Source organism: Bacteroides timonensis, from assembly GCF_000513195.1.
Taxonomy (GTDB): domain Bacteria; phylum Bacteroidota; class Bacteroidia; order Bacteroidales; family Bacteroidaceae; genus Bacteroides; species Bacteroides timonensis.
The window spans coordinates 1-51,646 of sequence record NZ_CBVI010000102.1 but is presented as its reverse complement, the minus strand read 5'-3'; the positions used below and the strand labels follow the sequence as shown (position 1 = coordinate 51,646).

Annotated in this window: 31 protein-coding genes; 8 read left to right on the top strand and 23 right to left on the bottom strand. The window is 43.9% G+C overall.

From position 1 onward, the window contains the following. Nucleotides 1–11: 11 nt before the first annotated feature. The 3 genes from BN161_RS29935 to xyl3A all read left to right on the top strand — a co-directional run bounded on the left by BN161_RS29935 (nt 12) and on the right by xyl3A (nt 4,894). Nucleotides 12–167 carry a hypothetical protein gene (locus tag BN161_RS29935; protein ID WP_167332556.1) on the top strand — a complete coding sequence of 52 codons (156 nt, stop codon included), beginning with the start codon at nt 12–14 and terminating at the stop codon, nt 165–167. A gap of 242 nt (nt 168–409) precedes the next feature. Further along, nucleotides 410–2,218 carry an AMP-dependent synthetase/ligase gene (locus tag BN161_RS19210; protein WP_044269418.1) on the top strand — a complete coding sequence of 603 codons (1,809 nt, stop codon included), beginning with the start codon at nt 410–412 and terminating at the stop codon, nt 2,216–2,218. An 87-nt stretch (nt 2,219–2,305) separates the two neighbouring features. Further along, nucleotides 2,306–4,894: a xylan 1,4-beta-xylosidase gene (gene xyl3A / locus BN161_RS19205; protein ID WP_044269409.1), complete on the top strand. Its 2,589-nt coding sequence runs from the start codon at nt 2,306–2,308 to the stop codon at nt 4,892–4,894. Nucleotides 4,895–4,968: 74 nt separating this feature from the next. Here xyl3A and BN161_RS19200 read toward each other — a convergent pair whose 3' ends face one another. The 4 genes from BN161_RS19200 to BN161_RS19185 all read right to left on the bottom strand — a co-directional run bounded on the left by BN161_RS19200 (nt 4,969) and on the right by BN161_RS19185 (nt 12,456). Next, nucleotides 4,969–5,250 carry a hypothetical protein gene (locus BN161_RS19200; RefSeq protein WP_044269408.1) on the bottom strand — a complete coding sequence of 94 codons (282 nt, stop codon included), beginning with the start codon at nt 5,248–5,250 and terminating at the stop codon, nt 4,969–4,971. A 110-nt stretch (nt 5,251–5,360) separates the two neighbouring features. Then, nucleotides 5,361–7,832, bottom strand: coding sequence for a glycoside hydrolase family 95 protein (locus BN161_RS19195; RefSeq protein ID WP_044269407.1), 2,472 nt, complete (start codon nt 7,830–7,832; stop codon nt 5,361–5,363). Between the two features lie 40 nt (nt 7,833–7,872). After that, the gene (locus BN161_RS19190) at nt 7,873–9,348 is read right to left on the bottom strand and encodes a glycoside hydrolase family 28 protein (protein ID WP_044269405.1); all 1,476 of its coding nucleotides are present in this window, start codon (nt 9,346–9,348) and stop codon (nt 7,873–7,875) included. 189 nt (nt 9,349–9,537) lie between these two features. Then, nucleotides 9,538–12,456 carry a M16 family metallopeptidase gene (locus BN161_RS19185; protein WP_044269416.1) on the bottom strand — a complete coding sequence of 973 codons (2,919 nt, stop codon included), beginning with the start codon at nt 12,454–12,456 and terminating at the stop codon, nt 9,538–9,540. Between the two features lie 103 nt (nt 12,457–12,559). Between BN161_RS19185 and prfB the strand changes: the two genes are divergently transcribed. Continuing rightward, entirely contained in the window at nt 12,560–13,675 is a 1,116-nt protein-coding gene (prfB, locus tag BN161_RS19180) for a peptide chain release factor 2 (RefSeq protein WP_044269403.1), read from the top strand. A gap of 218 nt (nt 13,676–13,893) precedes the next feature. On the opposite strand, the gene BN161_RS28175 is transcribed toward prfB, so the two are convergent. From BN161_RS28175 to BN161_RS19130, 9 genes are all read right to left on the bottom strand, one after another. Continuing rightward, nucleotides 13,894–14,421 (bottom strand): hypothetical protein, encoded by a 528-nt coding sequence (locus BN161_RS28175; RefSeq protein ID WP_052356336.1) that lies wholly within the window; start codon nt 14,419–14,421, stop codon nt 13,894–13,896. 29 nt (nt 14,422–14,450) lie between these two features. Next, entirely contained in the window at nt 14,451–15,206 is a 756-nt protein-coding gene (locus BN161_RS19170; RefSeq protein WP_044269401.1) for a hypothetical protein, read from the bottom strand. An 87-nt stretch (nt 15,207–15,293) separates the two neighbouring features. Next, the gene (locus tag BN161_RS19165; protein ID WP_044269399.1) at nt 15,294–15,554 is read right to left on the bottom strand and encodes a hypothetical protein; all 261 of its coding nucleotides are present in this window, start codon (nt 15,552–15,554) and stop codon (nt 15,294–15,296) included. A 102-nt stretch (nt 15,555–15,656) separates the two neighbouring features. Continuing rightward, complete coding sequence (locus tag BN161_RS19160) at nt 15,657–16,151, bottom strand: hypothetical protein (RefSeq protein ID WP_044269398.1); 495 nt, start codon at nt 16,149–16,151, stop codon at nt 15,657–15,659. Nucleotides 16,152–16,167: 16 nt separating this feature from the next. Further along, complete coding sequence (locus BN161_RS28170) at nt 16,168–17,196, bottom strand: hypothetical protein (RefSeq protein WP_052356335.1); 1,029 nt, start codon at nt 17,194–17,196, stop codon at nt 16,168–16,170. After that, nucleotides 17,181–23,333 (bottom strand): RHS repeat-associated core domain-containing protein, encoded by a 6,153-nt coding sequence (locus tag BN161_RS19145; protein ID WP_052356334.1) that lies wholly within the window; start codon nt 23,331–23,333, stop codon nt 17,181–17,183. The genes BN161_RS28170 and BN161_RS19145 overlap by 16 nt, the downstream gene beginning before the upstream one ends. Nucleotides 23,334–23,345: 12 nt before the next feature. Beyond that, nucleotides 23,346–23,768, bottom strand: coding sequence for a T9SS type A sorting domain-containing protein (locus BN161_RS19140; protein WP_044269397.1), 423 nt, complete (start codon nt 23,766–23,768; stop codon nt 23,346–23,348). Nucleotides 23,769–23,785: 17 nt separating this feature from the next. After that, nucleotides 23,786–24,166: a DUF3244 domain-containing protein gene (locus BN161_RS19135; protein WP_044269396.1), complete on the bottom strand. Its 381-nt coding sequence runs from the start codon at nt 24,164–24,166 to the stop codon at nt 23,786–23,788. Nucleotides 24,167–24,288: 122 nt separating this feature from the next. Further along, the gene (locus BN161_RS19130; protein ID WP_044269395.1) at nt 24,289–26,046 is read right to left on the bottom strand and encodes a tetratricopeptide repeat protein; all 1,758 of its coding nucleotides are present in this window, start codon (nt 26,044–26,046) and stop codon (nt 24,289–24,291) included. A 443-nt stretch (nt 26,047–26,489) separates the two neighbouring features. Between BN161_RS19130 and BN161_RS29930 the strand changes: the two genes are divergently transcribed. The 4 genes from BN161_RS29930 (at nt 26,490) to BN161_RS19115 (ending at nt 31,494) form a co-directional block, all read left to right on the top strand. After that, nucleotides 26,490–26,627 (top strand): hypothetical protein, encoded by a 138-nt coding sequence (locus BN161_RS29930; protein WP_167332554.1) that lies wholly within the window; start codon nt 26,490–26,492, stop codon nt 26,625–26,627. A gap of 7 nt (nt 26,628–26,634) precedes the next feature. Continuing rightward, nucleotides 26,635–27,102: a CYTH domain-containing protein gene (locus BN161_RS19125; protein ID WP_044269394.1), complete on the top strand. Its 468-nt coding sequence runs from the start codon at nt 26,635–26,637 to the stop codon at nt 27,100–27,102. A gap of 117 nt (nt 27,103–27,219) precedes the next feature. Next, nucleotides 27,220–28,512 carry an MgtC/SapB family protein gene (locus BN161_RS19120; protein ID WP_044269411.1) on the top strand — a complete coding sequence of 431 codons (1,293 nt, stop codon included), beginning with the start codon at nt 27,220–27,222 and terminating at the stop codon, nt 28,510–28,512. Between the two features lie 453 nt (nt 28,513–28,965). Continuing rightward, nucleotides 28,966–31,494, top strand: coding sequence for a TonB-dependent receptor domain-containing protein (locus BN161_RS19115; RefSeq protein WP_044269392.1), 2,529 nt, complete (start codon nt 28,966–28,968; stop codon nt 31,492–31,494). A gap of 108 nt (nt 31,495–31,602) precedes the next feature. On the opposite strand, the gene BN161_RS19110 is transcribed toward BN161_RS19115, so the two are convergent. The 10 genes from BN161_RS19110 to bglX (BN161_RS19065) all read right to left on the bottom strand — a co-directional run bounded on the left by BN161_RS19110 (nt 31,603) and on the right by bglX (BN161_RS19065) (nt 51,634). After that, nucleotides 31,603–33,480 (bottom strand): outer membrane protein assembly factor BamB family protein, encoded by a 1,878-nt coding sequence (locus BN161_RS19110; RefSeq protein WP_044269391.1) that lies wholly within the window; start codon nt 33,478–33,480, stop codon nt 31,603–31,605. 49 nt (nt 33,481–33,529) lie between these two features. Continuing rightward, a complete protein-coding gene (locus BN161_RS19105) occupies nt 33,530–34,750 on the bottom strand; it encodes an alpha/beta hydrolase family protein (RefSeq protein WP_044269389.1) in 1,221 nt (406 codons plus the stop codon). Nucleotides 34,751–34,877: 127 nt separating this feature from the next. Continuing rightward, nucleotides 34,878–37,706, bottom strand: a complete 2,829-nt coding sequence (locus BN161_RS19100; RefSeq protein WP_044269387.1) for a triple tyrosine motif-containing protein — start codon at nt 37,704–37,706, stop codon at nt 34,878–34,880. Between the two features lie 626 nt (nt 37,707–38,332). After that, entirely contained in the window at nt 38,333–39,655 is a 1,323-nt protein-coding gene (locus BN161_RS19095; protein ID WP_044269385.1) for a glucoamylase family protein, read from the bottom strand. Nucleotides 39,656–39,663: 8 nt separating this feature from the next. Then, nucleotides 39,664–40,524, bottom strand: a complete 861-nt coding sequence (locus BN161_RS19090; protein WP_044269382.1) for an endonuclease/exonuclease/phosphatase family protein — start codon at nt 40,522–40,524, stop codon at nt 39,664–39,666. A 26-nt stretch (nt 40,525–40,550) separates the two neighbouring features. Continuing rightward, the gene (bglX, locus tag BN161_RS19085; protein WP_044269380.1) at nt 40,551–42,872 is read right to left on the bottom strand and encodes a beta-glucosidase BglX; all 2,322 of its coding nucleotides are present in this window, start codon (nt 42,870–42,872) and stop codon (nt 40,551–40,553) included. A gap of 107 nt (nt 42,873–42,979) precedes the next feature. Beyond that, on the bottom strand, nt 42,980–44,446 hold the full coding sequence (locus BN161_RS19080) for a RagB/SusD family nutrient uptake outer membrane protein (protein WP_044269378.1): 1,467 nt from the start codon (nt 44,444–44,446) through the stop codon (nt 42,980–42,982). Between the two features lie 28 nt (nt 44,447–44,474). Next, nucleotides 44,475–47,546, bottom strand: a complete 3,072-nt coding sequence (locus tag BN161_RS19075) for a SusC/RagA family TonB-linked outer membrane protein (protein WP_044269376.1) — start codon at nt 47,544–47,546, stop codon at nt 44,475–44,477. Nucleotides 47,547–47,837: 291 nt separating this feature from the next. Beyond that, nucleotides 47,838–49,172 (bottom strand): glucoamylase family protein, encoded by a 1,335-nt coding sequence (locus BN161_RS19070; protein WP_044269374.1) that lies wholly within the window; start codon nt 49,170–49,172, stop codon nt 47,838–47,840. 107 nt (nt 49,173–49,279) lie between these two features. Next, nucleotides 49,280–51,634, bottom strand: a complete 2,355-nt coding sequence (gene bglX / locus BN161_RS19065; RefSeq protein ID WP_044269410.1) for a beta-glucosidase BglX — start codon at nt 51,632–51,634, stop codon at nt 49,280–49,282. Nucleotides 51,635–51,646: the final 12 nt, after the last annotated feature.

Here is a 51,646-nt window from a genome sequence, read left to right as displayed (position 1 = left end):
CATAATATATAATGTATAACGAAGATGATAAAGAAGATTCCAACGTAGGTCAGCTTCCGTTGCCCAAAGGGGTGCTTTCCATTCCGAATGCAGCTTTCAGGTGGTATTCTATTCCGGTGTTTTTCCTCGAATCGGAGATTCTGATACTCGAATTTCCGGATTACTGAAATCCGGAAGAACGGGTTGCTGAATAAAGTAAATCATATAAACTGGATATATAATGATAAGTTTCAAATTCCCGATTCGTCCTTTGAACAAGTCTTTCTTCCCGTCGAAGTAGGCTTCGAGTGTAGAAACAAGCAGACTCTTTTCCCATTCTGATCCGCATTAATATTTAATTCTCAAATATATAAATAGTTTCAAATGAAACCACTACCTTTGCGGCGTATTTACCAATTATATGAATAATATGACTTATCACCATTTATCTGTCCTCGTTCATCGCCGGGCAGAGAAGTACGGCGACAAGGTGGCTCTGAAATACAGGGATTACGAAACGTCGCAATGGATACCCATCACTTGGAACCAATTCTCACAAACCGTACGACAAGTTGCGAATGCGCTCGTGGAGTTATTAGGAGTGCAAGAGGAAGAAAACATAGGAATATTCTCCCAGAATAAGCCCGAATGCCTGTATGTGGACTTCGGAGCATTTGCCAACCGTGCCGTGACCATACCTCTGTATGCTACCAGTTCACCTGCACAGGCGCAGTACATTATCAATGATGCTCAGATACGTTATATCTTCGTAGGCGAGCAATTCCAGTATGATGCGGCTTTCAGTGTGTTCGGTTTTTGCCAGTCATTGCAGCAACTCATCATCTTCGACCGTGCCGTGGTGCGCGACCCGCGCGACATGACTTCCATCTATTTCGACGAGTTCCTGGAAACCGGTAAAGGTTTGCCGAACAACGATATCGTAGAAGAACGCACCTCCCGTGCGTCGGATGATGACCTTGCGAACATTCTTTATACATCCGGTACAACCGGCGAACCGAAGGGAGTAATGTTGCATCACTCTAACTATATGGAGGCTTTCCGTATCCATGATATCCGTCTGGTAGATATGACCGACCGGGATGTTTCCATGAACTTCCTTCCAATGACACACGTCTTCGAGAAAGCGTGGACTTACCTCTGTATCCATAAAGGCGTGCAGGTGTGCATCAATCTTCGTCCGGCAGATATCCAGACTACCATTAAAGAAATTCGCCCGACATTGATGTGCAGCGTTCCCCGTTTCTGGGAAAAAGTGTATGCCGGTGTGCAGGAGAAGATTGCTCAGGAAACAGGTTTGAAGAAAGCCATGATGCTGGATGCCATCAAGGTAGGCAAGATACATAACATCGATTATCTGCGTAAGGGCAAGACTCCGCCGTTGATGCTTCATCTGAAGTATAAATTCTACGAAAAGACGGTTTATGCTTTGCTGAAAAAGACGATTGGTATTGAGAACGGTAACTTCTTCCCTACTGCGGGAGCTGCCGTACCCGATGAAATCTGTGAATTTGTTCATTCGGTAGGCATCAATATGTTGGTTGGCTATGGTCTGACTGAATCGATGGCTACTGTTTCCTGTTTCCTTAACCAAGGTTATGAAATAGGTTCCGTAGGCACCGTGATGCCTGATGTAGAAGTGAGGATCGGTGAAGAGAATGAAATTCTCCTGCGTGGAAAGACTATCACGAAAGGTTATTATAAGAAAGCGGAAGCTACTGCCGCGGCTATTGATAAGGATGGCTGGTTCCATACCGGTGATGCCGGCTATCTGAAAGGCGGCCAGCTTTATCTGACTGAGCGCATCAAAGACCTCTTCAAGACTTCCAACGGAAAATATATTAGTCCGCAAGCTCTGGAAACCAAGCTCGCCATCGACCGCTACATCGACCAGATTGCCGTCATTGCCGACCAGCGCAAGTTTGTGTCTGCCCTTATCGTTCCGGTCTATGGCTTCGTGAAAGATTATGCCAGGGAGAAAGGCATCGAATACAAGGATATGGAAGAACTCCTGCAACATCCCAAGATCCTCGGCCTGTTCCGTGCCCGCATAGACACCTTGCAACAACAGTTCGCCCACTACGAACAGGTGAAGCATTTCACTCTTTTGCCCGAGCCTTTCAGCATGGAGCGTGGTGAACTGACCAACACCTTGAAGCTGAAGCGGCCCGTAGTTGCCAAGAATTACAAGGAATTGATAGATAAGATGTACAGAGAATAAAAAATACACCCTTACAGCTGATATTTCCCCCTTATTATAGTTTCTGTTTCCTACTTTTGCAACGTTCCATTAATTGAACTTTAAAGTATGAAACAGAAACTTCTTTATTTAGTACCTTTCTTTGTCTTGTCGGCTTGCGGACAAGCGTCTTACAAAAACACATCTTTGTCCCCCGATGAGCGGGCGGAACTTCTGGTGAAAGAACTTACGCTGGAAGAGAAAGCGCATCTTATGATGGATGGTTCCCGTCCCGTGGAACGATTGGGTATTAAACCGTATAACTGGTGGAATGAGGCGCTGCATGGCGTTGCCCGGGCAGGTTTGGCTACAGTCTTTCCGCAGCCGATAGGTATGGCGGCATCGTTCAATCCGGAAATGGTGTATGAAGTGTTCAATGCCGTGTCGGACGAGGCACGTGCGAAGAATACCTACTACGCGTCTCAGGATAGCCGTGAACGCTATCAGGGCTTGACCATGTGGACTCCCACAGTGAATATCTACCGTGACCCGCGCTGGGGCAGGGGTATCGAGACATACGGTGAAGACCCTTATCTGGCAAGCCGGATGGGCGTGATGGTGGTAAAAGGCTTGCAAGGACCTGCTGATGGAAAGTATGACAAACTGCATGCCTGCGCCAAGCATTTTGCCGTACATTCGGGACCGGAGTGGAATCGCCACTCTTTCAATGCGGAGAATATAAAGCCGCGTGATTTGTATGAAACTTACCTGCCACCTTTCGAAGCGTTGGTGAAAGAAGGGAAAGTGGAAGAAGTGATGTGCGCTTACAACCGTTTTGAAGGTGATCCCTGCTGTGGGAGTGATCGTCTGCTGATGCAGATATTGCGTGGAGAATGGGGATTCGACGGTATAGTCGTATCTGATTGCGGTGCAATAGCCGACTTCTACAACGACCGTGGTCATCATACCCATCCTGATGCCGAATCGGCCTCTGCCGCGGCGGTGATCAGTGGGACAGACTTGGAGTGTGGTTCCAGTTATAAGGCTTTGATAGAGAGCGTAAAAAAAGGATTAATCTCAGAGGAGACTGTGGATACCTCTGTCAAGCGGCTGATGAAGGCCCGCTTTGCACTGGGCGAAATGGATGAACCGGAAAAAGTATCCTGGACCAAGATACCTTTCTCCGTAGTAGCTTCTGCAGCTCACGACTCTCTGGCATTGAATATGGCCCGCGAGTCCATGACATTGTTGATGAATAAGGATAACTTCCTGCCGTTGGAACGTGGCGGACTGACGGTAGCCGTTATGGGGCCGAATGCGAATGACTCGGTTATGCAATGGGGAAATTATAACGGAATGCCGCCTCACACCGTCACTATTCTTGATGGAGTGCGGAATTTGCTTGGTGCTGATGATAAACTGATCTATGAGCAAGGCTGCCCATGGGTGGAAAGAACTCTGATTCAGAGTGCATTCAGCCAGTGTAAGTCCGACAAAGGTTCCGGGTTCACGGCTCGTTACTGGAATAACCTGAAGCGTGAGGGCGAACCGGTGACCACTGCACAGGTTACCACTCCTTTCCGTTTCTGCACTTCGGGTGCTACGGTGTTTGCTCCGGGAGTGAATCTGACGGATTTCTCCGCGACTTATAACAGCGTATTTACTCCTAAGCAATCAGGAGAAATCGTTCTTGAGGTTTATTGCTATGGGAGCGGAAGACTTCGTGTGAACGGAGAAGAAGTGAAAAGTTTCTCAAACAAGCACGGCGCAAGGAAATCTACTCATGCGATGAAGGTGCAGGCGGGTAAATCGTATGATCTGGAACTTGATTTTGAGTATCTGAGAAGTGATGCACAGCTGAACTTTGATCTTGGATTTAAGAAAGATGTGGATATAAGGAAATCTGTTGAGCGTGTAAAGGATGCAGATATCGTTATTTTTGCGAGCGGTATATCTCCCAGCCTTGAAGGAGAGGAGATGGGAGTAAATCTTCCCGGTTTCAAGAAAGGAGATCGTACGGATATTGAGTTACCTGCCGTTCAGCGTGAACTGATTGATGCCCTGCATCGTGCAGGTAAGAAGATTATTCTGGTTAACTGTTCAGGATCGCCTATCGGTCTGGAACCTGAGACTCAGAAGTGCGAAGCTATCTTGCAGGCATGGTATCCCGGTCAGCAAGGTGGTACGGCTGTTGCCGAGGTATTGTTCGGTGATTATAATCCGGCGGGGAAATTACCGGTTACTTTCTATCGCAATGTGTCTCAGTTGCCTGACTTTGAGGATTATAACATGACCGGAAGAACTTACAGATATATGCAGGATATACCTTTGTTCCCATTCGGCTACGGTCTTAGTTATACCACCTTTGGCTATGGTAAAACCGTACTTGACAAGAATGAACTTACAGCCGGACAGTCTTTGAAACTTACTGTACCTGTTACAAATACGGGCAAGCGTAACGGAGAAGAAGTGGTGCAGGTTTATCTTAGAAAACAAGGGGATGCAGAAGGACCGATTAAAACCCTGCGTGCTTTCAAGCGTGTGAACATTCCCGCAGGAAAGACCGTCAATGTAGAGTTCGACCTGAAAGATAAAGAACTGGAGTGGTGGGACGATCAATCCAATACAGTAAGAGTTTGTCCGGGTAACTATGATATCATGGTGGGAGGAAGCTCTAAAGAGGAGGATTTGCAGCGTACGACGGTTGCTATAAAATAGTTGTCGGAAAGTGAAAAAAAATCCCCGAATACTTGACATCGCCTTTCTGATGTCGTATATTTGTATCCGTAAATCTATTTAAGATTCAATTTTAAATTAGCACGAACGGAGAAGCATTGCTTCTCCGTTTTCTTTTTATCCCTATGGCTTGTCTTTTGAAATGCCACATGTTTGCTTCCCGAATGCCACAGCTTAGTAACCCGAATACCACACTTCAACAGACTAAAGCCCAACCATTTCACCTGTTGAAGTGTGGCATTCCAGTTATTCACTCCTGCAAAACGGATGATGTACCTGAGGCAAACGGATGATGCATCCGGGGCAAACGAATCATGTGTTTCGGGTAAACGGATCATGCGTTTGAGGTAAACAGACCGTCTGCTCTGAAAGCAAAAACGGAAGGTTTGTGCCTCCCGTCTGTTAATCTTATGTAAATCTGCTCTTGACAAAAAATGTCGGTTACCTGTTACCGGGCATTCGTAAAAGTATAGGTATCTCCTGCCTGGGTAATGATGTCATAAACGTAGGACTTTTTCAGTTCAACGCCCTTCAAAGGAGCTTTCTCACTAATCAAAGGTCGGCTTATGGGTTGTTTGGTAAAGAAAGGATTTGTATTGTTGGCGTTAGTCACAGACAAACGTTCTCCATTCATTGCTAGTTCCTGATGTGTGCGTAGATGAAGATTGCCTCCGAGAGTCGATTTGATCACAGCAGATTCTATCTGCCCGTTTTTCCATTTCAATGAAATAATTTCAAAGCCTCCGCGTGCCCGAAGTCCCTTTATTTCACCATTCTTCCATACATCTGGTAAAGCTGGTAGTAAGTGTATGGCTTCATCATGGCTTTGCATTAACATTTCGGCAATACCGGCTGTACAACCAAAGTTACCGTCTATTTGGAAAGGAGGATGTGCATCGAAAAGGTTAGGATAGGTTCCTCCGCCTTGTCCTTTCTGCACTTCGGGAGAGACCAGGTTGAGTTGGTCAGTGATAAGTTTGAATGCATGATTCCCATCCAGACATCTTGCCCAGAAACAAACCTTCCATCCCATAGACCAACCGGTAGAAGGATCTCCACGTTGGATTAGGGTGTTGCGTGCAGCCTCAAAGAGTACGGGTGAGGAGTATGGAGATATCTGGAATCCCGGAAAGAATCCCCATAAGTGAGAAATGTGGCGATGATGATCTTTGGGGTTATCCCAGTCCTCAAACCACTCCTGCAATTGTCCGTATTGCCCTACTTGCATAGGAGGCAATTGTTTTCTGAGTGAGAGGATCGTATCGCAGAATAGCTCATCCTTCTCTAATAGCCGCGCGGCTCTCTCTGTATTTGTGAATAGATCAAATACTAGCTGATTGTCCATGGTGATCCCTGCAAAGAGATTGGCTTTTGTTCTCCATTGTGGAGGTGAATTCTCTGGTGAATTACTTGGGGTGACTACCATATAACCTGTGTTGGGGTCTTTGACAAGGAAATCGACAAAGAATTCGGAAGCACTTTTCATGATCGGGTATGCCTGGGCCAGAAAATCTTTATCTCCCGAATACAGATAGCGATCCCATAAATGATGGCATAACCAAGCGTTGCAAGTGGGCCAGGGACCACAATATGCTTTGTCTACCGCCCCGTTCATGCGCCACAGATCGGTGTTATGATGCAACATCCATCCACGGCAACCATACATTTCGCGAGCAGCTTCCTGACCATTCTCATAGAGTTCCTTTATCATTTGCAGGAAGGGTTCGTGCATTTCGGGCAGATTAGTTACTTCAGCCGGCCAGTAATTCATTTCGGCGTTGATATTCGTAGTATATCGGCATTTCCATGCCGGATTTAGCTTCTGATTCCAAATGCCTTGCAGATTGGCCGGCTGCCCTCCCGGCTGTGAACTGGAGATTAGAAGATAACGTCCAAACTGGAAGTATAGGGCTATCAGGTGAGGATCATTGGCTGTGGCAAACTCTTTGACACGTATATCGGTTGGCTTGTCAGCCTGGGCGGTACGGCCTAAATCCAACGATACGCGATTATAATATTTCTGATATTCACTTATATGAGCCTGAAGTGCTTTGGTGTAATTCTTCCCTGCATTCTTTAAGTATGCTTTGTTGCGTTTGACGGGATCACCGGATATGTCTTTGTAATTGATGAAATTGGTGGATATCGCCAAATAGATTGTGGCGCTGTTTGCATGAGTTACTATCAGGGTAGAATCATTTGCAGAGGTTTTCCCTCCCTGTACTTTGAGCTTTAAATCTGTACGGAAGCGGACTGCACCTTTTACAAACTCATTTCCTTTAGTTACTCCCTCCATAGTCATGCCGTCTTTGCCGGAAGTTGTGACATCGATATCTTGCGGGCATGTTAGAGCAGTGGTGAAGGTCAGTTTCCCTGGTTGTGAAGCGGTCAGCCGGATGATGACTAATTGATCGGCAAATGAAGTGAATACTTCACGTTTGTAGTCGACGCCATCCACTGTATAAGTGGTTGATGCGACAGCTTTTTCCAAATCCAGCTCCCGGCGGAAGTTTGTATAACCTTCCTGATTCTGAAACCTTAACCGTAAACTGCCTGCTGTTTGATAAGGCATGCCAAAACCATTCTTCGAGAGAAGCCTCTCACCCGCCAATGTCTGGGCTTCAGGATATTTTCCTTCAAAGATCAACTGTCTTATTTCAGATAGATAGTTTTTAGTTTCCGGATTGTAGTTCTTGTAAGGAGCACCGGCAGAAATCGTTTCTTCGTTCAATTGGATTTCTTCATTTACCGGATTTCCATATACCATTGCTCCCAGTCTTCCATTACCTAAAGGGAGAGCTTCTTCCCAATATTCAGCCGGGCTGTCGTACCATAAGACCGGCGCTTGCTGGGCTTTTAAGTCTGTACTTGCTATGATTGCCATACAGACTAATGAGAGTTTTAAGAAACGGTGTGCCATACTATAGATTTTTTTAAGTGGTCTATTTGTTTTTCTTCTATTATTTCCTGACAATTTGTGTGGAATCACAATGAATGATTGACAGGTTTTCTATTGTTTCTAAATCCACTACCGGCTGACCGGCTATCGGTTGCTTTGTCCGCACGTCATTCAGGAATATATCCTTGCATTGTCGGATGTTGAGTGAAGGTCCTTCTTCTACGGTGAAACTTACGTTGTTAAAACGGATATCGGTGGCTGTTTCTGCTTGAAATCCTTTTCCGGCTACTATGTTCATGTTGGAGAAAGACAGTTCCGATATAGGCATTTCCTCAATACCTTTTATATAGCCTATCCGCTTGATATCATTTCCCGTAACATTACTTAAATGGATATTCCGGAAAATAGGAGTACGTTCGCTTACCGGTTCCACTTTCGATAAACGGTCATAAAATAAATCGAAAATAAAGGCATCTCCTTGTATATTTTTCATTACGATATTGTCTACCCGTATATCTTCTACTACACCACCGCGTCCGCGGGATGCTTTTAACCGGATACCGGCATTCGTTCCATCAAACACACAATTGGATATAGCTATCCTTTTTACACCGCCCGACATTTCGCTGCCGATGACCACTCCACCGTGACCGGAAAGCATGATACAATTGGTGATTGTGATGTTTTCGCATGCTTTCCCATATTTACGCCCGTCGGCATCACGTCCGGACTTGATGGTAATACAATCGTCTCCAACACTGATAAAACAGTCGGAGATACGTACATTCCGGCAGGAACTCGGATTGATACCGTCCGTATTCGGCCCTTTAGGATTGCTTGACGGGTTATTGATGGTTACTCCATGTATTGTAACGTTATCACAGAAGGCCGGATTGACAGTCCAGAAAGGAGAGTTGATGATCTTCACATTTTCAATAAGGATATTCGTACATTCGTAGAACTGAATAAAAGGCGGACGGAACATTTTACGTTCCAGCGAAGGCTTATAGTAATCGGATATTTCCAGGTCCTTATTGGCATCCACCCACATTTGCTGTAACTTATCCAGAGAAGGTAGTTTGCCACCGTTCTCCTTTATCACCTTACGTGTCTCAAATTCCCATAACCACCATTTCAGTCCGTTCCCATCCAGCGTTCCGCGCCCGGTAATGGTCAGATTATCTGCCGAATGAGCGTAAATCAGTGGGGATAAGGTTTGCATAACGGTTCCTTCCCAACGTGCGGTTACAAAAGGCAGATAATCCTCGAACCTGTCTGAGAAGCGCACAATGGCACCTGATTCCAGATGCAATGTAATATTACTTTTCATGTGGATAGTAGCAGTCAGATAAGTCCCGGCAGGAAAATAGATGGTTCCACCTCCTTCCGAAGCTGCTTTTTCAATAGTCTGGTTAATCAGTTTCGTACATGGCTTGATGCCTTTGGCATCAGCCCCCAATTGTTTCATGTCGAACGTGCGGGACGTGGCTACCACAGCCATCATTACTCCCATAATAAAGATGAATAAACGTTTCATGGTCTGTCTTATACTCTTTTAGATATGTGATACAAATTAGAATACGGGGCAAATGTACGTAATCACAGTGCGGGGAGGGTGGACTTTTTGTGTAATAAAGAGTATTTATAAATAGAACCGGTAGAAATTATAAAAAAAGAAAGGGTTACATGACAATGCAACCCTTCCCTGTTTTACTGCTCAGATATATTAATATCCGAAGATATCTTCCTGTTTCAGTTCAATTACCGGACCTACTTTTTTCAAAGCATTTATATCCAGCTCTTTTTTGTCACCAAGGATACAGTATGTATAGGTGCGTCCCTTGATCCATTTATTCTGGTAGTCGATAACATCCTGTAACGTCATGTTCTGCACATCGTTGTACAGCTTGATACGGCTGTCTACATTCTGTCCCAGATATTGAGCGCTGATATAATCCCAGATAACATCCATCTTGATGGTGCGGTCGGTACGCATGCGGGCAATCATGCCGTCTTTAGCCAGTTTGAAGGCTGCTTCTGATTCAGGCATATTGTTGATGATGTCATTGAATGTATTGATGGCATCTATCATCTTGTCATTCTGCGTAGCAATCTGGGTGCGGAGAGTATAAGGATCTGTCAGATAACTTGGCTTCAACATACCGGCCCATGCCGAGTAAGCCAAACCGCGGCTTTCGCGCATTTCCTGGAATACGATGGAATTCATGCCGCCACCGAAATATTCGTTATACAGTTGACGACCGGATTCAGCAGCAGGATCAAATTTCTCTCCCTTGTTGGAGATTTGCGACATATAGATTTGTTTAGCATCATACGGAGCAATGAAAATTTTCGTTTCCGGCGTCAATAGTGCTTCAAAGTTATTTCCTTCAGGAATTTCTTTCAAAGCTTCCGGTGCCTGATGCTCTTTATTAATGATGGCAAGCAGGTCATCCTGGTTGCTTGGTCCATAGTAAAGAATACGGTGCTTGAAGCTGCTCAGCTGTTTGATACGGTCCACAAGCTGTTGCGGATCCATAGAAGTCAGCTCAGCTTCGGTCAGCAGATTGGTTGCCGGAGATTTCGGACCATAAGTGGCATAAGACACCAGGCGCGAGAAGTTTTGCATCTGATTCAGCTTAGCGTCCTTGCGGGATTTCAGAATATCGTTAGCCATATTTGCATAAGCCTCTTTATTAACCTGGGCATTTGCCAACAGTTTTTCGAAGAGAGCCATGGCAGCAGGCATATTTTCGTTGAGGCCGGAGAGTACGACATAAGTACGTTTGCTACCCGGAGATACAAAGAATGAGCACGCAAGACGATAGAATTCGCTCTTAACCTCTTCCGGAGTCATGTCGGCAGTACCGAGGTATTCCAGATATTGGGCAGCGGTACCGAGTGCCTTGTCATTGTTGTTACCCATATCAAAGAGGTAAATCAACTGGAAAATATCATTCGTTGTATTCTGTTTGTAAAGTACAGGAATATCCGATTTTGCTTTCAGTTGGGTAAGATCTTTGGAATAGTCCAGGAATACCGGTTCGATAGGAGTCACTACGCTTGCCTGTATTTCTTTCAAGAAGGTACTGGCAGTGTCACGATTCATCACAATAGGAGTGATTTCGGGTTTCGGCATCTTCTTTTCATTCGGGTCTTTACCTTGTCTTTTGTAGATAACGGCATAGTTATCATCTTTCAGATATTTGTTGGCAAAGGCTACGATGTCATTCTTGGTCAGCTTTGACATACGGTCGAGGGAGGTTACTTCGTCTGCCCAGTCGCTGCCGTTTACGAATGACTCAACGAACATGTCGGCACGTGCGTCATTGTTTTCCAACTGCTGCATCTGATACAGTTTGAAGTTGTTGATATTGGCTTCCAGCATCTTTTCGTCGAAGTCGCCGTCGCGGAGTTTCTTCAGTTCACCCAGCATGAGGTCTTTCACTTCGTCCAGAGTCTGTCCTTGTTTGGGGCGTCCCTGCATCAACAGTGCACTGTAATCGCTCATGGTCATAGGATAGCAATAAGAGCTTAACGTCTTCTGCTGTTGTGTCAGGTCAAGGTCGAACAGACCGGCTTGTCCGTTATAGAGTATCTGGGAAACTACTTGTAAAGTTTCCACATCTTTGTCGGCTGCTCCGGGGAAGCGCCATGCAAGAGCAACGCTTTCGGCATCCGGGCCGATAACTTCACGTACAACAGGTGTTGTAATCGGGGTCTCTTTCGGCAGGTCCAGTTTCGGCAGATCAGTATTCGGTTTCAAACCACCAAAATATTTATCAATGGTTGCAATCATCTGGTCGGGATCGAAATCACCGGAAAGGCAGATAGCCATGTTGTTGGGCACATACCATTTCTTATAATATTCTTTGATGTTGGTGATGGAAGGATTCTTCAGGTCTTCCTGAGTTCCAAGTACGGTTTGTGTTCCATACGGATGGTGTGGGAAAAGAGAAGAAAGCACTGCTTCGTAAACTTTGCGCGGGTCGCGGGTCAGCGACATGTTCTTTTCTTCGTAAACCGTTTCCAACTCAGTGTGGAAACCGCGGATTACGCAATTCTCAAAACGTTCTGCCTGAATTTTTGCCCAGTTGTCAATCTGATTGCTGGGGATGTCTTCCGTGTAGCAAGTAACGTCGAAACTGGTGTAGGCATTTGTACCGTTGGCACCGATGGCAGCCATCAGTTTGTCATATTCGTTGGGGATGGCATATTTGGACGCTTCGTAGGAGATACTGTCAATTCTTGCATAAATGGCTTTACGTTCAAGGCTGTCCGTAGTCTTGCGATAAACTTCGAATTGTTCTTCGATCTGGTCCAGCAAAGGCTTTTCAATTTCATAGTTCTGAGTACCGAAGTTTGTGGTACCTTTAAACATCAGGTGCTCGAAATAGTGAGCCAATCCGGTCGTTTCTGCGGGGTCGTTTTTACCACCTACACGTACTGCGATGTACGTTTGTATGCGCGGAGTTTCCTTGTTTACAGTCATGTAGACTTTCAGACCGTTGTCCAGAGTGTAGATACGCGCTTTCAGCGGATCGTTGGGTACTGTTTCGTAGCTGTACTTCGACGTACAACTACCTAAGCTTATCGCTACCAGTAGGATAAACGTTAAACCAATTTGTCGGAATAGTTTGTTCATAAGCTGACTTATTAGATTGATAACTGCAAAAATATGCGTTTTTTTCATACCTTTGCACTCAAAAAGTAAATATTTTAAATAAGAAGGTTTATTTTCATAGATTATGATTACCATAGAACAACTGAAAAGCATTAAAGAGCGCACCGAGGCACTCTACCGCTATCTGGACATCGAAGGAAAGAAGATCCAGGTAGAAGAAGAACAGTTGCGCACGCAGGCTCCGGGTTTTTGGGATGACCAGAAGACGGCTGAGGCACAAATGAAGAAGGTGAAAGGTTTGCAACAGTGGATAGCCGGTTATAATGAAATAAAGACATTATCGGATGAATTGCAATTGGCCTTTGACTTCTATAAGGACGAACTTGTAACCGAGGAAGAGATAGATGAAGCTTATGCCAAAGCTTCCGTTGCCATTGATGAGCTTGAACTGAAAAATATGCTTCGTGATGAAGCTGACCAGATGGACTGTGTGTTGAAAATCAACTCCGGTGCCGGTGGCACGGAAAGCCAGGACTGGGCAAGCATGTTGATGCGTATGTATTTGCGCTATGCCGAAACCAATGGCTACAAGGCTGTCATTTCTAACTTGCAGGAAGGGGATGAAGCCGGTATCAAAACCTGTACTATCGAGATTTCAGGTGATTATGCCTATGGCTATCTGAAAGGGGAGAATGGTGTGCATCGCCTGGTGCGTGTATCTCCTTACAATGCGCAGGGCAAGCGTATGACTTCTTTTGCTTCTGTTTTTGTAACTCCGCTGGTTGATGATACCATTGAGGTAAACATCAATGTCGCCAATATCTCCTGGGATACTTTCCGTTCCAGTGGTGCCGGTGGGCAGAATGTGAACAAGGTGGAATCCGGAGTTCGTCTGCGTTATCAGTTCAAAGACCCGTATACGGGCGAGGAAGAGGAAATCCTGATTGAAAATACGGAAACCCGCGACCAACCCAAGAATCGCGAGAATGCAATGCGCCAGTTACGTTCCATTCTGTATGATAAGGAACTTCAGCACCGCATGGCCGAACAAGCCAAGGTGGAAGCCGGAAAGAAGAAAATCGAATGGGGTTCGCAGATACGAAGCTATGTATTTGATGACCGCCGCGTAAAAGACCACCGAACCAACTTCCAGACTTCGGATGTCAACGGAGTGATGGATGGCAAGATAGATGGCTTCATCAAAGCGTATCTGATGGAATTTGCGGGACAAGAGGAATAAATTTTATTTCCATATAAAGAGAATGGGTGTCACTTGATGGATGAAAGTGATGCCCATTCTTTGTTTTCAATAGCGTGAAGGGAAAGCTATATTGTTCTTTGTAAAAGACGTATTTCCTAAAGAAACGTCTTTTGCAAAGAACACTTTTCTCACAAAAACGTATTCTTTAAAAAACATTTTGTTTGTTTTCTATTCTTATCATGCTATACAATTCTGAATTATTCTTTTCTAAACAGTGATGAAAAGAAAGAAAACAGGTTCCTCTTCTCGGCTTTTGACTGTCCCCGACTTCTTATGGAACAAAATGTATTTCTCGTATCATCAAATCCGAAGATAACATCGGATTCTTTTTTGATTTTGGGAATAGCAATGAATTGCAATTCTTTGTAATTCTTGATATTATCTATCGGAATCCAACATTCCTGTTCCGGCTCCCAATAAGTGACATCATCTAGCGTTTCTTTTTTTATATCCAGATTTGCTGATATGTCATACTGCCCGTCTGTACTTTTCATCAGGATATATGCTTCGACTAATTCGTGTGTTACGCTGTCGTAATTTAATATTGGCTTTTGCCAGGTTTCATCTATCTCCTCAGAGTCTTCTTCATCTAATGCGAATACCCAGATTGGATTTTCCTGCATATCTTGCAAGGTCACTTCATCTATGGGTTTGGGCTTCCCATAGGTAATTTCAATAGAATATACATTATTGTTGTTTACTCCTTTCGTATCGACTTCTTTCATTTTTTGTTTTTATGTTGACATTCTTGCTCTCATTCCGGTTGAATATGCTTTAGTATCTCTCTGACTTTTGCTTTTATGTCTGATTCTGTCGTAAAAGCTTTCGGGTCAGGCTTGTGGTCTTCGCTAAATTCAGAATATCGTCCGGCTATTGTGCTCAATTCATCAAGCCATTTCTTTTCATTTAGATCTGCTCCGTCCTTATAGTCGCCAATATCATACCATTCATAGATTTTGTTGCAAAAGTCCATCGTGTTGACTTTGTCACAAGAATACTCTTCCAAAAGATTACGCATGGCGGTTTTCCGGCGATCATGCGTGTCTTTATCTATATTGGGCTGCTCTAACAATAGAAGCAATGCTTCTCTGACTTTGCTGAAACTCATGATGCCTTCAAGATATTCGTCACGACACTCGTCTATATAATAGATTGATGTTAGTTCTTTTTGAGTAAATTCCACTTCATTAGTCAATCCCCATAGTGTGTCTATCACAAATATAACGTTCGTAATGGAAGATAAATCATATTGCTTCAAATAGAAAAAAAATAAGTTACCAGAAATTTTTAGAGACAAAATTTGTCTTTTATAAATTTCATCCATTAAAAGCTCTTGGATACGTTCTTTCGTATGAGCCCATGATAATTCAATAATGAAATAATCGGTTACATCTATTTCATTATTTAGAATATAGTTATCAGCCCAAGAAGTAATGATAGAGATGTCTATAAAGTCATACTCAAGTGCAATATTAAACAATATAATATTTTTATCAATTGTCTTTTCCATATTGGGTTCTTAAAATTGGAACCTTGTTTTATGTTATTCTCCGTCCATCCGTCGCAGCGAATGAAGAACATCCGCTGCGGCGGAAATTTATTCAAAGTAAAACTTGTCAATAAAATGTTCTAATATCCATCCTTCTTCTGTTGGCTCATAATTCTCATCAAAATGCAATGCGACTTCATCACTTGCCAATTCACGGATTTCATATGCTGTATCTTCATCTAAATAGAGTTTTATAGAATCTGTTGAATTGAAGAATTTGATTTTATTTATTAAATTCTCATGTCCTTTTAAAAGAGAATGTATAAGATAGTCATACTCTTTTTTAGATAATGTCACTTCTTTAATCATTTGTTACCTCCTAATTTTTTTACATCTTTTGTATGAGTACCGTGTACGGTTATGATTCTCTCACGTTGTAGGATTTGCTTGATATACATTGTAGGATGTTCATTATTCCAAATCGAGCCTTCCTATATTTCCATCCTGAATAATTCCATTATCAAATATGGTTTCATATCCCTCCCCTTTATTCCCTAACAGGTTGCATCCTTCCAATAGTATGTTGTTAGAGAAATGAATCGTATCCTCGAATTGGCAGTCGAAGAAATTCAGAAAGCCGTGGAATATATTCTCTTTCATTATATATTTTTTTTTGTTATGTCCTCCGGCTTCGAATGTTGTTCCTTGCGTGATTATATTATTCATAAACTCTAGTCCATCTATGAACCAACAGTAGGAAAGCTTGACCTCCCGAATGACGCAATCATGAATGATTACTTCTGAATAAAAGTGAAAGGCTGATAGGTCGAGCGTATCAATAATGGATTGTTTAATCGACAAACTTGAATACAAGTCATAGTTCCGGGTATCAATGATTGCATTAGGTTCTCTTTTAAGAAAATCTAAATCCACTACTTCTATTTGTTTGTTCTCTATTCTCATCATGCTATACAATTCTGAATTATTCTTTTCTAAACAGTGATGAAAAGAAAGAAAACAGATTCCTTTTCTCGGCTTTTGACTGTCCCCGACTTTTTATGGAACAAAATGTATTTCTCGTATCGTCAAATTCGAAGATAACATCGGATTCTTTCTCGATTTTGGGAATAGCAATGAATTTCAATCCTTTGTAATTCTTGATGTTGTCTATCGGAATCCAACATTCCTGTTCCGGCTCCCAGTAAGTGACATCATCTAGCGTTTCTTTTTTTATATCCAGATTTGCTGATATGTCATACTGCCCGTCTGTACTTTTCATCAGGATATACGCTTCGACTAATTCGTGTGTTACGTTGTCGTAATTTAATATTGGCTTTTGCCAGGTCTCATCTATCTCCTCAGAGTCTTCTTCATCTAATGCGAATACCCAGATTGGATTTTCCTGCATATCTTGCAAGGTCACTTCATCTATGGGTTTGGGCTTTCCATAGGTAATTTCAATAGAATATACGTTATTATAACTTATACCTTTTAAACCAGATGCTTTCATCTTTTGTTGCGTTTTTATTCCTATAATAATGAGAGGCTCCTTACATCCTTTAGTACCAAAAAAGTATTCCGAACGATTGATAAAATCATCAGATTGGGTAGAAAAGCTTAATAGTTTGTATGCGGGGGTTGCTCCAATGATTTCATCATAGCTGCCACAGCATTCTCTTTTATTTAAAAATCTAGTCTTCCGGTGTATGTAGTCTAATTTGTAAATTTCATGTGGCATGAAAAAGTAGTACCCGGCAGAATCTGCAAGTTTTGTAAAAGTAATATTGGAGTATTTGTTTTCTTTGCAAAACTCTTTGAATTTCTCTGTAACAATATAATAGCCGTCGTACGTGAGCAATATATCAGCTCTCTTTTTAGCGACTTTATAATGAATATCAGGTATCTTTTCTAATGTATTATGGCAGACCGGGCATATGCCCGGTCTGTTTTCATTATCATACATATATTCTGTATCTGGTACAGATATTATTTTAGCTACCACGGTCTCCATTGCTTCATCATTTTATTATTTCTGTAAAAATCGAATTTCGGATCCCAATATTTCAATGGATGTTTGTTGTAAAAACCTTTTAAAGCATCAATCCGTTGTTGTCTATCGAAATTTCTTTGTATGTCTTTTCCTGAATTCCCTCTTTGGGGGCGCATATGATTCCCATTCATGTCTTTCTGTTCTTTTAGATAATCGTTCATATCTTTATGTAATTGTTTATGACGAGATTTGCTCATAGGAGTTAAATCCTGTTTAGGATCTCCACCCATGAATTTAGGATCTGAATGATGCCCTTCGGTAGGTTCTCCATTCCAAGGACTAATTTTATTTTGTCTGGCAGTTTGGTATCCTTTGGCAGTGCCATTCATTATGCCAGACATTAATCCTAATGCAGCACTTTGGCCTCCTTGCTTTAATGCTTCTCCAAGATCAGCACCTGAACCTAAGGCCATAGCCGTACCTAAACCAAAACCTGTAGCAGAGTTTAATGTTCCTTGTGTCAAAACCTCTTTTAGTATAGGACTCGCAATACCTTCTGTTAATTTGCTAATTGGTTTCGCTAAATAGCTACCTAAATTTCCCCCTAGATAAGAAGTTGCTCCTCCCATTATACCTGAACTGCCAACCTGCATCCAATCTATGTTACCCCAACCATTGTTGAATCCTTGATTGACAATGCTATTTGTTGCTCCTAATACCGCCGCTCCGGCAATTGGTCCTGCATAGATGGTTACAAATCCAGAAGCCGCTCCTGTCCCAAAGAGGGCGAATCCTTGTCCTACACTATGTATATTACCTTGTACGGCATTAACTATTACATTGAATATACCACCGATAGCAGCAGCGATTAAATCATCTATAAGGAACCATTCACCATTTTGGTCTACATATATTAGCGGATTATTTAAACAATAGCTGTAACGATTGAAATTCTGACTGAAATCCGGGTTCTGTACATAAGGGTCAGGGCTTAGGAAACGTCCTAATGCCGGGTCGTATAGTCGGGCATTCATATTAATCAAACCAAAGACCGCAAGATGCTCGTGCCCGGTATATCCTCTGCCTAAAAAAAGTTCCGGTTCGCTACCTGCTGCATAAAGGGTATGTGTGGCCGGATTGCGAAGTTTCCCCCAAGCGTCATAACTCAATTCCTGTACAATATTACCGGAAGCATCTGTGATTTGTGTAATACTGCCCAGATAGTCGCGACAAAGATAATAAATATTCCATGCTCCGCTGCCATTTTTTACTAAAACAGCCTGGGCGGAATATGCGTCACCACCTACATAAAGTTTTTCTTTAGTATTGTTAGCAGTTTTGTCCAGTTCATATTTGTTCCCTACATAATATCGGGTCAATTTTTCAGCAGTACCTTGCTTTAATAACATCTTGACGCGATCAGCATCTCCATTGTAGGTGAACGTAGCCGTATATCCATTTTCTGTAATGGATGCAGGGCGTAGCATAGCATTGTATGCTATCGTCTGGTTACGCAAGGGTATGGCGTTGCCTGAAGGAGTTACTGTTTCAATTGCATAGGGCTTGCTTGCACTATATTCAAACTTGCCTATACCACTTGAATTCGTGATATTTCCTTTGATGTCATAAGTTACCGCCTGATTGGCAAAGGCTGTCAGACGATTTAGGTTGTCATATCCGAAATTTTCTTTCAAGTTTCGTTTTGCATCCGACCTCCAGTCCAAATTGCCGGTCGTTGCAATAAAACTGCATCCGAAGTTTTGTATGAAAGTCGTATTTTTTTTAGCGATGATAGATGTTACCCTTCCATCAGTGTCATACGTTTGAGTACGGCTTAATGTTCCCGTGGTATAAGCGGTCGGTAGTCCTTGACTGTTTTCTCCGGTCAGTTTCCAAATAGAGATAGAATCGTTGAGTTTGATTTCGAATAGATTCCCATTCGTATATTTGAAATGCTCTGTTGTGATATTGCCGGATTGTGACAGATAGTTTATAGAGGAAACATTGCCGTTGTTATAAAGATAACTCTTCTGTAACCACTTCCCATCGACTATTGCCTCTTTTTCCACAGATAAGCGGAATAGATCATCATATGTATAAGTCTTGGATGTTCCATTATTGCTCTGTTCGGATACAATCATGCCATCTGCATTATAAGTATAGTTGGTAGTCAGTTCACCCACATATTCAAGTTTTGTCAAACGGTTGTATGTATCGTATGTCATGCGGGTGACTTTGCTATTGGCGTCAGTCTTGGTACTGACATTACCTGCCGCATCATAAGCGAATGTGGTACTTCCTGCACTGGGGTCTGTCAGCTTGTTTTGTCGCCCGTATGTGTCGTAACCAAAAGAGGTGGTGACATTGCCCGGAGCGACAATTGAAGATAATTGCCCGTCAGGACGATAGTTATAGGTAACGGAACCACTTGCATCCTCAACTTTTGTCAAGTCTCCCATTGCATTGTATGTCCTTTGGGTCGATATGCCATTGATTACACTTGTTGTTGTCAGGCCACTGTAAGAATAAGTGTCTTGTTTGGCTGTGTTGTAAGTTATCTTAGTGATTCTGTCATAATTATCGTAACTATAGGTTTGCCATAAATTCGGAGTCCCTTTACAAGGATATGAAGTCTTGGATATCCGTCCTTTGTTGTCATATTGGGTGTCTACATACAGGTATTGTCCGTCTAAGCATTTCTCTCCGGCTCTGACTTCACGGTTAAGAGCGTCCAAATATGTTTGCGTGTCTGGTTGTCCGGTGGTACTCTCATTGATAACCAATAAAGCATTTTCGGGAGAGGAAGTCCAAACAGCTGTACTGGTTGCAATGGTTCCGTCAGCATAGGTCGTTTTTATTCTCCTGCCCCACGGGTCGTAGGCAAAAGTAGTCTTTTGTTTTTTGTGATTTTGAATTGCGCTTAATAATCCTCTATAATTATAACTATATGTCTCTTTTAAGCCGAGCGGGTTAGTTTTACCGCTAAGTTCCCCATTTGGGTTATATTCATACCCGACAATTTGTTCATTGGGAGAAGAGTAGTATTTGGTTCTGGTCCTTATCAATTGATTAGCTGTATTATACTCAAATCTTTCTTCTTTTATCTTATTTATATTTGCTGCATAATACATCTTTGAAATAGGGAAATATCGGGTATTATACATTATTACTGTACGACCCGCATATGTTCCTCCGTTGCGTGTGGTTATTGTTTGTTCAGTAAGTGGCAGTCCTAATATATATATAGAATCATTTGTAATATTTTGGTAGGTGTTATTCTTTGTTGCGGAAAGTCCATTGCCATAATTGATTATTTCTTGAGTAATATTGCCGTATGTATCATATTTGTATTGCCCTGTTGTTGACAGGTCTCTGGACTTGTCGGTTGTCGTTTTCTGTGTAAGTAATATATTTGTGATTTTGTTTGATGCAGTAGAAATACTATATGTGTATTTATTTGATAATCCGTCAGAATCATCTTCTATCAGGACAGAAAAACGAAGAGGGTCAAATGTTTGCGAACTATACTTGCCGGTAACATTATCATAAATATGTATTTCTTCAAATCCTTTGAAGCCAAGCCCTTGTTTGTGAATAATTGCATTAGTGTATGAATAGTTAAGGTCGTGTAGTAAAGTTCCATTGTTATAAGCCACCAGCTTTGAGCACACTGTTAATCCTCCTTGAAAATTTTGATAAGGAAACTCTGCGCCTGCCCCGGGAGTGTATAGAGGGGTGGTTTCATCGTTCAGTTGTTGATAACCGGCTTTAGTTATAACGCCGTAACTATTGATGAATCCTGTCAATAATCTATTTTTGGAATCATCGTTCCTATAAGATAATCTGGATGCGATGCCACCTGTCCTTAAACTGATAAGATTGCTGTAATAATTACGGCTTTGTATATTTGTCGGAATTAAAACTGTCTCTTTGGGTACAGTTGTGCTGTTTGAGCCTTTAAAAGTTTGATTCGAGATAAAATACGTTACCAGTGATACATTGCTGGAACTACCGTATGTTTCGACTAAATCCGTTTGCCCGTCTAAATTCATATCTTGCAGTATGAATTTAGATGTTTCAATTTTTGATGTGATAGAAATATCCTTTCTGTCCCAGAGCCCATTGCCTCTTGAGGAAAAGATGCTCCAGGTTGAACCGTTGTTTTTCAATGGCGAAAGGATGAAATCAGATTTACCATCTCCGTTAAATTCACCCAATAAGAGTTCCCTGTCGCGTAGCATCGAATTGTTCAGTTGACTGTCAGTCGTAATGGCACTGCAACTACTGATATCTGAGCCTGTACCGTAGAATGAAAAGATAGTAGTTCCACTGTCATTTATTAAGCATAAATCTGTTTTTCCATCTCCATCATAGTCTATGGTATATAATTTATTGGAACGAGCGTATGCTTCTTCACCGCTTATGTTTTTGTCTTGATAAGCAGGGAATGCCAGCCAAAATGAAAAAGGACTGCCTTCATATAATATTTTATTGTTCTCTAAGTCTATTATATAGCATTTGCTTGGTGCCCCTTTGTCCATTGCATTGTATGCTGAGACGACCAACACCTCCATCTTTCCATCTCCGTTAAAGTCTCCTGTAAAGTAATATTTAGGATTGATACTCTTGGTTCCTCTATGGTCTAATAGGGTGTTGAAACTGTAGGAGCGTGTATATTTTTTAGCTATTCCGGAATATGGATTGCTTGTATATACGTGAAAATCGATCTTGTCCGCATCGCCTGAGACGTAGTTATTGACTTTCACGATTTCTTCTCCATCAAACTTATCTAAATCCATGCAGAATATATCGACAAAGCCTGCTTCTGTTTTCAATTCAGGATTATACATGGCAAGGTCACCGCTAAGTCCGGTAGCTACGATGATAGTTTCGTCTCCCGTATATTGGTTTTCAAAATAATTGCGTGAATGATGAAATGTACCGGATTTTCTGTAATATTCTACATAAGAAGCTTTGTTAGGCAACATGATGATACCGTCATTTTCCGTGCCATAATCAAATTTGCCTTTAGTGGTGCGTACTTGATTTGCTTCCTCGAAATTATACCAGTGCATTAACTGGGTCTCTCTTTTGTCGAAAGATTTGACTTGCTTGTTGTCTCCGTAGTAAAATTTCAGGGGATTTAAAGATTTGCCGGATGCGGTGCAGGATATTTGCGAAATGAGTGACACATATCCGCTCGCTGTGTATGTTAATGAGTATGTTCTTATTGCAGAACCGTATAGGTTGGTGGTGATAGATGAGAGCTGATAATCGTAAGTGATTTCTTTTCCGGCATTAAATATCCTTTGTGTTTCGGATGGGCGTGAAGTATACAGGAATGATATCCACGCTTGTTTGCTCTTACCATAAGTTATTTTTTCTATTCTGTAGTGATTGCCGATTTTAGTATAGGTGTAATTGATTACTGCTCCCGATTTATCAGTCATTTGTGATATATGGTAGTTTATTTGGTCGTAGATACTGTATATTGCCCGTCTTCCGTCAGGGAAAACTACTTCAAAACTGGCAATGTCTGCTGTTCCTGCGAACTTGCCATATGCCTTGATGTTACCTTGTTCCGTCTGATATACCAGTTGCATACCTGATAAGCCGGTTAGAATCAGCCTTTGCCCGTCAATATAGAATACTGTAGTAAGGTAGTTCCCGATATTTGTTCCGCTTGTTTGGTTGTCATAATACATCAACTTATTCCCTTTGGATATGACAGATGTTCCGGCAATATTCCACCCCCAGCCTAATGGACCATTACCGGATAAACTATTATAAGTTAATGAAATTTGCGGTGTGAAGCCATCAGGGCTTTGGTATGCTTCTATGGGTACGTTGATGGTCATTGCGCCTGTAGGCGAAACGGTAGAGTTACATGGCATTTCACCTACATCCTTAGTTTTATCAATAGAATAAGAGGTCGGAATGTGTGGGTGAAGTTCACTTCCTGCTATTCTGGTTGTCGCTTGTCGTAATTTAGGTGTTTCAGGAATGTTCCTAATATCGGTACTATCCATTGTTATACTAAAGCCTACACTGTCAATGGGGAGCCCGATAAGCTCTTTCATAGTGGTTTGGGCAGCGGTATTGCCGGAGAAGAATATTGTAGCCAAGATAATGGCTATTTTGAGTTTAATTTTGTCCATATCGTCTTATTGTTATTCTTTTATAATTTTCCAACTAGATACTTTATCTTCAATCTTAATTTGCATGATATAAATGCCATTGGGTTGTGCACTGAGATCAAAAGTTTGATTACTATCAGACAATTCCGTTTTCTCAATTAGTTTCCCAACAATATTATAAATACTAATTTGTCCGTTAACCTTGTTTTGTCCTGCAATCTTGATATTTAGAATCCCTTTTGTCGGATTAGGATAGATTTTTATTTCATGATTCAGCATTTCTTCGATATAGGGTGCTTGTTCATCCTCTTCCGAAAGTATACTTCTTGTGGATGATAAGACTATTTCCTTTTTTATACGGTTCCCGGCATTGTCATAAGTATACTTGATTTTGTTTTGCGCATGTACATAAGTTCCAACGCAACACACAAGTGCGATACATAGCAATTTCTTCATATAGGATATTATTGAAATTAATAAAGTATGAATTCTCCCCAAAATGAGTGCTCGCTGTTTGTCAACTCAATAGTGTATGTACCTTTCTTTGTAGGGCTAAACAGAAAGGAATAATATTGATTTTCGAACACGTTTATGATGTCTGAATAGGTAATCTCTCTTGATTCATCAAGTATGGTGACTTGCAAATCTTCAAAACAAACATCTGAATAAATATAGATAGTGTTACCATCATGAGAAAGGCTTGGGAGATATGGAATTGAACGCAAGTCCTCCCCTAAACTTCTTTCTATTACCTTAATGTCTTTTTGTTCCTGTAAGTTCCAATTTCCTTTATTTCCTGCAAAAGAAACGAATGACATAACGATACATGCCAATGTGATCAACTCTCTATTCATAATTTTTGTTGTTTAATGATTTTGGTCACGAATATAGGCTGAAACGGTGAAGATGGTTTAAACTTCTTGTACGGTTTTAGTACGGTTTTGCTCTTCAGCCATGAATAGAGGCACTTTTGCCCCTATAATGCTTGTATGAATTGATCCCATTTCTCAGGACTGCCTTGCCGTCCGTGAATCTTCTCGTATAGTTTCTTACGGGAAGAAGTCACAGCCTGTTTTGAACGCATGGTCAGGTTGGCAATGCCGGTGGCTGGTATTGAAATCTTGAGTAATAGGCATATGTGTAGTTCCTGCTTGCTTATTTGAGGGTAAAGTGCACAAAGTCGTTTAGAGAAGTCTTTGTATGCATAGTCTACTGCTGTTTGCAAAGCCGTCCAATCAGTGGTTCCTATTTTGGTATTATTCTTAGCGGCTTGATGGAAGAAGATATAAATGTCAGACTGCTTTAGGCTTGCTTCTGAAAGGGCTTGTTCTTTTTGTTCTGCCTCTATTTGTTTATTGGTGTTTTCAAACAACTCCTTTTGTGCCTCAATTAACTCTTGATGCAATTGGTCCTTTTCTGATTTAGCCGTTTGTAGTTGTAGTTTCAGATTATGAATGTGCTCTTCATTTTCCTCAATGAATTGGATGCTTTTTTTATATTGCCTTTCTTTTGCCTCTTCCAGTCTCCTTTGCCGCTCTTTCTTTTTTTCTTTCTTTCGTTTAGAATATTGAGAATAGGAAAAAATGCTTATTGTGGATAGCATGAGGATGAATATTAGAAACGTTACCTTCGCTTTTTGTTTAGTGTTTATGTCTTTGAGCTTTTTGTTTTCTTTTTCTTTTAGTTGATAATTGTACAATGATTGCATTTTACGTATGGTTTCGGTATCAGTACGCTTCTTTATAGAATCTGTATATGCCAAATACAGTTCAATATAGTCTAAGGCTTCTTTGTATTGATGCCTTTGTCTGCATATATTGCCTAAGCCTTCATAGCCTCCCTGCTTACTGTAATAATCGTCGAATTCCAATAACTTACGATAATAGTAAGCGGCGGAATCTAAATTACCTGTTTGAAAGTATAAATCGGCTGTTGTAGAGAAACGGGGAGCTAAATTCTTTGTCTTCTTTGCCTGTAGGGAAGCGCGTATCGCTTTTTCTGCTTCCGCGTACATTCCCAGTTGCGTATAAAGGCTGGTGAGTTCTCCGGAGATAACACCTGTCAGGTGAGCGTTTCCCCTATTCTGTGCCTGTTGGTATGCGTTTTCATAATAGAAGAGGGCGCTGTCGGCTTTGTTGCATCCTGTAAATGCGCGCCCGATGTCGCGCAAACTATATATTTGCCCGATAGTGTCATTCGATAAGATCTCATAATAATGGCTCTTTTTGAAAACGGATAACGCTTCATCGTATACTCTTTGGTATACATATAATGTCCCCATCTGACTGTAAATTCTGCTAATCAATTTATAGTCCTTGCTGTCTTGCGAAGCATGTTGCGCTTTCTGATAGTAATCCAAAGCCTGTGGTGCATCTCCTAAGTCCCTATAGACACGACCGGCATAGTAGTAGGTTTCCGGCAGATGTCTTTTTTCTTTCTTTTGTTCGTAATACTCTATTAGCTGGAGTATGCAGCTGTCTGAGGTGTGGGGAATATATGCCTTGTCTGTAGCTTTGATGCACAGCAATTGATAGTACATTTGTGTATGTCGGTTTTCTGCTCCCATTTTTTCTCTTATCGCAGATAGTGCGATCATTGCGCTGTCCGGATTTGTGCCGGAGAGGGAATCTATTAATACTAAGGTTTCGGGATAGGCTTGCTCCTTGCATCCACAAAAACAATGTAGCAAGATGATAGATAACAGATATATTTGTAGTAATGTCTTTTGTTTCATGACTTTTATGAATTATATCACAAATTTACATATTTATTTAAGGTGGGAAGCAAAAAACGGATAGTTTGTTTAAGGTAAAAGTACCATTTGACCTTGTTTTGCTTAGAGCGTCGAAAAACTACTACCTAGTAAATACTAAACTGCCCGTAAGTAGTTGGACACTTACTACGTAGTAGTTAACTAACTACCTATAGGTAGTTCAAGATACCTCTCTGCCATACCCGAACCGTATCTGAACCGCACTTGCTCCGTACCAACTCCGTACATTCTTCGCTCAGAGGTACCTCTAACCGAAGAACGTACGGAGCAAGTACGGCTCAGATACGGTTCGGGTATGGTTCAGATATTAGCTTGTTACAAATAAATTTCCTCTTTTCTTTTGGAATCTTCCCGAATTTCATGTTACTTTGTTATCAGTTGAACTTTAATACTAAGAACACATTATGGGAAAGAGTAAGAAAAAGGCTATGCATAGCCAGAAAGAAGAAGAACAAGCTAAGAAAGTGTTGTTGATTATTGGTGTATCTGCATTGATACTGGTGCTGGTGATGCTGATAGGATACTCGTTCTTAGGGAAATAACGAATAGATGTCGCAAGAAATAGAACGGAAATTCCTCGTGACGGGGGAGTACAAATCGAGGGCGTATGAACAAAGCCGTATTGTACAAGGTTATATCAGTAGTGCAAGAGGCCGGACCGTGCGGGTGCGCATCCGTAACGGAAAGGGATATCTTACGATAAAAGGTGCTTCCGATGCCTCGGGACTCAGCCGATATGAGTGGGAAAAAGAGATTCCATTGAATGAAGCGGAGGAACTGATGAAACTTTGTGAACCGGGTGTTATTGATAAAACTCGTTATCTGGTGCGTAGCGGACGGCATACGTTTGAGGTGGATGAGTTCTACGGTGAAAATGAAGGTCTGGTGGTTGCTGAAGTGGAACTGGCTTCGGAAGACGAGACTTTTGAAAAACCGGATTTTATAGGGCGGGAAGTAACAGGTGACGTCCGTTACTATAACTCGCAACTGATGAAGCATCCATATACCGCTTGGTAAGGCCTTAATACCCTGTCAACAAGAAGTTAACTCCTTGTTGACTAACTCTTAACTTCTTGTTGACAGGAAGTTAACTCCTTGCAAATGGTTGCTAATCAAGTATATTCAGAGGACGAAATGGAGAAACTTTATGAATACCTGCCTAGAGAACTGGTGACCTTTGTATTGGTGACTTTGTTTTCTTTATTGATAGGACTTTCACAGCGGAAAATCAGTTTGAAGCGTGAAGGGGAGACAACGTTGTTCGGTACGGACCGCACGTTCACTTTTATAGGTATTTTGGGGTATCTGCTTTATATTCTTGATCCGGTGGATTACCGCTTGTTTATGGGAGGTGGCGCTATATTGGGACTGCTGCTGGGATTGAATTATTACGTTAAACAATCTCAGTTCCATGTATTCGGGGTTACTACCATTATTATCGCACTCATCACTTATTGTATTGCTCCTATTGTAGCCACACAACCTTCCTGGTTTTACGTGATGGTGGTTGTGACGGTATTGCTCTTTACCGAATTGAAGCATACTTTTACGGAACTCGCACAACGGATGAAGAATGACGAGATGATTACTCTCGCCAAGTTTCTCGCTATCAGTGGTATTATTTTACCGATGTTGCCGAATGAAAATCTGATACCCGACATTAATTTGACCCCTTATACCGTTTGGTTGGCTACGGTAGTTGTATCCGGTATCTCTTATCTGTCTTATCTGCTGAGACGATATGTATTTCATGAGTCCGGTATTCTGGTATCCGGTATTATAGGTGGTTTGTATAGCAGTACGGCAACTATTTCTGTTCTGGCACGTAAGAGTCGCAAGGCACCTGCGCAGGAGGCGCCGGAATATGCCGCAGCAATGTTGTTGGCAGTGAGTATGATGTTTCTTCGTTTCCTTATACTAATAGGTATATTCAGTAAGGCGATTCTTGCGGAAATTTATCCATACCTCCTTATTATGTCCTTCGTTACGGCGGGTGTGGCCTGGTATCTGCATCGGAAGCGTAAGCCGATTCCGGTGACGGGCGAAGAAGCTGAAGAAGAAGATAGCAGTAACCCGTTGGAATTTAAAGTTGCATTGATTTTTGCCGTTCTGTTTGTGATATTCACCATTGTGACACATTATACTTTGATTTATACCGGTACGGGTGGATTGAATGTCTTATCTTTTATTGCCGGGCTGAGTGATATCACTCCGTTTATCCTAAACCTGTTGCAGGGTTCGGGCGTTGCCGTTGTGGTGGTGACAGCTTGTTGTATGCAGGCTATTGTGAGTAATATTGCCGTGAATATGTGCTATGCGTTGTTCTTTGCAGGCGGGCGGAGTCCGTTGCGCCGGTGGGTGCTTCGTGGATTTGGCGGTGTGATTGCGGTGAATGTTTGCATGCTGCTTTTTTTCTATTTGTTATAAGTTATTCTTGCTGTCAGAAATCCCTTCTAAGGAATTCCCTTAGTAACGCTTTAAAAATAAGTTGGTACAAAAATGATAATTTATCGCGCTTTGCGCGATAAGTAACGAGCTACAAGCTACAAGTGACAAGTACCTTCCGGCGTGATAGCCGGGCGAATTATTATTCACCCACGAGTACAGCGCAGCAACTCGTTACTGGTAGCTCGTAGCTCGTAACTTAATTTAGCGGCGAAGCCGCTAAATTATCATTTATGTATCAAGTTGTTTTTTAATGATTACTAAACAGACAAAAGCACGGATTATCCCCTTCTCTTTGTGTTTTTTTAACTCCGAAAACCTCGTAGTCCAAGAAAAACAGCCTACTTTTGTCACTTCCATTGTGACAAAATAGGTACAAGTTACGTCTAATACAAAAACAGTCAACTAATATTCATCAAACAAACTAAAACAGAAATGAAAATTAAATGCCCTTTGCTGCTTATAATGTTGGTAATATCCTCATTGGTAGCGGCACAGAATGCGGCACCTCCATTTCAGATTAAAGGAGTCTTACTGGATTCTTTGACTCAAGAGGGAGAACCTTATGCCACAATCAAAATCGTGAAAAAAGAAGCGCCTGCCCATGCATTGAAAATGCTGGTAACGGACATGAAAGGTAAATTTCAGGAGAAAGTTCCCGGGACGGGGAATTTTGTGATGACTATTTCTTCTATTGGTAGAAATACTATTGTGAAGGATTTCACTGTGAAGGCGGGAGAAAAGGTTGTCGATTTTGGAACACTGTATATTACAGATGCTTCCAATGAACTAGGCCAAGTAGAAGTGGTAGCCCAAAAACCACTGGTAAAGGCAGACATCGACAAGATAGAATATAATGTGCAGGATGATCCTGACTCAAAGTCAAACTCTGTATTGGAAATGCTTCGCAAAGTGCCTTTGGTAACTGTAGACGGCGAAGATAATATTAAGGTGAACGGCAGCAGTAGCTTTAAGGTGTATGTGAACGGTAAACCTAACAATATGATGAGCAATAATCCGACGGAAGTACTGAAAAGTATGCCCGCCAATTCCATCAAACATATCGAAGTGATTACTAATCCCGGCCCTAAGTACGATGCTGAAGGTGTGGGCGGTATCCTGAATATTGTTACCGTAGGTAGCGGACTGGAAGGTTACACGGCTACATTTAGTGGAAACGTTAGTAATATGGGTGCCGGCGGCGGTCTGTTCGGTACGATTAAGAGCGGTAAGCTGACGGTGAGTGCCCGTTACAATTATAATTACAATGATCGTCCGCGCAGCTATTCCGGTGGTACCCGCCGTACAGTAGGCGATATAACCGACGGCTCTTCTGATTTGGATTATAGTGGTGACAGCAAAGGACATGGTAACTTCCAGTCCGGCAGCATGGAAGCCAGTTATGAGATTGATACTTTGCGTTTGATAACTATGTCGTTTGGACTATGGGGTGGCGGAAATAACAGTAATGGTTTGAGCAATACTTTTGCGACGATACCCGGTACCGGTGATGATCTGTATCAATATGTATCGAACAATAGAAGCAAAAGTTCCTGGTATTCTATTGATGGTGGCATTGACTACCAACGTATGTTTCATGTAAAAGATCGTATGTTGACCTTCTCTTATAAAATCAATACCAGACCGGAAAGTTCGGATTCATACTCCACTTATGATTATGATATGGAGGATGTAGCTCCGGATTGGCAGGATTTTATGAAACGTATGAAAAATCAGCATAATGATGGATCCCAGAATACTACTGAACATACTTTCCAGGCTGATTATACAACGCCTATCGGCAAGATACATACTCTTGAAGCCGGTGCGAAATATATTCTCCGTGATAATTCTTCGGAAGATGACCGTTATGAACAAGCGTCAGCAACTCAAGCTGATTATGAGTTTGACAATGATCACAGCTCGCATTATAAACACCAGAATGACATTTTGGCTGCATACCTTGGATATGGACTGAAAGTGAAGAAGATTTCCGGAAGACTTGGCGTGCGTTATGAGCATACGAAGCAGGAGGTGAAATATCTGTTGGGTAAGGGAGATAACTTTGATAAGAACTTTGATGATTTAGTTCCTTCTGCAAGTATTGGCTATAAGCTGACAGATATGTCTAATCTTCGTTTTGGTTATAACATGCGTATTTACCGTCCGGGTATCTGGTATTTGAATCCTTATCTGGACGATAGTAATCCTACAAATATAAGTCAGGGTAACTCTCATTTGGATAGCGAAAAGAGCCATTCATTTAACTTGAGCTACAGCAACTTCACGCAGAAGTTTAACATCAACCTTTCAGCGCGCTATAGCTTTACCAATAACAGTATTGAACGGGTGACAGAACAGGTGAAGGATACAGAAATTTTCGGCCTGCAGAATCCTACCGGTAAGGAAGTGCTTTATTCTACTTATCAGAATATTGGTAAGAGCAGGAATGCCAGCCTGAGCGGTTATATTAACTGGAATGCAACTTCCAATACACGTATCTATGCAAACCTTTATGGTAACTATACTTATTTGGAAGGTGCCAATGGACTGAAGAATGACGGTTGGAATCTGTTTGCTTATGGCGGTGCCCAGCAGTCTTTGCCTCACGATTGGCGCATCAGTCTGAATATTTATGGTCAGACACCTTGGATCATGTTGCAGGGGAAAGGCAGCAGTTTCTTCGACTACGGATTGAGTGTAAACAAATCATTCTTGAAGAAACGTCTGACCTTGTCGGCATTTGCTAGTAACTTCTTTAAGAAATATCAGCATCCGACTTCAAGCATAGAAGGTGTAGGCTTTATACAGGATAGCTGGAATAAATATACTCGTCAGCGTTTTGGTGTAAGTGTTAGCTATCGCATTGGTGAATTGAGAGCCAGTGTCAAGAAAGCTGCACGTACCATCAGCAATGATGATGTGAAGAGTAGCGGTGGTGAAGGTGGCGGTGGCGGAGAATAATCTGCCCGTACTTTCCTGAATTATTTTTCATCCGCAGATGGCGCGGATAACGCAGATTTACGATTAAAGAAATCTGCGTTATTCGTGACGTCTGCGGATGACTGTTTTCTATAAGGGATATTCCAGACAAGTCACTGTACCATCCATTGTCATGACGATAACTTTCCCTTCTCCCGCATTTTTCAGGGAAGTAATTGCCGAATGGGAGATTTTATGCGACCAGGCAATGCCGCTTCCGTCTGTCCGCACGGCATGGAGAACACCAAATTCAGTAGGAATGAACACCAGTTGTTCGGTTGTTTCCATGCGGGTGGGGATGAAGTTGCTTTCGTAGGGCATTGATGTATTCCAAAGACTGGTATAGGTGCCGTGAGATATATCTGCAGCGGTGATGTTGTTCTTGATTCCTTTCACATACATTGTTTTTCCATCCGGTGAGAAGCCGAGGGACTCGCGTCCTTTCGCTTCATCGGAAGCCCAAAGGATTTCTCCCGTCCCGGGATGGAATGAGCGGACAAAATAGTCGGAACTGAGAACTATGACTTGCTCATTCGTCTCTCCTTGTCGCGTATACGGCAGTACTACCGGCCAGCAGGCACCCGGTGAGAAATATCTGCCTCGTTTGGTGTCGAACTCCCATATTTTCTCCCCACTCCTGCGGTCGATGGCATAGAACATTGCTCCCCAGGTGCCTATATATACACGCTCCTTATCCACAGTCGGGCGTGATTCGATGTAGCCTTGCAGGCCATCGCAAGTCCAGTTCAGTGTTCCGTCCGTCAGCTTTAAAGAGTAGAATTTGCCGTTGCTGCCGCCGATGTAGACTGTACCTTCGGCTACGACAGGGCAGGCTACAATGGGGTAATCAGTGTTGTATTTCCAGCGCACTGTGCCCTGCTTCCTGTCAAGAGCATAGATGAAACCATCACAGGAAGAGACTATGACAAGTTTGGGGGTGATAAATGGGGCTGAAAATATCTTGTTTCCGGTGGTATAGGTCCACAGGGTTTTGCCGTTCTTGGCATTGAGGGCATGGACAACACCGGCTGTATTGGTGTAGACGTACAGGTTACCGTCTATGCTTCCCTGTGAAGCGATATCGGTCACATCCTTTAATTTCCAGGTTTCGCGTACCGAAGGATAAGTAGCATTGATGGCGAAATCCGGACGATAGTAAGTGGTATCCTTCTTCTCCTGCAAAGGTGCCAGATGAATTGTATTCCATGCAGGGCGGGTTTCTGCTTTGATGATGCGTTCGTGGAACTCTAATGTATTACCGCGAAGTGTGACCAGGTTATATCCGCCTATCGGATCTTTCCTGCGCAGGGATGAACGGCCGATTACGGCGGGAATACCTTCGGCATCATAAGCACGGTTCACGTGTAGGTGTCCGCCGAGTATTGCCTGGATATTGCGTGTTTTAAGGATGTCGACAACTTCGTACCAGTTACTCAGATCCTGATCGATAGGGAAGTGATTGATGAAAATAATGGGTTGTTCTGCCGGAGTGGCGCGAACAATAGAATCGAGCCACAGAATTTCTTCGCGGGGAATGTGAGGTGGGCCCATACGCAGACTTGGTCCGGCGCCACAGCCGATGAAACGTACTTCCTGCCAGTCGTAACAGAAATGGGAGGCCTGGAAAATCTTGTCGAACATAGTACATCCGTTTTCACTCCAGTTTACATCATGGTTGCCGGGGATGAGAAAGTAGGGTTTCCGGAAGTTCTTCAGAATGTCTTGCAGCAGATAAAACTCCTTGGTATCACCGAATTCAGTGACATCGCCGCTGAGGATGGTGAAAGCAACGTCAGGATTGGCATTGATGTCTTCAATGGATTGCCGCAGGTCGTCTTCGGCATAGGCGAAAGAATTGAGGTGCACATCACTGAGCCATGCGAAAGTGAAGGCTCGTTCGTTGCTGCCTTGTCCGTAGGAAAGGAGAGGCAGCGCTATCACACAGATAGCAAATAAAATTCTTTTCATGATTCTTTGGGGGTATTAGTAAGTGTTATACCCCCAAAGATAAAGAGTTTTAGTGGAATAACCAGCGCTCATAGTCCACCTTTTCGTAAAGTGGCGCAATGGTTACTTCTGTATTCGCGTCCTTCTTTCCAAGCAGGAACTTGTCGACAAACGCTTCTACTTCAGGATACTGGCTTTCGGGCAGCTGGCAGTGCCCATGTCCGCCTACGATGGAGAAGCCCATTCTGTCGGCAATGCCGAAGGTTTCCCATACTTTACGGGCAGCACGGCAGGAGACATAACCCGATTCATCTGCCAGCCATACATAGTCCGGGTTTCCGAGTACCAGCAGTGCACGCGGTGCTATCATGGCACACAGTTCGTGGTGGTCATACGGCAATTTCGATACATTATCTTCTTTATACTGGAACATACTTTCCTTAAACCAGGCATGACTGGTCCTTCCCAAAGTTTCCACTTCACCCAGTGTTTCGGAAACACGCCATGCTGCCGCACCGCCACCACCCGGTTCCTGAGCAATGGTCAGTGCAATACGCTCATCGAATGCTCCGGCAAAAAGAGCCATTTTCCCGGCGAAGGAACAACCGGATATGGCCAGTCGTTTGGTATCTATCTTGCTCTTTTTACCTACGATTTCCAATCCGTCAATGATACGGCTCACTCCCCAGGACCAGGCGCAATAGGCTCCCATGTCCGTGCGGTCAGGATAAAGTTTGTTAATAGGCTCGTTGCCGCGCTTTTGTGTGTGCGACATGACTTGTGTGAAGTTGAATGCGATTTGTGCTATATTACGACTCGTGAAGATGGCAGGAGGAAGACTACCCGTGCCTCTGCCTATTCCAATGATAGCAGGGAAAGGGCCTTTACCTGCCGGATAAGTAATTTTTGCTTTCAGAGTGAGCGTCTGTCCGTTCACTGTTACATTTACTCTGAGGGTATCATCCATGATATCCGCGGTAATGTCTTTTTTCGATACTACGGGTTTCTCGCCGATTTCGTAGTGTTCTATTTCGCGGGCTATCTCTGCACGCCGTCGGCTCCAGTCCTTGAAGTGGGTTGAACGGCCACTGCCATCGGACCATTGGAAGGGATCGGTCAGTGTTTTTACCACCGGCAGTTCATCGATACCCGGCAACATGGGTGCAGGATTCTTTATTCCCGTATTTTCCACAGTGTAGACTAAGGGGATTTTCTGTGCAAATGTGGAAATGCCCATACCCATGTTCAGCAGAACAATCAGTACCCATAAACGTGTTTTCCAGTTTTTCATGTTTCTATCTTTTTAAGAGGTTTACATCTGTTGGCAAAGATAGACGATGTTTTTTTTAACCGGTTAGTAGGATGTTACAGATACTTTTCATGGTGTTACATGATTAGAGGAATAGATTTCGTTTTTATTAATCTATATTCAAAAAGTACTCATTCAGGTTCTGTGTAGGTTTCAGGTCAAGCTTCTTTCGCAATCGGTACCGGTTATTCTCTACTGCACGAACCGAAAGGTTCATTAATGAGGCAATATCCTTAGTCTCCATATTCAGCTTGAGGCAGGCACAGAGACGCAAGTCATTGTTGGTCAGCTGCGGATGCGCCTCTTTCAACCGTTTGAAGAAGTTGCGATGCTTCTGTTCGAACTTGATAAGGAACATTTTCCAGTCATCTTCCGTATCGAGGTTATTGGCAAGCAACGTATTTATTTTCTGATAAAGAGGTAATAAGGCTTTCTGCGTATTACGGGAACAAATCTCATCTACCATCTCTTTCAGTTTCAGGATAAGTTCGTTCTTGTGGATGATGAAAGAGGTCTGGGTAAAGATCTCGGCATCTTTTTCCTCGATTTCATTTTGCAGTTGCTCGTTCATCAAGCGCAGGCGTGTAGCTTCCTGAGATTTCATTCTACGCAAGTGCTTGGTTTGCAGACGTCGTTTCATCAGGTAGAAGGTGCCGAACAGAGTGGCGATAATGAGTAAGCAGCAGGTAAGATACCACCAGACAGTATTGTACCAGGGAGGAAGTACGTCGAATTCCAGAAGAGTGTCCGGTGAGTAATTGTTTAACCCGTCCGTGGTACGCAGGCGAAGTGTGTATTTGCCTTGCGGCAAGCGGGCGTAGGAAATGCTGTTCAGTCGCTTCGGGGCACTCCAGGTACTGTCCATTTCTTCCAGTTGGTATTGAACGAAAAGGTTTCCGGCAAAGGCGGCATTGACAGAGAAGCCGACAGTTACCGTATTGTCTTTATGGGGGATATGAATAGTTTTATTGAGGTCCATGAAACCTGCATTCAGTTCTTTTCCGGCATGAATAAATTCCAGATTAGGGGCGGAAAGTTCCACGGTTTGCCGTTTGCTGCGATGAGAGTCATGGAGGATAAAACCTGCATCCAGGCAAATGAGTGAGAGGGAGTCGTTGAGAACGGAAATATTCTCATAAGCAGTGATGAGTGAAAGATTGTCAGCTTCCACCTTATATGCTTCGCGGATGCGGGCAATGTATCCGTCGTAGAAGAAACGGTAGACAGATGAGCCGGTGATGGCCCAGCTTTCTTCACTGTCGATGGGAACGATACGTTTCAGATCGTGTATCGTTTCGAAACACCGGTTCAGATGCTGCTCAAGCTGCAAGTTGTCGTTGACCTCATCATAGATATAAAATTGATCATTGCCTAAGAATAGGATGCGTCCGCCCGATTTGAATAATTGCAGGCGGGCGGGGAGTGAGCTGTCCTTCTCATTACCGTAATACGTATAGTATCGGAAGGCGCTCTGTTCGTCATTCAGACGGCATTTGTAAACACCGCGACTGCTGGTTTCCAACCAGATGTTTCCCAAATGGTCTACTTCTGCATTATATATCGGGTCGGAGATCTGGCGCATGGAATTTAGCTCTCCGGTAGTTCTGTTTAATATCAGGAGTTCATCGTAGGTAATGATAATCTGTATTTGTTTTCCATTGATGGTTGCCTCCAGGGTGCGGAAGACTCCTGTATTGATGCGATACGGGTGACGGATATGGAGATCGGGAAGAATTTCCAGCAGTCCGTTAGTATGTGCACAAAACAACCGTCCGTCTATTTTACGGAAGGACCATACCTGCCCCTGAGTGCCCTCTATCAATTTGAGGGAAGAAAACATATCCAGATCATTGAGCTTGTCATGGCGAGTGTAGTAAATTCCCTGATTCGTTCCGATGAGCAGATTATCGTGCCAGATAGTAGCATCGTATATGCCGCCGAAGCCACCGTCTGTGGAACGGTAGTAACTTAAACCATCGGTATACCGGATGTAAGCGAGCCCACGGTCAAGGGCTACCCAGATGTTATTTTGGTTATCTTCGTAAAGGGATAGAACGGTGTTATTCTGAAGAGTGTTAGCAGTGGAGAAGTGGTTGAGGATATTTCCATGGGTATCTACTTCATATATGCCACTGAGCTGTGTGCCCAGATAATAGGTGTTCCGTTTGGCGGAATAGATGGCGCAGTTCAGTTCCTGTCCTCTCAATTGCCGCGAGAGGGAGAGGTTCCAAGGGATAAAGTTCTTTTGGTCGTAGATATAGATTGCACCGGTGGAAGTGCCTACCAGATAACGGTCGGTATCATAGGGTAGGATGACACGGGTAGTGGTGCCGTTCAGGAATTCGCTCCCGGGGATTTTGTTGAGTATGCCGTTGTGCAATTGATAAAGTGCACCGTACATTTCTTGTACCCAGTATTCATTACGTACCTTCAGAAGAAGTAAAAAGGCGTTTGGCCCATCAACGGGAGTGATGGTGTGGTGATCGTATACGTAGATATGACTGAAAGATTGGAAATACACTTTGTCGCCTTCTATCCAGATACGCCAGAAACTTTGGTTGTCGAGTGGGTTATCTCCATTGATTAATCCTTTCAGTGAAGTGTATTTCAGTTCTCCTGATTGGTCTCGATCCCAGCGTCCCAAGTCTTCGGAGCCGCCACTGTAAATGGTGTGGTGGGATTCTACGGCTATGGCGCGTACGAGGCTGGCATCAGGTGTTTGAAAGAGTTTCCATTCCATGCCGTCGGATGCCAGCAGGCCGATGCTGTTACCGAAGTACATGATGCCTTTCTCATCTTGCCCGATAGACCAGTTCTTATTGGCAGCATGGTATTTGTCACGTGAGAGGTTGGTGACATAAGGTTTCTGGTTGGCGAGTATGGTGGCGCATACAAAAAGGGACACACAGGTTATGATAATGTTTTTTCGGATGTCCATAATAGGTTGAATAAAGGTTAGAAAAGGTCATGACCTTATTGTTATTCTTGGGACAAAGATAATTAATTTAAGGTTAGAGTAAAAATATAGGGGATTTTCTTTATTCACCACAGAGTAACACAGAGTTTCACTATACGAATCAGCAGTTGAATCAGGCTCATTATTGATGGTTTTTAAAGTAAACTTTCATCATACCATCTCTTTAAGGTTTTTTATTGGCTACAGGCTGAATGTTGATAATTTTATACGCCTGTCTTTTTATATTTCTCTTCTTTTTCCCTATCTTCCGATTTCAGTGACTGAACAAGCTGAATTTTACTGACCCACGCTACAGCGTATTGTAGAGGGGGTAGTACCTCCCATTTTAGGGGGGGTGTTAACTCCCAAGCTTAGGAGTGCGTTACTCCCAAGCTTAGGAGTGCATTACTCCCAAGCTTAGGAATGCGTTGCTCCCAAGCTTAGGAGTTAACGCCTATTTAACCGGAGAAATTTCATCTGTAAAGCGATGGTATCAGAGCATAGATGGCTGTAAATGCTTTTTATCATTATCTATACATTTCTATCCCCTAATGAATCTATTTCAACTACTGATTCACATTAATTATAGATTGAACTCTGTGGTGGGCTTATCTAAATCCCAGTTTCTTTAGCCCTGTCTGTACATCGGGATGGCTCATGAATAGTTTCCACAGCAAACCGGTACGGTAATTTTCTATCATTACAGCTATAGGTCCTTGGTCGATGGCAAGATAGCGTTTAGGATACCAATCTTCCGTTTCGCTGAAAGCGTCATAGAAGCCATAAGGTCCCAATACCTTGTCTCCCATTCCATAGAGATAGCGCATCACTTCCAGTGAGTATTCCGGAGTATAGACAATGGAAGAAAGAGCGGCAGTGGGAGAGATGACTCCGTGATCTGCCGACTCGTTCGGAGCATGGGCAGAGTATCCGTTGACAGAGTAACTGGCGGTCAGTCCCCAACAATCAGGACCAAAACCTTTCCACTGCTTCGGGTTGCGGATGCAATAGGCGCGGTTGATCAGAGTAAGATTGCGTATTTCATTGAAATAACCGGGACAATACTCATCGGATAGATTTGTCGGGTCCAGTCCGAGGAAAGAATAGTGTGCCCAAAAGAGGGGACCGGCTTCACAACCTTGATAGCGCAGGTGAAGTTCGATATCTTCTACCTTGTGGGGATCGACAATGGCGCCTTTCTCTGCCCAACCTTCATGATAGACAGCTGCAGGAATGCTGTGCGTGGGGGAGGCAGCGGCAAGAATATACATAATGAGACACTCATTGTAACCGTGTACGGGGAAATTCATTTCCCAGCCGTATTCGGGACTCCAATGCCAATAGAGTACATTCTGATCGTTCCGGCGATAGAAATTCCAGTCAACTTCACGCCACAGTGTATCAATGCGTCCGGCAAGGGCTTGTTCTGCGGGGGAGCCGTTGATGTAATATTGGTATACGGCAAGCAGGCCCTGCATCAGGAAAGCGGTTTCCACGAGGTCACCGCCGTTGTCTTTCTGCCCGAAAGGTTTTACCCGTCCGGTATTTCCGAACCACCAGTGCGGGTAGGCACCGTGGAAACGGTCGGCTGTTTCAAGAAAAGAGACGATGCGCTCCATGCGTGCCAGTCCTTCTGCACGGGTGATGTAACCGCGGTCGATGCCTGCCAGCACAGCCATGATTCCGAAGCCACTGCCACCGGTGGTCACTACATTCTGGTCATCTTCGGGATAGATACCATCTATATGGATACGTTCGCATGCCAGTCCGCTATTAGGTTCGGCTCCTTCCCAAAAGTAATTGAAGGTACGGCGTTGCAGGGTGTCCATTAGGGCTTCGTCGCTTATCCGGTCCGGTTTTGCTGCCGGGCTTTTACATTGTGTAAAGCCTAGCAACAACAGGAGCAATAATAAGCTATATTGTGTCTTCATACCTATTTCTATTGAAGGATTACATCAACAAGTACGGGATCGTGATCAGAAAGGAAGCCATTCTCCGGTCTATCCTGAATGACACGATAACGGTTCGTTTTCATGCCGCTGCTCACGAACACATAATCCAGCAAGACACGTTCTTCCAGCAGCAGCCGACCGAAATCATGGAAAGACCAGGATGGACCGTACGTAATGGCTGCCACCTTCGACGCATTTTCCATTCCTCCTTTTTCGAGAGTCTGCAGAGGTATCTCATCGGGAGTACAATTGAAGTCGCCGGTGATGATGGCCGGCATGTGTGGGGCAATCTCTTTAATCTTGTTCAGAATGAGTTGTACGCCTTCTTTACGGGCTGTCTCTCCGTCGTTGTCCAGATGGGTGTTGAAGAATACCAGCTTCTTACCGTTACTCTTTTCTTGCAGTATGGCCCAGGTAGTAATACGGTTATAGGAGGCATCCCAGCCTTTGATGCCGATGGTCTCGGGCTGTTCACTAAGAGAGAAATTACCGTATTCCACCAATGTGAACCGGTGGCTGTTGAAGAATATCGGGCAATATTCGCCTGCTTCCTTGCCATCGTCACGTCCTACGCCTAAAGCGATGTATTGGGGAAGACCTTGTTTCAGGTCTTCCATTTGATTGTGACGTACTTCCTGCATACCCAGCAGGTCGGGCTGATAGTAGGTAATCATTTGGCAGACGTTATCTTTGCGATATTTCCAGTTATTGGCACTGTCCGAAGGAGCATCCAGGCGAACATTAAAGGTCATCACCTCCAGTGGCTGTTCATTCTGTGCAGACTGGTTTTTGCAACTGCCAAGAAGCATCAGGCCACACACGCAGGTCAGTAAAGCTATGTGTTTCATGTTTCTTTTGTTTTTATTCTGAATTATCACTTTAAGCTCAAACGGGCTGTCTTTACATGCTGGCTGTTACCGCCGATCATTACATCGAAGTCTCCCGGTTCGGCTACATAGTTGAGATCATAGTCGTAGAAGTGCAACAATTCCGGGGTGATTTTGAAAGAGACCGTCTTACTCTCACCTGCTTTGAGGAAGATTTTTTCGAAGCCTTTCAACTCTTTTACCGGACGGGTAATGCTTCCCACCAAGTCGCGGATATACAGTTGTATAACTTCTGCACCATCCCGCTTACCGGTATTGGTCACTGTTACTACAGCGGTTACAGAACCGTCCTGATCCATTGCAGGAGCACTTAAAGTAATGTTTCCGTATTGGAATGTGGTGTATGACAAACCGTAACCGAACGGATACAGTGGATCATTGTCAACATCCAGATAGTTACTGCGGAACTTCTCGAACCATTTACCTTCTTTCAAAGGGCGGCCGGTGTTCTTATGATTATAGAACAAAGGGATCTGCCCTACATTCTTCGGGAATGTCATGGTCAGTTTGCCACTTGGATTTACATCACCGAACAGTACATCGCCGATAGCATAGGCAGCCTCGCTTCCGCCGAACCATACATTCAGGATAGCGGGTACATTTTCCTGTTCCCAGGTCAGTGTCAATGGACGGCCAGTGAAGAGGGTCAATACAACCGGTTTTCCGTTCTTCAACAATGCTTCCAGTAATGTGCGTTGTACATCGGGAATATTCAGATCTGTCCGGCTTGAACTTTCTCCGCTCATTTCAGAAGATTCACCTAAAGCGGCAACGATGACATCTGCGTTTGCCGCTACCTTCAACGCTTCTTCCAGCATTTCCTTGTCTGTGCGGTTGTCACGGTTCAGCGAACGTCCGAACATGGTGGCGCGTTCTTCGTAAGCGGCGTCACTACTGAGGTTACTGCCCTTGGCATAAGTGATGTTCACCTTACCTGCCATCATTTCTTTCAACCCTTCATATACAGAAGGATAATCGTTGAGGCGTGCAGCTACACTCCATGTTCCCGGCATGTTGCTACGGGTATTTGCCAATGGACCTATAACGGCAACCGTACCTTTCTTTGCTAATGGCAATACAGGAGCCTGACCGGTTTTTGCCGGTTGATTCTTTAAAAGTACAAAGCTTTCACTTGCAATCTTACGGGCAACATCACGGTGTTCTTTGGTGAAGATATCCCGTTTCGGGCGCTTCAGGTCACAATATTTGTAAGGGTTGTCAAACAATCCCAGCTTATACTTGGCCTCAAGGATACGGCGACAAGCCTTGTTCAGTGTTTCCATGTCAACCTTTCCTTCGGCTATAGACCTTTTAATGGTACCAATGAAGCCTTCGCTCACCATATCCATATCTAGGCCTGCATTGAGCGCACGTGCCGAAACTGTCTGTAAGTCACCGATACCATGCGCAACCATTTCAGAAATTCCCGTGAAGTCCGTCACTACAAAACCGTCGAATCCCCATTGTTTGCGCAGTACGTCGGTCATCAACCACTTGTTGGCTGTGGCGGGCACGCCGTCTATTTCATTGAAAGAAGCCATAACGCTACCTACACCAGCCTCTACAGCAGCCTGGTAAGGGTATAGGTATTCGTTGAACATGCGGTTGCGGCTCATATCCACAGTGTTGTAATCGCGTCCGGCTTCTCCGGCTCCGTACAGAGCGAAGTGCTTTACGCATGCCATGATCTCATCGTTTCGTTTCAATTGATTGTTGAGGTCCACTCCCTGATACCCCGACACCATTGCTTTGGCGATGGCTCCTCCCAGAAACGGGTCTTCACCGTTACCCTCGCTGACACGTCCCCAGCGCGGATCACGGCTGATATCTACCATCGGGCTGAATGTCCATGAGATGCCATCGGCACTGGCTTCGGTAGCAGCAATGCGGGCGGACTTTCTGATAGCGTCCATATCCCATGAGCAAGAGAGCCCCAATGGAATAGGGAAGATTGTTTCGTAGCCATGTACCACATCCATACCGAATATCAGAGGGATACCCAGGCGTGATTTCTCTATGGCAAGTTTCTGTACATCGCGGATTTTCTCCACTCCTTTCAGATTGAGAAGTCCGCCTACCCATCCTTGCTCAATCTTTTTGGCTACATCGCTGTTCTGTGCTTGTCCGGTCACGATTTCACCGGAAACGGGCAGGTTTAGCTGACCGATTTTCTCTTCTACAGTCATCTTCTTCATCAGTGCGTCGATGAAGCGATCCATGTCCTGCGGAGCTTTTTGTGCCTGTATACCGGTAACACCCATCAGGGCAGTAGCCAGCAACAAGCTTGTTTTTCTGAAAACTTTCTTCATGATATGTTTTGTTTGGGCATTTATTTAAGTTTCGCAAGTTAATGATAATCCGGTGCAATCTGTATGTTGTTATCATTAACTTGCGAAAACTAAATTAATTCATAAGGTTACTCATCCTTCGGCTCTTTCAGCAAATCAGGAATCTGAGTATACTGGTTGAAAGGAAGCGGCAAAAGTGCCTTATCCTCAGACCAGCCTTTCAATTCTGTTTTTGCCAGACCGGTGCGTACAAGGTCGTTATAACGTTCGCCCCATTCGCACATCAACTCCATACGGCGTTCGTCGATAACTTGTTGGAAAGTTACATTGGTAAGTTCCGGCATCTTGGCACGTCTTCTTACTTCATTGAATGGAGCGTCACCATTCTTTCCATTTTTGATTTTCGCCTCGGCATTCATCAAGAGAACATCAGCATAGCGGAAAATACGCGCATTGTTGTTTGTACCGTATTTTGTACGTCCCGGTGTCAATTGGTTCAGTGGAGTATACGCTTTACCGTTCCAACAATCGGTCTTTTCATTATCTACTTGTGGCTGTATGTAATCACCGTCCGGTGTTGTTTCTCCTGCCAGCAGGAAGGAAGTGGTGGCACGTATTGTTTCTCCGCGTTCGTAAGCCCAGTCACGGAAAGATTTCAGGATGCCACAGTCTCCCCAACCACTGATGTCACTGCCGGCATTGTTGGGCCCTTGACAAACAAACCACTGGTCACCGTCAATCAGCTCACCGGAACCATTGCCGAAGTCAGTCATCTGACATTCGAACATAGACTCGTCACAGAGTTTTCCGGGAATCTTCCATAACTGGTAGAAGTCGGGATAGAGTGAAAAGTTGCCATGCTCAATGATATCGTCTGTCAGTTCTTCTACTTTTGCGTAGTTGCCCATGTTCAGATGAAACTTGGCTGCCAGCATCTCGGCGGAAAACGCTGTAACGGCTCCTTTGTGCTCACTTTGGTTCGGACGGATACGCGGCATATTATCAATGCCGTACTGCAAATCTTCCAGTGCATATTTGTTTACCGCATTGGCAGTGGAGCGGCTCAAATCAACCTGATTATTGTCGCGGAGGATGGTAACCGGACCAAAAGCCTGCACCAGACGATAGTAGGCATAAGCACGCATAAACATCACTTCACCACGATATGCCTTATAGTTTTTCATATCGCTATCGTTGGTGATATTCTCAGCGTACAGGTCTAACGATTCAATAGCTGCATTGGCAGTTTTGATAATATTGTAATATTGCATCCACAATTCGTTGAAGCCCCAGAAAGAATCATTATACTTGTATTCGCTCAGCTTATAATATTCGCTGTTATTCCACTGACCGCTAAATACATCCTGGTCGCGAATGGTAGTGATTTCCCAAATCACCCAGTGCAAACCGCTGGTACGAATCTTTGCATACACGCCTGATACCGGCTGGTACATATTGCTGATATTGGTATAATCCACTTTCTCTTCCGGAACCTTACCTTCGGGTTCTTTATCTAGAAAACCATTGCAGGATGCGAACGATAACACCATCAAGGCGGACGCTATAAATATAAAAGGTCTTATTAATGCTTTCATTAGTTCTAAATTATTAATGGGTTATTTCTTAGAAATCGATTCTCAAACCTAATGTATAAGTCGATGTCAGAGGATATACTTCTGTATCCCAACCTTGGCTGTCGGACAATTCGGGAGTAAATGCGTTGGCCTTGAAAGTTGTGAACGGACGGTCGGCAGTCAGACTCAGGCGTAAGCCCGGCATGGTATAGTTACCAAACTTGAGGTTACGGAATGTATAACCAAGTGTAATATTCTGAATGCGGAAGTAGTCGGCACTTTCTACAAAGTACGAGCTATACTTTTGGTCGCTTACGTTCCAGAGGCTTAGCAGTGCGGCAGCCGACGGGTCAGAGTTTGTGGAGCCTGGCCCTGTCCAGCGGTTTTTGTATTGGGCGCGGTCGAAATTATAGTTCTGAGTAGAATAACGAAGCGCACGTTTACGGTTGAACATCTGGGCACCGGTCTGTCCGTAGGTAGTCAGCTGGAAGTCAAGATTCTTGTAGTTAAGACCGAGGTTGATACCGTAAGTGAAATTAGGAATATAAGAACCTAATGTAGTACGGTCGTTTCCGTCAAGGACATTGTTTCCATCAAGGTCGGCATACTTTAAGTCACCCGGTACACAACCATTGGCCACTGCAATAGGATCAGCAGCAATTTCTTCCTCTGTCTGATAAACGCCTATCATTTTGAAGCCGTAGAATGAGTTCATTTCTTTACCTACGATATTAACGGTCTTACCACCTCTGATGATGCTGTTGCCGTTCAGATCTTTCACGCGGTTTCTCAAAGTAGAGATGTTCACACCGATATTGTATGAGAAGTCTTTGCTGATTTTATCGTTCCAGTTGGCACTTATGTCGATACCGGAGTTGAGAATCTTACCATAGTTTCCGGCAAGGGTGGTGGTGCTGAATGGGAGTAGCGGAGCGATCACAGCATTATTAGTCATACGGTGATAATAGTCAACGTCAATATTCAGACGGTTGTTGAGGGTAATGAAGTTTATACCGGCATTCCATTCTTCAACAACTTCCCACTTCAACCAGCTGAAGTATGTACTGTTCTGATAGCCTGCAATGGTAGAATTACCAAATACACCGGATGCGGCGTTGCCGGTTGCGATAGAAGCGAAACCATCGCTTGCTGCTACCTGGTCGTTACCCAGTTTACCCCAGCTTGCACGCAGTTTCAGGAAGTCAATCCATTTCTGGTCTTTCAAGAATGATTCTTCCGACAGAACCCAGGCTGCACCTACTGAAGGGAAGTAACCCCAATGTTCCTGATATTTGCTGGAACCATCGGCACGCATTGTGAACATCAACAGATACTTGTCATCATAGTTGTAGTTCAGACGGGCGAAGTAAGAAACACCTCTGTAGCAGTAACCGTCGTCTTTCACGGTAGCACCTGCTGCGTCACCGTTCTTGATGTACCAGTATTCGTCTGCTCCATCGGGAACGTTGCTTGCTTTACCTTCGAACATACGCCATTGTTCCTGACGCATGGAGTAACCTGCCATGGCACCAAATCTGTGTTTGCCCCATTGGTCATTATAAGTCAGGGTATTATCCCAGATATAGTTGTAATACTTGTTTTCGTTCTTTGTAAGTTGAGTGGTGGCTGATTGTTGCCAACTGCTTACGTAGTATTTCGGAGTAAACTCACGACCTTGGGTAGAGAGGAAGCTATAGGAATAGTTCGTCCTGAAATTCAATTTGCTGGGAATAAAATCAATCTGAGCATAGAAGTTGCTCAATACCTGATAGTTTTCTTTGCTTGAATCAAAATATTTGGCAGTTGCAATCGGGTTAAGGAAGTTTGTTGAGGTATAACCGATTGCATCCGGAGAACCAAATTTGTCAGGGAAAGACTTATCGTTGTACTCATCATCATAAAGAGCTACGATGGGAGGACAGTTGAACGCTTTCTGCCATGCCTGATTGTTGGGCACCTGCTGCGTGGAATTACTGAAAACACCGTTGAAACCGACTTTCAGCCAATTCGTAGCATCATAATCGACAGAACCACGGAAGTTCAGACGTTTGTAGTTGTTGTCAACATCCATAATACCGTCTTGATACAAATAGCTTACGCCGACAGCATACACCGCTTTTTCGGAACCACCGTTAATGTTTAAACTGTGGTTTGTGATAGCGGCAGTGCGCAGAAGTAGGTCGTACCAATCGTTGTCTGCTCCAAAAGTCCAATTGTGGAAGTCAGGATCATCATGACTACCGCCGTATTTGTCGATGGACTGTATGAAGTGGGTCTTATAGGAGTCGAAGTTACCTTCGAGAAGCATAGTTGCATATTCGTGTGCATTACAGAGTTCGAGCACATTGGATGCTTTCTGGATACCTACATAACCGTCATAAGTGATCTTTGCTTTCTGGTTGCGCGAACCTTTTTTGGTGGTGATGAGAACTACACCGTTTGCAGCGCGTACACCATAGATAGCGGCAGCCGAAGCATCTTTCAGGATAGACATTTCCTGAATATCCGCGTTGTTCAGGAAGTTGATGTTGTCGTAGAACATGCCGTCTACAACGAACAACGGCTTACTGTTGGAGAATGAACCGATACCACGGATCTGTACGGTAGGACCTTCACCCGGAGCACCATTATTTACGATATTGACACCGGGAACTTTTCCCTGGAGTGCCGCCATAGGGGTTGTGGAAGGTATAGCAGTCAGGGCCTCACCTTTAACGACGGTAATAGGAGCTGTCAAGTCTTTGGCTTTTGCAGCGCCATAACCGATTACGATAATTTCTTCCAATTGCTGTGAGTCCTCTTTCAATGTCACATTGATAGCCGAACGTCCGTTCACTTTTATATCTTGCGGTAACATACCTATATAACTAAAAGTGAGTGTTCCGTTTTCCGGAACGTTCGTTAATGTATATTTACCGTCTAAATCGGTAACTACACCGTTGCTGGTACCTTGTACGAGGATGGATACGCCAATCAGTGCGTCACCCGATGCGTCGGTTACGGTACCTGTTACTGTTCTTGTCTGGGAGAGTACGGGCATTGCTACCAATATGAGGCACGCCGTCAAGAATAGATTCTTTAGCCATAAGGCCTTTTTCAGAAGATGTGTTTTACTCTTCATCGCATTAAATTTTTTAGGTGGATAATTCTTTTTGTTTTCTTCTTAGCTCTGCGCAGTGCTCGAATTAAACTTCATCGCAAATGTAGAAAATTCGATGTGCGAACTGCAAAAAAGATATTCACCACCAATACATATCCCTGATTTTTAACAAATCGGGGACTACTCATTTACTACTCAAATCAATTTAATGCATTGTTTCTTAGATGGATAAAGAATAAGGACGGTATGAGTGATCCTTAGGAAAAGTAAAAGCCGGAAACAGGTTTGTGTACTGCTTCCGGCTTTTCTTATTTATTTATCTGTTGAGAATCCCAGTTTCTGCAATCCGTTTTGTACATCCGGATGGCTCATAAATAGTTTCCATAACAGACCGGTACGATAGTTCTCTACCATGACGGCAATAGGTCCCTGATCGATGGCAAGATATCGTTTGGGATACCAGTTCTCTGTTTCGGAGAAAGCATCATAGAAACCGTAAGGACCGAATAGCTTATCGCCCATGTCATAGAGATGGCGCATCACAGCGAGCGAATAGTCCGGGGTATAGACGATGGACGAAAGAGCGGCGGTAGGAGAGATGACTCCCTGGTCATCCCGCTCGTTCGGCATGTGGGCGGCATATCCGTTGACGGAGTAGCTGGCGGTCAGTCCCCAACAGTCCGGGCCGAAACCTTTGTAGTGCTTCGGATTTCGGATGCAATAAGCACGGTTCACGAGAGTCAGATTACGCATTTCATCGAAATAGCTGGCGCAGTATTCATCTTTTAGATGAGTCGGATCTAATCCGAGGAAGGAATAATGTGCCCAGAAGAGGGGACCTGCTTCACAACCCTGATAGCGCAGATGAAGTTCGATATCTTCTACTTTATGGGGTTCGACGATGGCGCCGTTCTGTGCCCAGCCCTCATGATAGACGGAGGCGGGAACGCCGTGTGTGGGTGAGGCAGCGGCAAGCAGATACATGATGAGACATTCGTTGTAACCATGTACGGGGAAGTCCATTGCCCAACCGTATTCGGGACTCCAATGCCAGTAGAGTACATTTTGATCGCCCTGGCGATAGAAATTCCAGTCGACATCGCGCCAAAGGGTATCGATGCGCTTGGCAAGTGCCTGTTCCTGGGGAGAGCCATTGACATAATATTGGTGTACGGCAAGCAGTCCTTGTATAAGGAAAGCTGTTTCTACGAGGTCGCCACCGTTGTCTTTCTGTCCGAAAGGCTTTACCTTGCCGGTATCTCCATACCACCAGTGAGGATAGGCGCCGTGGAAGCGGTCGGCTTTTTCAAGGAAAGAGACTATCTTTTCCATACGTGCCAGACCTTCTTCACGAGTGATGTAGCTGCGGTCGATACCTGAAAGTATCGCCATAATGCCAAAGCCGCTACCGCCGGAAGTAATGACGTTCTGGTCTTTTTCGGGGTAGATACCATCCATGTGGATACGCTCGGGGGCAAGACCGCTGTTAGGTTCCGCGCCTTCCCAGAAGTAATTGAAGGTTCGCCGCTGAACGGTGTCCATGAGGGCGTCGTCGGTAAGTTGGGCGGCACTTCCGGTCTTGGCATTCTTGCAGGCTCCGAGGAGAAGCAAGAAGATAAGGGGGAGGTAGGTTGTTAATTGTTTCATAATTAATAAGGGGTTAGGGATGATAAATAAGCTACAAGCTACGAGTTACAAGTGCCTTTCGGACTATACAGCGCAGCCACTCGTAGCTTGTAGCTCGTAGCTCGTCACTATTTCAGTGTCAACTTCGCTGTCTTCACAGCCTGGCTGTTTCCACCGATCATGATATCGAAGTCACCGGGTTCGGCTACGTAGTTCAGGTTGTAATCATAGAACCGAAGCAGATCACGCGTGATAGTGAATGATACCGTTTTGCTTTCTCCGGCGCGAAGGAAGATTTTATTGAAACCTTTCAACTCGCGTACAGGGCGGGTGATGCTTCCTACGAGGTCGCGGATATAGAGTTGCACTACTTCCGCGCCGTCATATTTACCAGTGTTGGTGACGGTGACTACGGCTGTAACGGAACCATCTTTTCCCAATGTCGGTGTGCTCAATGCAATGTCACTGTACTGGAAAGTGGTATATGACAATCCATAACCGAAGGGATACAGCGGTTCGTTATCCACATCCAGATAATTTGAACGGAACTTTTCGAACCATTTGCCTGCTGCCAGTGGCCGACCGGTATTCTTATGATTGTAGAACAAAGGAATCTGGCCTACATTCTTCGGGAAAGTCATAGTTAGTTTTCCACTCGGATTGACGTCACCGAACAGAACATCGCCAATGGCATAAGCCGCTTCACTGCCTCCGAACCATACATTCAGGATGGCAGGTACATGCTCCTGTTCCCAGTTCAGCGTCAACGGCCGACCGGTAAAGAGGGTTAGTACTACGGGTTTACCTGTTTTCAGTAAGGCTTCCAATAAAGTATGCTGTACATCGGGCAAGCCGAGTTCGGTGCGGCTTGAACTTTCACCGCTCATTTCAGAAGATTCTCCCAGTGCGGCTATGATAACGTCGGCACCGGCTGCAACTTTCAGTGCTTCGTCCAGTAACTCCTGGTCCGTGCGATTGTCGCGGTTCAATGAACGGCCGAACATGGTGGCACGTTCTTCGTAAGCTGCATCGCCGATGAGGTTACTACCTTTGGCATAGGTGATGTTAACCTTGCCTGCCATCATTTCTTTCAAGCCTTCGTATAAAGAAGGATAATCGTTGAGGCGTGCGGCTACGCTCCAAGTGCCCGGCATGTTGCTGCGGGTATTTCCAAGAGGGCCGATGACGGCAACTGTACCTTGCTTCTTCAACGGAAGCACGGGGGAAGCTGTTACGGGTGACGAGTTATGAGCTACGAGTGGCTGTGCGGTGGCGGGGGCATTCTTCAGAAGAACAAAACTTTCGCCGGCAATCTTGCGGGCGGCGTCACGATGTTCTTTTGTGAAGATATCCCGCTTCGGACGGTTCACGTCGCAATATTTATAAGGATTGTCGAACAGTCCCAGCTTGTACTTCGCTTCCAATATCCGGCGGCAGGCTGTATTCAACGTGCCCATTCTTACTTTTCCTTCTTTAATGGATTTCATCAGTGTACCGACGAAGCCCTCACTTACCATATCCATGTCCACCCCTGCATTAAGAGCGAGTGCACTGACGGTCTGCAAGTCGCCGACACCATGCTCTATCATCTCTGAAATGCCTGTGAAGTCCGTTACCACAAACCCTTCGAAGCCCCACTGACCACGCAGCAAATCGCTCAGCAGCCATTTGTTTCCGGTGGCGGGAATACCGTCTATTTCATTGAATGATGCCATCACACTACCCACTCCGGCCTCTACGGCAGCCTCATACGGGTACATAAATTCATTGAACATCCGGTTGCGGCTCATATCTACTGTATTATAGTCACGTCCGGCTTCTCCGGCTCCATACAGTGCAAAGTGTTTTACGCAAGCCATGATTTCATCGTTGCGGTGCAATTGGTCTTGCAGATTGGCACCCTGGTATCCGTATACCATTGCCTGTGCGATAGCTCCACCCAGGAACGGATCTTCTCCCGAGCCCTCGCTGACACGCCCCCAACGTGGGTCGCGACTGATGTCTACCATCGGACTGAATGTCCAGGAAATACCGTCGGCACTTGCTTCGATGGCTGCAATACGAGCGGACTTTTCAATAGCTGCCATATCCCATGTACAGGACAATCCCAATGGAATAGGGAAGATGGTTTCGTACCCGTGTATCACATCCATGCCGAACAGCAGGGGAATACCGAGGCGTGATTTCTCTACTGCCAGCTTTTGCACTTCAAGAATACGGTCTACTCCTTTCAGGTTGAAGAGTCCGCCCACCAATCCTTTTTCAATCTTTTGTGCTACGTCGCTGCTCTTGGCCTGTCCCGTGGTGATGTCTCCCGTGACGGGTAGGTTCAATTGTCCGATTTTCTCTTCCACGGTCATCTTCTTCATCAGTGCGTCGATGAAGCGATCCATGTCTTGCGGTGACCTTTGAGCCTGTGCCGCTGCTATGCTCATTAAAGCGCTGATCAGCAACAGGCTTGCTTTTTTGACTATTTTCTTCATAAGTAGATATTT

Excerpts from the sequence above, each read along its gene's own strand:
- BN161_RS29935 (WP_167332556.1), top strand. The coding sequence starts at position 12 with ATGTATAACGAAGATGATAAAGAAGATTCCAACGTAGGTCAGCTTCCG.
- BN161_RS19210 (WP_044269418.1), top strand. The coding sequence starts at position 410 with ATGACTTATCACCATTTATCTGTCCTCGTTCATCGCCGGGCAGAGAAG.
- xyl3A (WP_044269409.1), top strand. The coding sequence starts at position 2,306 with ATGAAACAGAAACTTCTTTATTTAGTACCTTTCTTTGTCTTGTCGGCT.
- BN161_RS19200 (WP_044269408.1), bottom strand. The coding sequence starts at position 5,250 with ATGATCCGTTTACCCGAAACACATGATTCGTTTGCCCCGGATGCATCA.
- BN161_RS19195 (WP_044269407.1), bottom strand. The coding sequence starts at position 7,832 with ATGGCACACCGTTTCTTAAAACTCTCATTAGTCTGTATGGCAATCATA.
- BN161_RS19190 (WP_044269405.1), bottom strand. The coding sequence starts at position 9,348 with ATGAAACGTTTATTCATCTTTATTATGGGAGTAATGATGGCTGTGGTA.
- BN161_RS19185 (WP_044269416.1), bottom strand. The coding sequence starts at position 12,456 with ATGAACAAACTATTCCGACAAATTGGTTTAACGTTTATCCTACTGGTA.
- prfB (WP_044269403.1), top strand. The coding sequence starts at position 12,560 with ATGATTACCATAGAACAACTGAAAAGCATTAAAGAGCGCACCGAGGCA.
- BN161_RS28175 (WP_052356336.1), bottom strand. The coding sequence starts at position 14,421 with ATGAAAGAAGTCGATACGAAAGGAGTAAACAACAATAATGTATATTCT.
- BN161_RS19170 (WP_044269401.1), bottom strand. The coding sequence starts at position 15,206 with ATGGAAAAGACAATTGATAAAAATATTATATTGTTTAATATTGCACTT.
- BN161_RS19165 (WP_044269399.1), bottom strand. The coding sequence starts at position 15,554 with ATGATTAAAGAAGTGACATTATCTAAAAAAGAGTATGACTATCTTATA.
- BN161_RS19160 (WP_044269398.1), bottom strand. The coding sequence starts at position 16,151 with ATGATGAGAATAGAGAACAAACAAATAGAAGTAGTGGATTTAGATTTT.
- BN161_RS28170 (WP_052356335.1), bottom strand. The coding sequence starts at position 17,196 with ATGGAGACCGTGGTAGCTAAAATAATATCTGTACCAGATACAGAATAT.
- BN161_RS19145 (WP_052356334.1), bottom strand. The coding sequence starts at position 23,333 with ATGGACAAAATTAAACTCAAAATAGCCATTATCTTGGCTACAATATTC.
- BN161_RS19140 (WP_044269397.1), bottom strand. The coding sequence starts at position 23,768 with ATGAAGAAATTGCTATGTATCGCACTTGTGTGTTGCGTTGGAACTTAT.
- BN161_RS19135 (WP_044269396.1), bottom strand. The coding sequence starts at position 24,166 with ATGAATAGAGAGTTGATCACATTGGCATGTATCGTTATGTCATTCGTT.
- BN161_RS19130 (WP_044269395.1), bottom strand. The coding sequence starts at position 26,046 with ATGAAACAAAAGACATTACTACAAATATATCTGTTATCTATCATCTTG.
- BN161_RS29930 (WP_167332554.1), top strand. The coding sequence starts at position 26,490 with ATGGGAAAGAGTAAGAAAAAGGCTATGCATAGCCAGAAAGAAGAAGAA.
- BN161_RS19125 (WP_044269394.1), top strand. The coding sequence starts at position 26,635 with ATGTCGCAAGAAATAGAACGGAAATTCCTCGTGACGGGGGAGTACAAA.
- BN161_RS19120 (WP_044269411.1), top strand. The coding sequence starts at position 27,220 with ATGGAGAAACTTTATGAATACCTGCCTAGAGAACTGGTGACCTTTGTA.
- BN161_RS19115 (WP_044269392.1), top strand. The coding sequence starts at position 28,966 with ATGAAAATTAAATGCCCTTTGCTGCTTATAATGTTGGTAATATCCTCA.
- BN161_RS19110 (WP_044269391.1), bottom strand. The coding sequence starts at position 33,480 with ATGAAAAGAATTTTATTTGCTATCTGTGTGATAGCGCTGCCTCTCCTT.
- BN161_RS19105 (WP_044269389.1), bottom strand. The coding sequence starts at position 34,750 with ATGAAAAACTGGAAAACACGTTTATGGGTACTGATTGTTCTGCTGAAC.
- BN161_RS19100 (WP_044269387.1), bottom strand. The coding sequence starts at position 37,706 with ATGGACATCCGAAAAAACATTATCATAACCTGTGTGTCCCTTTTTGTA.
- BN161_RS19095 (WP_044269385.1), bottom strand. The coding sequence starts at position 39,655 with ATGAAGACACAATATAGCTTATTATTGCTCCTGTTGTTGCTAGGCTTT.
- BN161_RS19090 (WP_044269382.1), bottom strand. The coding sequence starts at position 40,524 with ATGAAACACATAGCTTTACTGACCTGCGTGTGTGGCCTGATGCTTCTT.
- bglX (WP_044269380.1), bottom strand. The coding sequence starts at position 42,872 with ATGAAGAAAGTTTTCAGAAAAACAAGCTTGTTGCTGGCTACTGCCCTG.
- BN161_RS19080 (WP_044269378.1), bottom strand. The coding sequence starts at position 44,446 with ATGAAAGCATTAATAAGACCTTTTATATTTATAGCGTCCGCCTTGATG.
- BN161_RS19075 (WP_044269376.1), bottom strand. The coding sequence starts at position 47,546 with ATGAAGAGTAAAACACATCTTCTGAAAAAGGCCTTATGGCTAAAGAAT.
- BN161_RS19070 (WP_044269374.1), bottom strand. The coding sequence starts at position 49,172 with ATGAAACAATTAACAACCTACCTCCCCCTTATCTTCTTGCTTCTCCTC.
- bglX (WP_044269410.1), bottom strand. The coding sequence starts at position 51,634 with ATGAAGAAAATAGTCAAAAAAGCAAGCCTGTTGCTGATCAGCGCTTTA.